A 56,985-nucleotide genomic window follows, 5' to 3' on the forward strand; every position below is an offset into this window, starting at 1 on the left:
CGATAGCGGCGTCCAGGTCCGCGTCCGCGAAGACAACACAGGGCGATTTGCCGCCGAGCTCCATGGAGAGGCCCTTGAGTCCCGTGGCGGCATTGCGGAAAATGGTCTGGCCGGTGGTGCTCTCCCCGGTGAAGGAGATCAGGGGAACATCCGGGTGCTTCACCAGTGCGTCCCCGGCCTCCTCGCCCAGGCCATTGACCAGGTTGAAGACTCCGGTGGGCAACCCGGCATCCTTGAATATCTGCGCCCACAGCGACGCCGACAACGGCGTGAATTCGGCCGGTTTGAGAACCACCGTATTTCCGGTGGCCAGCGCGGGGGCGAGCTTCCAGGATTCCAGCATAAAAGGGGTATTCCAGGGAGTGATCAGGCCCGCGACGCCGATTGGCTTGCGGTTCACGTAGTTGATCTGTGCCCCGGGGACTTTCATGGCGTCGTCGTACTGCGCCACAATCAAGTCCGCAAAAAATCGGAAGTTTTCCGCGGCCCGCAGAGCCTGGCCCTTGGCCTGCGTGATGGGCAGGCCGGTGTCGAAGGTTTCCAGCTCGGCGAGGCGGGTTTCCTGGGCTTCGACCGCGTCGGCAATCCTGTTCAGGACCCGGGCACGTTCGCGGGGCTTCATGCTGGGCCATGGCCCGTTCCGGAATGCTTCGCGTGCCGAGGCTACGGCCAGGTCAACATCTGCCTGCTGCCCGGCGGCCGCGGTGGCGTAATCGGTGTTGGATACCGGGTCCAGCACAGCGAAGGTTTCCCCGCCCACCGAGTCCACAAATTCGCCGTTGATGAAGTGCTGGATGTGGGTTGGCAGGTTCTGTGGGACGTAATGGGTGGCTGTCCTAGAAGGTGACGTCATTGTTTGTCCTTTGAGGTGGTGCTGAGAGTTTTCTGGGTACCTGGTGCCTGTCTTAGATAGGCGTCCAAGGTGGCTATGCGGTGCTGTCGGGCTGCCTGTTCAATCTGGGCAGGCTCTGCGCCACGTTCGATCAGGACAAGCAGGTTTTCGTGTTCGTTCACTGAATCCCGGGCACGCCCGGGGACAAAGCGAAACGTGGAGGACCGGAGTGCGGCAAGCCGGTTCCATCCCCTCTGCACAAGGTCCAGGATGTGGGGATTGGGGCAGTGTTCAAACAGGATGCTGTGGAATTCCTGGTTGAGGGCGGTGAACTGCAGGGGATCGAAGTCCGCCAGGCAGTTCCGCATCCGGTTGTTGACTGCCCGGGCACGGGCAATATCGGCCTTGTCCATCAGCTGGGCGGACAAGCCTGTTGCTGCTCCCTCAACGATGCTCAGGGTCTGCATTGTGTACTGGTATTCGGTGGGATCGATGCCGGACACCGTAGCTCCAACATTGCGCTCAAAGGTCACCAGTCCCTCGGCCTCCAGCCGACGGATTGCCTCACGGACCGGGACCACGCTGACGCCCAGGTCGGTGGCAATCGTGGCCAGGACCAGCCGATACCCGGGCGTGTAGATGCCGTGGACAATGCGTTGCTTAACGGCTGCGTATGCCTGCTGCGATTTACTTTCCGTTGCTTCGGTCACGCTTTTTCTCCCGCGTCCCACTCCACAAACTTCTTGCGCCATTCAGCATTCAGTGGGTAGAGGCCATCGACGCTATTGCCCTGCGCCACCATGGCCGCAATGAAGGTCTCTTCACGTTCCTGGACTATCGAATCGTCGGCTACCTCGTCTGCCAACGCAGGCGGGATCACGAGGATTCCGTCTGCATCCGCCACGATGATGTCGCCCGGTTGGACAGTGGTTCCACCGCAGGCGATGGTGATGTCGGTATCCCAGGGGATATGCCGGCGTCCCAGCACCGCGGGGTGGGTGGCGCCGAAGTAACTTGGCATATCCAGTGCTGCGACGGCGGTAAAGTCGCGGACACCGCCGTCGGTAATGATGGCGGCGGCACCCCGTACCTGGGCGCGAAGGGCCAGAATGTCCCCGATGGTGCCGGTGCCTTTCTCGCCGCGTGCCTCCATGACCAGAATCTCACCGGGGTTTACTGAATCGATGGCGCGTTTTTGGGCATTAAACCCGCCACCGTGGGTGGTGAAGAGGTCTTCCCGATTGGGCACGTAGCGCAGGGTCCTGGCGAGGCCCACCACGCGGGTGTCCGGGCGGGTGGCGGAGAGGCCATCAATGCTGACATTGTTCAGGCCCCGCTTGCGCAGCTGTGCGGACAGGGTTGCGGTGCAGACGCTTTCAAGCTTTGCCTTCAGCGCGGGGGCCACGCCGGGTTCCGGCAGTCCTGCAGCGCTCCGTGATCCGTACGCCTCCTCGCGCTGGGTGTCATCCGTCCGGGGACGGGCACCAAAGTCCGCGAACGGCGTCGTACCCTCTGTGACGTGTGTCCTCAGCCTGCCGGTGGTGGCGTCCTTGCTCGAGACTTCAATTTCGACGACGTCGCCGGGGTGCGCTACCGAGGCGCCCGCGGGCGTGCCCGTGAGGATGATGTCGCCAGTTTCGAGTGTGAGTAGTTGCGAGAGGTCCGCGATCAGTTGCGCGAAGGGGAAAAGGAGGTCTCCTGTGGTGTCATCTTGGACGACGGCGCCGTTGTGCCAGGTGCGGATGCGCAACTGGGTGGGATCCACTGTCGCGGCGGGAATCAGGGCGGGTCCGATGGGGGTAAAGCCGTCGCCGCCCTTGGACCGGAGGTTGGAGCCCTTGTCCGCATAGCGGAGATCGTAGACGCCGAGGTCGTTACTGGCGGTCACCCAGGCAACGTGGCGCCAGGCGTCCTCGACGGAGACGCGGCGAGCCGGCGTGCCAACGACCAAGGCAACCTCGCCTTCGAAGCCAAGCAGTTCGCACCCGGCGGGACGTTCTACGGCGGAACCCGAGATGGCCAGCGAGGAGGGCGGTTTCAGGAAGTAGGAGGGCTGCCCCGGCGTGCGGCCGCGCTGTTCCGCGCGGCTGGGGTAGTTGATGTGGACAGCAATGACCTTGCGCGCCGAAGCCAGAAGATGCTCGGTGACATGTTCCACAAATTACTCCTCATCGAGTACGAAATCGTATACGAAGAGCATGCGCGTTGCAGCTGCTGCCGTCAACCCCCTTGGGCCAAGGCGGCTGGCTTACCAGGACGTCTCGCGGGGTCGGCCCTCTTCGTAGCCAGCGCTGGACTGCACTCCCACCACTGCGCGCCTGCGGAACTCGGCAATCGACTCGGCCCCAGCGTAGGTGAAGGAGGAGCGGACACCGGAAATAATGGAGTCGACCAGATCCTCGACGCCGGGCCGGGCAGGATCCAGGTACATGCGGGAATGCGAGATGCCCTCCTCGAACAGCCCGGAGCGGGCCCGGTCAAAGGCAGACTGTTTCCTGGTGCGGTTCTGCACGGCGCGCGCCGAAGCCATGCCGAAGCTTTCCTTGTAGGCGCGGCCACTGGAATCCACCACAAGGTCGCCGGCGGATTCGTGGGTTCCCGCGAACCAGGAGCCGATCATGACGCTGGCGGCACCTGCAGCAAGGGCCAGCGCAACGTCACGCGGATACTTGACGCCGCCGTCGGCCCAGATCTCGGCGCCTGATTCCAGGGCGGCAGCTGCGCATTCGAGCACAGCGGAGAACTGTGGCCGTCCCACGCCGGTCATCATCCGGGTGGTACACATGGCCCCCGGGCCAACGCCGACTTTCAGGATGTCCGCTCCAGCCTGGACCAGGTCTTTCACGCCATTCGCAGCAACGACGTTTCCGGCGACAATCTTCAGCCGTCGGCCGGTACGTTCAGCGAACTCGTCGCGGGCGGCCGTGACCAGCGGCAGCGCCTCGATCATCTTCTCCTGATGGCCATGCGCTGTGTCCACAACAATGACGTCGACGCCAGAGTCAAGCAGGCTTGCTGTCTTGGCCCGGACATCTCCGTTGATGCCGACGGCGCCACCGACCATAAGCCGGCCCTGGGGGTCGACGGCGGGGGAGTAGATGGTGGAGCGGAGGATGCCCTTGCGTGTCAGGACTCCGGCGAGTCGGCCGCCGTCGAGGACGGGAACCATGCTCAGGTGCCGTTCGGCCATGGTGTCGAAGACCGCGCGGGGTTCCTCGTCGGCTGAAGCGGTGACAATATTTTCGCTCATGACATCGGCAATGCTGCTAAACCGGTCCACTTCCTGGCAGTCGCCAAGCGTGACGATGCCTACCGGTTCGGTACCGTTGAGGACCACCGCGGCACCATGGGAACGTTTGCCCAACAACGAGAGGGCTGTCGCCACGACATCGGTAGCCTGCACGGTGATCGGCGTTTCGAAGACAGTGTGTGCACGCTTGACCTGTCCCACCATGTCATTAACGGCGTCACGGCTGATGTCCTGCGGCAAGATGGCGATGCCTCCACGGCGGGCAACGGTTTCAGCCATTCGCCGCCCCGTCACAGCGGTCATGTTGGATACCACCAGGGGGATCGAGGTCCCGATGCCGTCCGGGGTGGTCAGGTCGACGCTTGTCCGGGAGGCGATGGCAGAGCGCGAGGGCACCATGAACGTGTCGTTGTAGGTCAGGTCATAGGCCGGGCGCACGTCGTTGAGAAACTTCATGTACTCGAGCGTATCCCTGATTTCATGCCTGCGCTGGAGCCGTTGGGCCCTCACGTGGGTCCGCCGGGCCTGGTGCAATGCTTGACTCATGGCAGCGGAGGAGGAAATCCTCAACCACTGCGGCAAACTCATCGGGTTGCTCGATCTGGGGCATATGCCCGGTGTTGGCGAACACGTACGATTCCGCCCAGGGGAGGGCCCTGGTGGCTTCTGCCAGCTGGCTGAACGGCAAAACATGGTCGTGATCGCCCCAGGCGGCAAGTACCGGAATCTTCGACTGTGCCATGGACTGGATCAGTTCGGTACGCCATTCTTCCCGGATGCCAGAGATGGTGCCCAGGTCGTGGGCAATCTCCATTACCGTCCGGCGGTGCGACGCGCGCCGGGACAGGGCCAGGGCCTGGTCAACACGGGCATCGGTGACAAGCGTTTTGTCATAGAAAATCGACTGGACAGTGCGGCGTGAGGACGCTGCACTGGGCCGCATCAGAATTGGCGCAAACGGCCGCACCGCCAGCAGGCGAAGGGCAAGAGCTACTTCCGGACCGAAACCGGCGCTGTCGGCGAGGATCAGGGCTGATACGCGGCTGGGGTGGGCGGCGGCAAACGCCATGGCAATAGCCCCGCCGAGCGAATTGCCGATCACCGGCAAGGGTTCCCTGAGTCCTACCGCGTCAAGGAACCCTGGCAGGGCGTCGGCCAGTTTGGCCAGTGTTGCAGGCCCTGCGACACGTTCGGAATACGCAAATCCCGGCAGATCCACGCTGTAGACGGTGTGGCCTGCGGAGAGCCGGTCGTGCTGTTCATTCCAGTCCTCGAGGCTCTGCCCAATGCCGTGCAGGAGGAGGATGGGCTCTCCGGTGCCCGTTTTCCGATAGCGCATGCGGGTGCCCTCTGCGGTGATGTAGCCGGTACCGGGCAGCGCCAGGGGCCGCACCCGCTGGCCGCGCCGCCCGAACCGGACGTTGTCTGTCAGCCGGCCAGCCCGGAGCAGGGCGAAGTCCTGGATATAGTTCTGGTGCAGTCGCCATGGTGATTCGGCACCCTGGCGCGGCAATTTGTCTGCGCCGCGGAGAATGTAGCCAGCTTTCAGGTCGATCAAGGATGTCAGCTCGGCATCGGCAATGCCGGCGGGCGCTTTGGGTGCCACCCAGTCCAGGCTCCGGCGGTCCATGGTTTTCAACAGCCGCGTAATGTAGCCAGCCACCAGATCCGCCTTGAGTGTCCACGATGCGTTGGTGTAGCCAATGGTGAGCGCAAAGTTGGGCACGCCGTCAAGCATCATGCCCTTGTAGGTCAGCGACTTCCCCACATCGACAGCCTCGGCATCGACGGTCAGTTTCATCCCGCCAATGACAAGCAGGTTCAGTCCTGTGGCGGTGACGATTACGTCGGCCCGGATTGATCCGCCCGACGCTAGGTCAATTCCACCAGGCGTGATCCGCTTGATTTTGTCCGTCACAATCTCGGCAGTTCCGGCGCTGATGGCGCGGAAAAGATCACCATTGGGGATGGCGCACACCCGCTGGTCCCATGGCTGGTACGACGGTGCCAGGTGCGTGTCCACGGCGTAGCCAGCTGGTAGTTTGGCGAGCGCTGATTTGCGGAGGATGCCCTTCATGGTCTCCGGCCGGCGTCGGCTGACCTGGTAGGTGAGCATCGAGGCCAGAATGTTCTTGGTCCGCACGACGTTGTAGGCCAGCTGTGCAGGCACCTTGCCCCTGAGGCGGTCGGCCAGGTGGTCCCGGGATGGCACGGCGGCTATGTATGTCGGGGAACGCTGCAGCATGGTCACCTTCGCAGCCGATGTCGCCATCGAGGGCACGAGCGTCACGGCTGTAGCACCGCTGCCAATGACGACCACGTGCTTGCCCTCGTAATTGAGGGTGGCTGGCCAGTGCTGAGGGTGCACTATCGTCCCTGAAAAAGAATCCGCGCCCTCGATTGCCGGGGTGAAACCCTCGTCATAGCGGTAGTAGCCGGAGCAGACAGACAGGAAGGAGCATGTGAAAGTGAGCGTCTCTTCGGTGGGCTCGGGCCCGCCGTCCAGCGGTGCGTCGTTGAGCCGGTATTCTTCGCCAGACGTGCGGACGGCAGTGACTGTCCACAGCGCTGTCTCACTCGACCAATCTGCTGCGATGACCCGGTGATTCAGCCGGATTCCGGGCCCCAGATCCTCATCCGCGATTGTTGCCTGGATGTATTCGCGGATCGACTTGCCGTCGGCAATGGCCTTGGCGCCAATCCATGGCCGGAACGAGTAGCCCAGCGTGTACATGTCGCTGTCGGAACGGATGCCTGGGTATCTGAAGAGATCCCACGTGCCTCCCACGGCGCTGCGGGATTCAAGGATGGCGAAGGACTTCCCCGGCAGATCCCGTTTGAGCCGGCTGGCAAAGCCGATTCCGCTTAACCCGGCACCAACAATCAACACATCAACATGGGAGCTCATCTGGCCAAGTTATCGACTGTTTGTCGAGATAGTCAACACCGTGTTGATTGATGCGGTTAGGATGGGAACATGGTTCAGCGCGGACGACGAACGGAACGGGTTTCAGGCGATGAGCGCCAGGATGCGATCCTCGTTACTGCAGAGGCGCTCCTGGGCGAGCGCGCCCTGGATGATATTTCGATTGAGGAGCTGGCCAAGGGCGCTGGTATCTCCCGTCCTACCTTCTACTTTTACTTTTCATCCAAGGACGAGGTCCTGCTGGCCCTCCTGGATCGGGTAATCGACCAGGTAGAGCGCCAGGTTGGAGCGCTTCCCCGCAACTTCGAGAGCGACCCGGTCGGCGCCTGGACACGGTCCATCGGCATGTTCATTGATGTTTTTGTGGCCCACCGTGCGGTGGCCACGGCAGCCATCGCGGCACGTGGCCGCAACGCTGAGGTGCGGGCGCTGTGGTCCAGGTCCATGCAGTCCTGGGCGGATTTCACGACAGGCGTGATCCAGTCCGAACAGTCGCGTGGAGCCGCTCCCGGCGGAATCGACGCCCATGATCTCGCCGTAGGTCTGAACCTCATGAACGAACGCGTCATCACCGCAGTCCTCAACCGGGAAAGCCCAACCGTTGCGGAGTCCCGTGCCCTTGACGTGCTCTCGACGATCTGGATCCGCAGTATCTACGGATCTGATCACCCAGAAATCCCATAACCGCCATCGAAAGGAACATAGAGATGCCCCAGATCAAGAACCTGACAGTGCTTGGTACCGGAGTCCTCGGATCGCAGATCGCATACCAGGCTGCATTCCATGGCTTCGCCGTCACCGCCTACGACATTGATGATGCCGCCCTGGAAAAGGCGAAGGGCCGTTTTTCGCAGCTCGCTGGCATTTACGTGTCACAGAAGGTGGCTGGTGCCGCGGATGGCAAAGCTGAAGCCGCTCTCGACAACCTCCGCCTCAGCGCTGACCTCGGAGACGCCGTTGCGGAGGCTGACCTTGTCATTGAGGCTGTTCCGGAAATGATGGAGCTCAAGCGGGATATCTACCGCAGGCTCGCGGAGCTGGCTCCCAGCACAACCATCTTTGCCACAAACTCCTCGACCCTGCTGCCCAGTGACCTCAAGGAGTCCACGGGCCGACCAGACCGTTTCCTGGCCATCCACTACGCCAACAACATCTGGGTCCAGAACATCGCTGAAGTCATGGGCACAGCCGACACTGATCCGGCCGTGTTCGACGCCGTCGTCGAGTTTGCCCGGAATAGCGGCATGGAGCCCATAGAGATCGCAAAGGAAAAGGCCGGATATGTCCTGAACTCACTGCTTGTTCCTTTCCTCAATGCAGCTGCCGGACTGGTACTGCAGGGTATCTCCAGTCCGGACATGATCGACAAGACCTGGCGCATCGCCACCGGCGCTCCCACGGGGCCCTTCCAGATCTTTGATGTTGTGGGCCTGACCACCGCCTACAACATCTCCGCAGCATCACCGGACGCTGGGTCCCAGGCCTTCGCGGCGTACCTCAAGGACAACTACATCGACAAGGGAAAGCTCGGCGTCTCAACGGGCGAAGGCTTCTACAAGTACTGAGCCTGCCCGGGGTCCGCTCCATGGTGCATCCTGTTCACCCTTGTGGTCTCCTGCTGGACTGCTTTAGAGTGCTTTCAGCGCTCCTCTTCCATTTAGTGAACTCTGTGTTCAATTATCGAACAATTATGGAATAGCTGACCGCCACACAACGACGTGAGGAATGACAGTGCAGTTCCACCACCATGGGTATGTATCCGGGGACCCGCGCGTCCAGCCAGCAGCCGGCGTCGGGCTTGACCGCCCCGATGACCTGCCAGCTGAGGTGGATGTCCTCATTATTGGTACCGGTCCCGCCGGAATCGTGACTGCCGCCCAACTCTCCCAGTTTCCTGGCATCACCACGCGCATCATTGAACGCCGGGCGGGCAGGCTTGCGGTGGGCCAGGCTGACGGAATCCAGGCGCGGAGTGTTGAGACATTCCAGGCTTTCGGGTTCGCGGAGCGGATCATTGCTGAGGCATACCAGATCAGCGAAATGGCGTTCTGGAAGCCAGATCCCCAGGATTCCGCACGCATTGTCCGGGCGGCGCGGGCTGTCGACGACGCGGTCGGGATCAGTGAATTCCCGCACCTGATTGTCAACCAGGCTCGCGTGCTGGACTATTTTTCCGAATTCATGGCCAACGCACCCACCCGGATGGCACCAGACTATGGCCTTGAATTCCAGGGCCTGGAGGTAGCTGAAACGGGAGAATACCCAGTGACGGTGACCCTTGCCGAGACGGTGGGGCCAACGGCTGGTCAGTCGCGAACTGTTCGCGCCAAGTACGTCGTGGGTTCCGACGGCGCCCGCAGCCGGGTCCGCGACGCGATCGGCTGCACCATGGCGGGAGACAAGGCCAATCACGCCTGGGGAGTCATGGATGTGCTGGCGGTCACCGACTTTCCGGATATTCGCATGAAGTGCGCCATTCAGTCCGGTTCTGGTGGGAGTATCCTGCTGATTCCCCGTGAGGGTGGTCACCTGTTCCGGATGTACGTCGACCTAGGGGTTGTCCCTGCTGATGACGCCGGTGCCGTGCGCAGCACCAGCATTGAGCAGATCATCGAGAAGGCCAACGCGATCCTGCATCCGTACACCCTGGATGTACGCAACGTCGCCTGGCATAGCGTCTACGAAGTGGGACACCGGCTGACGGACAGGTTCGACGACGTCCTGCCGGACCAGCGCGGTTCCCGCACGCCAAGAGTCTTCATCACCGGCGATGCCTGCCATACCCACAGCGCCAAGGCTGGCCAGGGGATGAATGTCTCCATGCAGGACGGGTTTAACCTGGGCTGGAAACTGGGGCACGTCGTGGAGGGGCGGAGCCCGGAGGCCCTGCTGGATACCTACTCCGCCGAACGTCAGGTGGTAGCTAGGGAACTGATTGACTTCGACAGGCAGTGGTCCACTCTCATGGCCAAGCGTCCAGAGGACTTTGAAGACCCCTCCGAACTGGAGAATTTTTATGTCCGAACCGCCGAATTTCCGGCCGGGTTCATGACTGAGTATGCGCCATCCCTGCTGGTGGCCGGACCAGCACACCAGGCGCTTGCGAACGGCTACACGGTGGGAAAGCGCTTTAAGTCTGCGCCGGTGATGCGCGTCTGCGATGCACATCCAACACATCTGGGCCATCACGCCACAGCTGACGGGAGGTGGCGGATCTACGTCTTCGCTGATGCCGCGCAGGCGGGTCCTGATTCAGCTGTTGCGGACTTTGCCGACTGGATTTCCAGCGCCCCCGACTCGCCCTTTGCTGCCCTTCGTGACGGTGTCGAAAAACAGGACTGGTTCGACCTGAAAGTGATCTACCAGCAGGAGCATGCGGGCGTGGACATTGCCAAGGTGCCGTCCGTATTTTTCCCCCGGGTAGGGCCATTTGAGCTCATTGACTATGAGCTGGTGTACGCGACGGATCCCCAGCAGGACATCTTCGAGCTCCGCGGCGTGGATCGGAGCGGCGCCGTTGTTGTGGTCCGCCCAGATCAGTACGTGGCGGCCGTCCTGCCTATTTCCGCAACGGCCCAGTTGGCGGAGTTCTTTGCTCCGCTGCTATTGGCTGGCGTGAAGGCGTAGCCGGGCCCCGATAGCAATCCCGATGCTGTTTCCCGGGTCTTCTAGTCCGTTCCAAGCGCCCTAAGCGCTGCCAGAAGCCGGCGGTCCGCGTCGTCAGCAACTTCCGCTACGGCCGGAGCATCGCTGAGCTGCACCATGGTCTGGGGGTCGATGGTCTGGATGATGCTGGTGCCAGCAGTGTCACCATGCCTGACCACAACATTGCAGGGCAGCAAGAGTCCCATGTCCGGGTCGGCGGCCAGTGCCTTCTGTGCCAAGGCCGGATTGCACACGCCGAGGATCAGGTAATCGCCCAGGCCGGCCGAGGCATCGGATCCCAGCTTGGCATCAAAAGTAGCGCGGATGTCTATTTCGGAAAGCACACCAAAGCCCTGTTCTGAGAGAGCAACGCGGGCTTTGGCCACTGCTTCTTCGTAGGGAAGTGCAACAGTGATGGTGTGGGCGTACGTCATTGTTCTGCTCCGTCGTCTATGTGATCGTTCGCGAGAATGATGAGGGATCGCAATGCTACAGCCCCCGGCCAACGATGGGGAGTGGAGGCTTGACCTAGGCGCCGGCAGGGCCACCCGCCCGGAAATTGTTGGCGGCATAAACGCCAAGGATCCGGATTTCGGTGGTGAAGAACGCCAACTCTTCCAACGCGCGGCCGAGCGCCGGATCGTCAGGGTGGCCTTCGACGTCGGCCATGAACATGGTGGCCGCGAATTCGTCCCCCACCATGTAGCTCTCCAGCCGGGTCATGTTCAGGCTGTTCGTGGCAAACCCACCCAGCGCCTTGTACAGCGCTGAAGGGACGTTGCGAACCCGGAACACGAAGCTTGTGACTGTCTGTCCCGGGAGCAGGTCGCGCGACGGGAGTCCCTTCTCGCGAGCCAGGATGACAAAGCGCGTGGTGTTCGATGGGTTGTCCTCGACAGCGGTGGCCAGAACGTCGAGGCCGTAGAGTTTTGCGGCCAGCGGGGGTGCGAGGGAAAGCTTGGTGGGATCGTTCCAGTCGCGGACCTCACGTGCGGAACCGGCCGTGTCGCCAGCTATGACAGGGCGGAGATTCGCTTCGCGGATGAGCCGGCGGCACTGCCCCAGGGCGTGGATATGGCTGTGCACCTCGGTGGCGCCCTCAATGGTGGCACCGGGAATGCCCATCAGGTCGAAGTGGATGGGAAGGAAATATTCGCCAACAATCTGCAGATCCGACTGCGGCAGAAGAAGGTGGATGTCCGCTACCCGGCCGGCGATGGAGTTCTCGATGGGAATCATTGCCAGCTCTGCAGTGCCGCTGGAGACTAGGTCAAAAGCGTCCTCAAAGCTGGCACATGGAACACTTTCCATCTGCGGGAACATCTGCTGGCAGGCAATATCTGAATTGGCGCCGGGCTCACCCTGGTACGCAATCTTCTGGGACATGAGCGTCATCGTTTCACGCCTGCGCCCACGCACCCAACTGTGTAGCGCGTTCCTTCTTCTGTGGTGCCAATATTTTTCGCAGTGCAAGGTCAGCGTAGGGCGCGAAGATACCGTGCCCGCACAATCCGTTGCACAACCAGCAACAGGGGAAAGAGCCCGCGCCAAGGTTGCTGGGGCGCCGCCCGCGTGAGTGACCGTATGGTGAGGTGCACGTCGTTGCCGTCCCGGTGCACGATGAACGCTTCTTCACCGCTGACCGGGTGTCCGGGCTGCCCGCGGGGAACCACGGCCCCTGGTCCAGGATTGTCATTCGTTCGCCCCAGCGGCGATCTGCTCTACCGCTCGAGTCAGCTCAGCCATGGATTCCGGACCGCCATGGCCTTCGGCCTCCACAATTGTGAGAGTGCTTCCGGACCAGCGCTGGTGCAGCATCCACGCCGTGACCGCGGGTCCGCTGACATCGCGCCTGCCATGGATCAGGTGCGCCGGAATGCCATTCAGCTGATGGATCCGCGGAGTGATCTGCCCTTCACCCGAGAGGAATCCGTCACGAGACCAATAGTGCGTAACCAGAAGTGCAAAAGTCATGCTCTCCTGCTCATCGGTGAACAGCGGGCCCGGCGTCCAGGAAGGATCCAGGGATACGTGCGTGGACTCCCACTTGTTCCATGCCATGGCTGCCGCGCGGGCGTCCTCCCGGTCGGGTCCGGCCAGTCGGCGCGCATAGGCTTCCACTGTTCGCTCGCCGTCGCGGGCGTGTGCTGCCGTAGCGAAGTTCTGCCACGCCTCCGGGAAAATGCTGCCCACACCCTCGGTAATCCAGTCGACCTCACGGCGAGATGTGGTGGTAACCGCCACCAGGGCAATTCCGATGACCCGGTCTGGATGCGCCAATGCATAGGCCAGCGCCAGGGTGCTGCCCCACGACACGCCCGTGACAATCCACCGCTCTATCCCCAGGTCGGCCCGCACGGCGTCAATGTCCTCGATCAGCGTTTGGGTATTGTTGCGGGAAAGATTGCCAAGGTCGTCCTGGACCCGTGGCACGCTCCGCCCGCAACCGCGTTGATCCATGCCAACGGTGCGGAAGCGCTGAGGCTCATGGTGTTTCCGGTAGCCGCCGTTGCCCAGCGAACTGCCAGGTCCACCATGGAGATACAGGACGGCAATACCGTCAATGGCGCCGCTGGATTCCCAGTAAATGCGAGCGTCTGGCACTGCGGTCCAGCCCGAGGTGAACTGGGGGTCGACGTTGTCACTCGTCATTGCGGGGTTGCTCACCGTCTTGGGGACGGACGCGCAGCCAGACATACTGGTGCGCCGCCAGGGCCAGGCCGCCATCGAGTCGCCAGGGCTCATCGCTGAGAAGGTCGACGGCGGCTGGCATGAATCCGGAAAAGGTTGCTGCAGGAAGCACTTGTGGGAAGTCCGTGAAGTTCGCCAGCATCAGCACCACTGTCCCGTCGCCGGGTCGCTGGTACGCGAGGACCCCTGGATTCCCGGTATGGAAATCAATCAATCTGGTTCCAGCGAATTCCGCCGTGTGCGCGCGAACCTCAATCATCCGCCGGAGGCCAGCATAGATCGTTGACTCAAGCGTTCCGGGTTCCTCGCGTCGGGCGTACTGCGCCGCCGGGTAATGCGGCCGATGCACCCAGCGGCTGTCGGCGTCGTGCCCGTCCTCCAGGGCGTACTGGTAGTCGTTTAACTGGCCCACCTCGTCGCCAAGGTAGAGCAGTGGGATTCCGCCGGTGCTGAAGATAACGGAGTGTGCAAGCAGGATACGGCTGACTGCGTGAACCGGATCCTGCTCCAGGCCTGCCAGGGACGCAGTGGTTCCGGAAATGCGGCAGTCTCCGGTTTTAGGGTTGTCCTGGAACGGAACCCCACGGGCGAAGCTTCCCGGGAACCTGTTGACGTAAAAGGAATTCAGGAAACGGCGGTGTTCAAAGCCGTTGATACCGTGCTCGGCAGCATCTTCGTCGGCAAAGGTCCAGCCGATATCGTCGTGACTGCGGACGTAATTGACCCAGGCTGTCCCGTCGGGGATAGTGTGCCGTTGCTCCAATGCCGCGGACAAAAGCGTCACGTTCCGCGTAGCCAGGGAATCCCAGATGAGGGCCATCTGCAGTGGATTGTAGGAGATCTGGCATTCGGCTGGATCAATGTACTTGGCTACCTCGTCCGGGTGCACGATTGCCTCAGATTTGAACAGCATGGAGGGCGCTGCCAACCGGCAGACCTTGTTGAAGGCCCGGAGCAGGGTATGCGCCTGGGGCAGGTTCTCACTTGGTGTCCCCAACTGCTTCCAGATAAACGCCACGGCATCCATGCGGAGGATATCCACACCCTGGTTGGCCAGGAACAGCATCTCTCCGGCCATGGCGCGAAAAACGTCAGGGTTTGAATAGTTCAGGTCCCACTGGTAGGTGTGGAATGTGGTCCACACCCAGCGGCCGTCAGCCTGCTGAACGAAGGAGCCCGGATGATCATCGGGGAAGATTTCGCGGACGTCCTTTTCGAAGGCGTCAGGCATGGTGCGGTCCGGATGCATCCAGTAGTAGTCGCTGAATTCAGGGTCCCCGGCGGCAGCTTTGGTTGCCCACTCGTGCTCGTTGGAGGTGTGGTTGAAGATGAAGTCCACCACCAGGCTGATGCCGTTGGCCCGCAGATCTGCGGCCAACACCGTAAGGTCTTCCATGGTGCCCAGCATGGGGTTGACCTGGCGATAACTGGAGACAGCGTAGCCCCCGTCGGAAAACGGCTCCGGCGCCAGGAACAGGGGCATCAGATGCAGGTATGTCAGCCCCAGTTCCTTGAAATACGGGATGCGGGCGCGCACTCCGGCCAGGTCCTCCGCATAACGATCCACGTAACAGACCCCGCCCAGCATGGTGTTGGACTGGAACCAGCCAGTGTTGCCGGCACGCTCTGCATCCATGGCTTTCAGCCCAGCAGGACGCTCCCGCCAGGACTGGGCGCACTGTTGGATAAGTGCCGTGAGCTGATCCAGCCAGTCAGCGCGCCCACCGTACAGCGAGTGGAAGAGTTCGCAGAGCTCAGCAAAGTGCATATCCAGGTGAGCCTGAAAATCTGCGTCGTCAGATGCGGAACCGCTGATGTCGGGAGTGTGGGCAAGCGCTGAGCGAATGTGGCTGAGGGCGGTGGTGCCTCCGGAAAAATCCATGGTGCCAGATTCTCACGCCGTACCTGCACCGAGGCGCATAGACACCTGATACCTGTCCGAGCGGTACGTGGAGACCGTGTATTCAATGGGGACGTCCTGCCCGGCGGCACCCGCGAATGAGCGTCGCTTGAACAAGAGGACAGGGGCTCCGACCTCAATATCGAGGAACCCCGCCGTTTCCGCTGACGCGGCAGCTGCTTCCACGGTCTGCTCAGCATGCTGCACTGCGTTGCCGGTGGCGGCCAGGCAGCGGTAGAGGGACCCGGTGAGGTCCGCTGCCAGCAAATCAGGCAGCAGCCGGGGCGGCAGCCACGATTCATCCACGCTGACGGGTGCCCCATTTGCCATCCGCACCCGTTGGACCTTGTAGGCGGTGGCTCCGGCGGGAAGTCCGAGGTGCTGCCGGACCGTGGGGGGAGCTGCTGCAGTGGTTGCGGTGATGACTCGGGTGCTTGGGGTGAACCCCGCTGCGCGCATGTCCTCGTTAAAGGAAGCCAGGTGCAGGGTTGACTGAACCAGGCCATGGGAGACAAACGTCCCCTTGCCTTTGATGCGGACCAGGGCGCCATCCTGGACAAGATCGGAGATGGCCCGACGGATCGTGATCCGCGAGACACCGAACTTGTCTTCGAGCTGCCTTTCCCCCATCAAGGCATCTCCGGGCTGCAGATCTGCAGCCACCAGGTCCTGGATCAGGCGGCGGACCCGGACGTGCTTAAGTTCCCCTGCGCTTTCCATGACTCCTATTGTCCCGGCAATACAAACAGCTGACCGCCAGTCTCTACGGAATCAACTGATGTGGGGGCTGCCACAAGGTCAGGCTTGCTGTCCAGCACCACCACGGGGCTGCAGAGGCTCAAACCCGCGGCCCTGGCATGGGTGGCATCGACTGTGACCATTGGATCTCCGGCCTTGACCATGTCGCCCTTCGACGCAAGGACGGTGAAACCTGCCCCCTTGAGCTTCACAGTATCGATACCAATGTGGACCAGGATTGCGGGGCCAGCTGTGTGCTGGATGATGAATGCGTGGGGCAGGACCTTGATGACCTTGCCGTCCAACGGCGCGACGGCGGTAAGGGTCTCAGCGTTCTCATCGGGCAGAATTGCCACGCCTCCGCCGACAAGTCCCTTGGCGAAGACTGGATCCGGAACGTCGCTGAGCGCCACGACCCGGCCGGGCAGCGGGGCGGTGACGGCGAGGGTCGACATTGCGGACGCCGTGCTCACATCAGGTCCTGGATGTCCTCGGCGAGGCTCTCGGCCTCGGGGCCCACAACAACCTGGACCACGGTTCCCGCCACCATCACGCCGTGCGCGCCAGCGGCCTTGAGGGCTGCCTGGTCAACGATCGAGGAGTCGAGTACCTCCGTGCGCAGCCGTGTGATGCAGCCTTCAATTTCTTCAATGTTCTTGGCTCCGCCGAGTGCGGCGAGGATGATTTCAGCTTTGGACATGTCCACTCCTGGGAATTGGTGGTGAAGGATTTCGGCCCGCACTGCTGGGCTGTGAGGTTGACAAGATACCCCACTACGCTTCACAGTGATGACTGTCACTGGTTATAACCAGTGACCAAAACTCTACCCACTCCGGAATCTCCGCACAAGCACCCTGCCCGAAACGAGGAACCATGTCCACAGAAAACCCCTTAGCATCGGCTGACGCCGGGCTCGGTGGAAAGCCTGCTGGTGGGAGCGATTCAAGCCCCGCTCCCGCCAAGAAGAAAGGTGACAGCAGGGCGTTGCAGAACATGCAGCGTTTTGGCCGCAGCCTCATGCTTCCCATTGCCGCCCTTCCCGCGGCAGCACTCCTGCTGCGCCTCGGCCAGGATGACCTCCTGGGCAGGTTCGAGGGACTGAGTACCGTGGCCCAGGTCATCGGTGCTGCTGGTGGGGCCCTCTTTGACAACCTGCCGCTCTTGTTTGCTGTCGGCATTTCCTTCGGATTCGCTAAGAAGGGCGACGGCTCAACCGCATTGGCCGCCGTCGTCGGCTTCCTGGTGCTGACGAACGTTTTCAAGGTGATGGCGCCGCTGGTGATGGGTGCGCCGGCTGAGGGTGCCGATGATCCAGTGATCAACTACGGTGTCCTGGCAGGCATTGTGATGGGCTTGACCACGGCCCTGCTCTGGCAAAAATTCCACCGCACCAAGCTGCCTGACTTCCTGGGGTTCTTCGCGGGCCGGCGCCTTGTTCCCATCCTGACGTCGCTGGCAGCGATTGTCATCGGCGTGCTGATGGCGCTGGCCTATCCACTCTTTGACCGGGGCCTGACCTCGGTGGGCAACGCCGTTGCGGACAACACGGTGGTGGGTAGCGGTGTCTACGGCACGCTGAACCGTCTGCTGATTCCACTGGGCCTGCACCACATCCTGAACTCCATTGTCTGGTTCATCATTGGCGACTACAACGGGGCCCAGGGTGACCTCAACAGGTTTTTCGCCGGCGATCCCAGCGCCGGTGTCTTCATGACCGGATTCTTCCCCATCATGATGTTCGCCCTCCCAGCCGCAGCCCTTGCCATCTGGCAGGAAGCCCGTCCTTCACAGCGGAAAATTGTGGGTGGCATCATGCTCTCCACAGGCCTGACCGCATTCCTGACCGGCATCACCGAGCCCCTTGAGTTCTCCTTCATGTTTGTGGCCTGGCCGCTGTACCTGTTCCACTCGGTCATGATGGGCACATCGATGATGCTGACCAACTTCCTCGGCATCCATCACGGCTTCGGCTTCTCTGCAGGCGCAATCGACTACGTCCTGAACTTTGGCATCGCCACCAACCCGCTCTGGCTGATCCCCATAGGCCTGGTGTACGCAGCCATCTACTACGTCGTGTTCCGCTTTGTGATCCGACGCTGGAACCTGCGCACCCTGGGCCGTGAAGAGGAAGCCGATGAAGCACCGGCGGCAGCAAAAACTGATGCGCCCTGAAGCCGTGCCAAGGACTGATGGTCCGCTTCGTGGTTTCCGTGGGCGTCTTGTCACGGGTGCAGCTGAACCGGGAACGTACGACGACGGCACCCTCCTCATGGCCGGGGGCGCCATAGTGTGGTGCGGCCCCTCCGCCGACCTTCCCGCAGAATCTGCGGCCAGGATAGAAGCAGGCATTGAGGCCGTGGACCTGATCCTGCCGGGGCTGGTGGATGTCCACTGCCACGGCGGGCTGGGCCACAGCTTCGGAACGGATCAGGAAGGCGCCCGCGCTGCGGCAGCCCACCATGCGGAGCAGGGCAGTACCTCAATCCTGGCGTCCCTGGTATCCGCTCCGTCGGCACTTCTGCTGGAGCAGATCGTGGCGCTGCGGGGTCTGGTCCAGGACGGCACTTTGGCTGGCCTGCACCTGGAGGGCCCGTTCATCACGCACAGTATGTGTGGCGCGCAGGACCCTGCAGCCATTGTCGACGGCGACCCGGGCCTGCTCAGGCAGTGGTTCGACGCAGCACAGGGCGCCATCCGGTCCATCACCCTGGCACCGGAGACCCCCCATTTTGCTGAGCTGGTGGGCCTCTGCCGCGAGTACGCTGTCCTGCCTTCGTTGGGCCATACGGCCGCGACGGCTGAGGTCACCAGGGACGCCCTGGCAGGGGACGGCGCCTGGTCTGCGACGCACCTGTTTAACAGGATGCCAGCGATTGGGCACCGTGACGCGGGACCGGTACCCGTGATGCTGCAGAGGGCGAAGGCCTCCCCGGAACGGATGGTCCTGGAACTTGTGGCGGACGGCATCCACCTGGATCCGGAGATTGTCCGCATGGTGTTTTCGCTGGCAGGTGCGCAATCGGTAGCGCTCGTCACTGATGCGATGGCCGCAGCCGGAATGGCTGATGGGCCCTACACGCTGGGCAGTTTGGATGTTGTGGTGCGCGACGGTGTTGCGCGCCTTGCCACGTCGGATCCCCTGGTGCCCGGAGCCATTGCCGGGGCCACCAGCCACCTGCTCGAAAACGTCCGGAACTGCGTTGCCTGGGGCATTCCCCTGAACGACGTCGTCACCGCAGCATCAGGGGCACCCGCGCGGCTCATGGGCCTGGACCGAAACGGCACCCGCCAGGTAGACAACGGCGTGGGGCGTCGTCCGGTAGGCGTGCTGGCGGCTGGCTATAGCGCTGATCTGCTGATTCTCTCCGAAAACCTTGACCTTGTGCAGGCCTACAGGGCCGGCGAACCCCTTCGCGACGAAAGGACCAACCATGCAGATAGTGCTGTGTGATTCGGCAGACCAGGTGGGACACCGCGCTGCCGACATTATCGAGGCGAGGCTCCGCCGGGGTCCTGCCGTGCTTGGCCTCGCCACCGGGGGTTCGCCCAGTTCCACCTACCAGGAGCTGATTCGCCGCCACCGTGAGGAGGACCTGAGCTTCAGCCAGGTCACGGCCTTCACCCTGGACGAGTATGCCGGCCTGGCCAAGGACCACGAGCAGTCCTACTATTCCACCATCAGGCGTGAACTGGTGGACCACGTGGATCTGCCCCTGGAGCAACTCCTTACCCCGCAGGGTGATGCTGCAGACCTTATGGCGGAGGCGGCACGCTACGACGCGGCCATTGCCCAGGCAGGAGGCGTGGACGTCCAGATCCTGGGTATTGGAGCCAACGGCCATATCGGTTTTAACGAACCCACGTCGTCCTTGACATCCCGCACCCGGGTCAAGACCCTGGCGGGAGCCACACGGGCGGACAACGCGCGCTACTTTGAGGAGGGAAATGTTCCGCGCCTCTGCCTGACCCAGGGTTTGGGAACCATCGGGGACGCAAAAGTCGCTGTCCTGGTCGCCATGGGCGCGAACAAGGCCTCAGCAGTCCAGGCGATGGTGGAGGGCCCCGTGAGCGCGTTCTGCCCGGCGTCAGTCCTCCAGCTGCACCGCACCGCCGTCGTGATCCTGGATCCGGCGGCGGCCGGGAATCTCTCCATGCTGGACTACTACCGGGAGGCCCAGAAGTTCAACGACCAACTGGGCCAGGGGCAGCGGCGCGGCTCCTGACTACTCCCTGAAGAGTTCCGCCAGATCATCAGCGGTGATGGCCCCGCCGGAGAGCGAGTCACCCTCCATGACATCCGCGAAGAGCTGTGATTTGCGGGCCTTGAGGGCCATCACCTTCTCCTCGATCGTGTCCTTCGCTACCAACCGGTAGACCATGACATTGCGGGCCTGGCCAATACGGTGTGTCCGGTCAACGGCTTGCGCTTCGGAGGCCGGGTTCCACCACGGATCGAGCAGGAACACGTAATCGGCTTCTGTCAGGTTCAGGCCGAACCCACCGGCTTTGAGGCTGATCAGGAACACGGGGGCATCGCCGGTCTTGAACTCGTTGACGACGTCGGTCCGGTTGCGGGTGCCACCATCGAGGTAGCAGAACGGGATGTCCTCGTCGACCAGGCGCTCGCGGACCTTGCCCAGGAAACCCGTGAACTGGCTGAAAATCAGGGCCCGGTGGCCCTCTGCCACCAGGTCATGGACATGCTCGAACAGGACATCAAGCTTGCTTGAGCGCACGGCAGAGAGAGACTCGTCCACCAGTGAGGCATCCAGGCTTAGCTGCCGCAGCAGGGTCAAGGACTGGAAAATGGTGAACCGGTTCTTGTTGACGTCCTCAATGAGGCCCAGCACCTTCTGCCGCTCGCGCTGCAGGTGCGTCTGGTAAACCTTCTGGTGCCTGGGGTTGAGTACCACCTCCAGGATCTGCTCCTGCTTGGGCGGCAGGTCGTCGATCACCTGGTCCTTGGTCCGGCGCATCATGAGCGGACGGACGCGACGCCGGAGCTTGGCCAACTGCTCCTTGTCGCCGTTCTTTTCCACGGGCTTCTGGTAATACTCGGCGAAGCGCTTGGGGCTGGCAAAAAGACCCGGGGCGACGATCGAGGTCAGGGCCCAGAATTCCATCAGGTTGTTCTCCAGCGGAGTGCCGGTGACGGCCAACTTGAAAGCGGCAGGCAGTTTCCTGGCGCACTGGTACGCCTTGGACTGGTGGTTTTTCACAAACTGGGCCTCGTCGAGGACCAGCCCAGCCCATTCCAGGGAGGCATAGGAATCATAGTCGATCCGGAACAGGGCGTAGGAGGTGATGATGACATCCGCCTTACCCATCACCGAGTCCGGGGTGGCACCACTCTTGGCAAACGTTTCGCCGATTGCCGCAACCTTGAGGCCGGGTGCGAACCGTGCGGCCTCGGCAGCCCAGTTGCCCACAACACTGGTGGGCGCTACCACCAGGAAGGGCGCGCGCGGCACTGGTGCGGCGTCTCCCGCGTGTTCCTGGCCTGTTCCGGCGTTCTCCGCTGCTTCTTTCGCCGCGCACATCAGCGCGAGGGCCTGGACGGTTTTACCCAGGCCCATGTCGTCAGCCAGTACCCCGCCGAGCCCGTGCCGGTAGAGGAAGCTGAGCCAGTTGAAGCCCTCCAGCTGGTAGGGGCGCAGATCGGCGTTGAGCGTAGCGGGCAGCGGCAGCCCGTCTACCCCACCCTCCAGGAGACCTCCGACGGCGGCACGCCAGGACGCAGCCTGCTCATCCACGACGCCCAGCTGGGCCAGCTCGTCCCACAGGCCAGCCTGGAAACGGCTGATCTGCAGTGGTGCGTCCTTGTTGTCCTGCAGCTCACGTGCTTCATCAATCAGCGCGCGCAGCTGGTGCAGTTCGGGTAGGTCCAGCGAGAAGTAGGCGCCGCTGGGCAGCAGCATCCGGCTCTGACCCGAAGCCAGTGCCGAGAAAACCGCGGCGAAAGACACCGGCTGGCCCTCCAGGGAAATCTGGATGCCCAGATCAAACCAGTCACGCTGCTCGGTGGCCTTGGTGGAGATCGAGACTACCGGGGCTTCCTCTGCCTCGCGGTAGTCCGCAATGTCGCCGGTGGTATCAACGTCGACGTCGGGCGCGTCCCGCAGTTGCGGTAGGACCTCTTCGGTGAACGCCAGCGTGTCCAGTCCCTTCAGCTCGACTGTGGCACAGAGGCGCGGCGTGCCCCAACCGCTGCTGGCCGATTCGGCAAGTGCAGGCACCAGATCCCATGGCTTCCCCAGCCCCTCCAGGATGCGGGCTTCGGCAGCATCGTCGCGGTACCCGCCGTCGCCGGGCTGCGGCCAGAGCGGCTGGGCGGTGACGGACTTGCCTGCTTTGCCCGAGGCATAGTGCCATTCCCAGTGCAACCGCACGCGGTGGTCCGCGCCGTAATTTGCGAGCAGCGACAGCGTTGGTGCGGCTAGGGCAGGCAACTCCACTGAGTCGTCCCTGGCAGTGACCCGGGCTGTCTGTTTCAGCTTGGGATAGAACCCGGTGAGGAACCTTTCCTCATCCCTGGCTGGAATGTGAAGAGTGTTTCCGGCTGTGACAAAGGTCAGTAGCTCTGGGCTGAGGCCCTCTTCCAACGGTGCCAGCGTGATGATCTGGTCCTCCGCGATGCCGGGCAACGAGTCTCCAGCGGAGGTGAAGAAAACGCCGTGCGCAGGGCGTCCAATGGTACCTACCGTGGCGACATCAACATCTTCGCCGTCCACTGTCATGTTTGACGCGAGCTGCAGTCCGGCCGCGGGCAGGGCTGCGGCGTCCGAGGGGCCTGCTGCCGGGCTGAATCGGCTGAGGTCGAGGCCGACTGCAGCCGGTGCGGTTGCCAGCCGGATGGGTTCGCTGCTCTTGCTGTGAACCAGGGCGAGCCCAATGCCCTGGGCTTCGGCCAGCATGGACCACAGGGTGCGTGAGGCAAACCCGTTAAGCGGCAGCCACAGCGCCGACGGATTATGGGTGCGGCTGGCAGAGGCTGACTGTGCCGCCAGGAATGACTGCAGCCAGTCCACGTGGGCCTCGTTGCAGTCCCGGCGGAAGTTCACATAGCCAAGGGTGTTCCAGGAAACATCGCCACGAATCCACTTGCCCTTTGCGCCAAGAATCACGGGCCGGGCCTTGAGGAGGCGGACAGCTGGTGCCTGGCCACGGTGGGCATTGTAGGAGAACTGGGGTGCCGGTTCCTCAAGCTCAAACTGCAGAGCCAGGGGAGTCCCCTCCGCCGACTGCCGTGCCCCGGACTTGGAGATCAGCGGATTCAGGGCCTGTTCCCAGTCGGTCAGCTCCAGGCCGGAGGGCCGGCGCACAGAGGTAACGGAGCCGGGTGCGGACAGCAGTTGTGCCCGGATGGCAGGGGCGTCCTCGGCGGCGAACAGCAGGGCCGCCACGTGTTTGCAGTCCTTGCGGACAGGGCAACTGCAGATGCCGACGGTACAGCTCCACCCGGCACCGCGTCGCACCAGTTTTGCCGTGGTGGAATAGGGGGCATCCGACCCGCCCCGGACCTTGCCCAGCATCAGTCCGGTGTTTGGATCGAAGGTCATGCCACTGACCCGGCTGCCCATGGCGTAGGCCAAACCTGCCGCCAGGGAACGGTCATTGATGGCTGGGGTCTGGATCGCCAGGGCCGCACTTTCGTCCGGTTGGGATGGCATGGAGCGCACTACTTTCGGCAGGCCGGGGATATTACGGCCGGTGGGGGACTATCTGATCCATCCTAGTTTGCCGAGGGGCGCCGTCGCACACCGGGAACTGCTGGCACGTGCCAGCTGGCAAAGGGTCCGCGCACTCCGTCCAGGAACTACTCCCGGGAAGGAGAGTCCATGACAGTCCGAAACTCCGCCACCAATGCCTGGTTCTCGCATGCTCGGGCGAACGCCTCGATCCGCTTCTCGATTTCCCGGCCCAGCAGCCACGAGCCAATCCGTTCCATGACTGGCCGTAACAGCGCCGGGCGGCACGAAAAGGTGTATTTCCACACGGCCTTGGTGCCGACGTCGTCAGCGGTGAAACGCCAGCCGCCACCAAAGGTGGTGAAGAACCATGGGCCCTTCACCATTGTCATTCCCACGTTCTTCGGTGGAGTGTAGGAGACGTATTCGCTGATCATCAGCAGACCCAGACGCGATCGGGTGCGCGTCCGGACCCCTTTGCCCGCGTGCGTTGCGCTGCCCTGGAATTCCTGCGAGGAGATGAACGGATCCCATGACAGGCGGAACGCCCCCGTGGTCTGTGAGAACGCGAAAGCTGTGGCCGGGTCAAGGCGGATGAGTCGTTCTGCTCGGATCTGCGGCATGGTTCTACCCTAGGCCCGTTCCCATCCAGCGGGGTGCGGCGATCCAGCCCGGAGCTACATCTTTGCGAGTCGTGCGCGGACCATCAGGAAGACGCCGTAGCTCAGGAGCCCCAGCCCTACGGCGGCCAGCAGGTAACTGCCGTAGGGCTGGTCCTGGAGGGCCTTGAGGCCGCCGTCCAGTCCGGTTGATTCCTCCGGGTTTGACCCCAGTGCGGCAACCGCTACGAGAATGCCCGTGAGGAGCAGCACAGCACCTTTTGCAACATAGCCGGTCACGCCCAGGGCAATAACAGCCTTTCGGGGAGTGGCGCGGCTGGGAAGAACCAGATGCTTGGCAAAAGACTTCCGGATCCCACTGACGGCGTAGATGACTCCACCAACGGAGATTCCCAGGCCAACTGCCACGAGGAGCACCACTCCGGCGGGAGCAGCGAGGACCGTGGCAGTGAGGTCGCTGGTCTTGGAGCTGCTGTCCGAGCCGGATCCGGTGCCCACAGCAAAAGAAAACAAGGTTGTCGCAAGCCCTGCATAGATGACAGCCTGGCCGGCAGCTTTAAGTTTTTTGAGGGTCTTGTCCTTGGTGGGCAGTTGGCCGTAATCGAAGATGGCATCGCTGACTTGCCACAGAGCCAGGGCGGCGCAGGCCGCAAAACTGCTCCAGAGCAGGAGGGGTCCAGCGGGCTGGCTTGCCAGTTCGGCCACGGCTCCACTGACGTCTGCGCTTCCGCCGCCGCCGGATGCCAGCCGCAGAACAGTGACTCCTATCAGCAGGTGCAACAGTCCGCTGACTGCGAAGCCAACACGAGCGAGGATCTCGAGGGCACCGGAATTTGTTGCCTGATAGGCGGCATCGGCAGCCTGGTGCATTTCGTCTTTGATGACTGTTTCCTTCCGTAGGGCCACGGACCACATGGTCCGCTGACCGTGTCGGCTCCGCCGCGGAGGTCACCTCCACAGCAGAGGACCATGATTCCATGTCTGCCCATGGCGTGGGAATCCCACACGTAGGCGGTTGCTGGCGGGGAGGGCTGCGGCCAAAGTCGCCATGGGTAGTCATGCCCATGGCCGGCGTGCACGAGGTATGCCACGATGATCTGCAGTGAATCAGCTTTACCGGCATCTTTCCATGGGGAGAAATCATGACCTTTTACGGCGCAGACGTGGATCAACTGCGTGCTTTGGCTAAAGCAGTCGACAAAGCAGCAAACCTGCTGAGCACCAAGGCTTCGTCCCTTCAGGGCCAGATCATGGCAGCACCCTGGAAGGGGAGTGACGGGGACCAGTTCAGGCATGAATGGACCAGCAGTCACCGGCCCAGCCTTGACCGCATAGTCAGCAGCCTGCAGGAAAATGCGCGCATGCTGAAGCAGAATGCCGATGAGCAAGAAAAGTCTTCCGGTGCCGACACCGCTGCCGGTGCCACTGCCCCCACTCCTGGAAGTTTTACGGCCCTCGCCGACTGGTTCACGAAACAGGTCGAGGAAGCAAAGGCGCTCAACGAACACCGCGATGCCCTGGAATCCGGTTTGGCCGCGATGGTCAAGGGAACTTCCGAGGAACAGGCTGCCTGGTGGGCTTCGCTCTCGGCCGAGGACCAGAAGTACCTGATTGAAGGCTCCGGTAAATACGGCCCCTTGGCGACTGAACTGATGAAGATGGACGGTGGAATTCCCGAATCAGTCCAGCAGCAGGCACGCGAACACCTCCAGGACGTCGCGCGAGCTGATATCCCCATCTATTCAGAAGCCGGCAGCGCCTCCATTGAGGCCCGGGTTGCCTGGGTGCACGGTGGCGCCGAAGTGGGTACCGAAGTGGTGGAAAATGCTGATGGCAGCGCCACCATGATGGTCTACGGAAATATGGGTCTCGGCGTCAATGACACCAGCGGCACGGTGGGCGCGACGCTGAACGGCGAAGTCTCACGTGAGTACACATTTGGTTCAGTCGAAGAAGCCATGGCCGCCCGTGAACAGATGTACCGGGACCTGCCACCGGATAGCGCAGGGGACATCAAGGATGTTGCCGGAAACCCGCCGGGATACATCCTGGACACCATTGACAATTCCGCTGCGGAGAATGGAACCACCGGCCACGGCGACAAAGCCAAGGGCACACTGTCCTTCGAGGCGGAAGGCGAGGCTGGCGCTGCGTCAGGTTCAGCTTCTCTTGACCTGGCGTACGAGAAGAACCTCACGGACGGAACCTCAACAGCCAGTGCCGAGGTTTCCGCCTCCGGCAAGCTGGACCTTGATGGCCAGACGTTTGAGGCATCCGGCAAGGGAGGCCTTCAACTGAATATGGGGAGTGACAACACCATTGATTCGGTGTCCCTTTCCATGGAGGGCACGGTGGCCCAGGGCCTGAAGGAGGGGATAGATGTGGACGCGGCCAAAGTCGAATCCAGTGTCACGTCCGGAGCGCAGGGCACTGTGAAAATTGATGTTGCCTACACCCCTGAAAACAAGGAAGTGATTGACAGCTACATGCGCAACGTAGCGCTGGGCAACGACTCCGCAGCTGACCAAGATGCGGCAAGACTCTATGACGCCGGTGCGGCAACAGTTCAGGTCAACAGTGTGGTCAATGCCTCCACGGAAGCCGGATTTGACGTCAAGGTTGGTGAAGTGGAGGTGAAGACGGAAACCGAGGTCTCCACCAACGTCTCCACGTACTATAAAGTCCCCAATGACACCCGGCTTGAAAGCCTCTGACGGCCAGCCTCAACCGCATCACACGGCCACGACGTACAGCTGAAGGAGCTTTTTTAATGAGCGTGCACATTGATTCACCGCTAGGCTACACAGCCCAATTCCCGGACTTTACCCAGGCCCTGGATGACTCTACTGCCGGCCCGGAGACGGAGCAGTTTGCGTTGCCCGGCAATGTCCTGGTGACAGTCATCAAGGACGCCACCTCAGTGAAGGACGCCCCCCAGATCACGGGCTGGGCACATCTCATGTCCGAGTTCTACCTCAGGGAACGGGGCGGCCAGAAGCTCACCGAGGGCGAGCTGGACCTGCCGGGCAAGGCATCGTTCGCTGTCGTGGTGGGATACACCAGTGCTGATGGTTCCCCCAAGGCCGCTGCCACGGTGGGCACCTGGGAAGAGAGTACGTTCCTGGGCATCGTCGTTATCTGGCCGTTCGTCAACCCGGAACTGGAACCCCGACTTGAGCTCCTCAGGGACGTGGTGGGAGCCATCCGCGTCAAGTAGTTCGGGCTAACGACGGCGATACGCCAGGTCAAAAACCAGCCTCCCGGCGTCGTGGGCCTTCAGTTCGAAACTGGTCAGTACGCGACCAGCGAATCGCGGCGCCCAGCCACCGACCGTATCGGTACCTTCATTGGGTCCGGTGTGGCCGGTACTGACAGGGTCGCGACCCTCCCGCACGGGGGCGCCGCCCACCACCGACTCGACGCCAGATTCCCACACCTGGGTGAGGGGGCTGTCCGGGCCGGTGCGCTCGCCGTCATACAGGTTCTCAAAATCCGGGGAATCGGCCAGGACTTCGCGGACGTGGACAGCGTAGTTGGACCAATCGGTGGCGATCCGGAACAGGCCGCCGGGTTCCAGTGCAGCGGCTGCCTGCGCGGCGAACTCGGGCTGGATCAGGCGGCGCTTGTGGTGGCGCGACTTGTGCCAGGGATCGGGAAAGAAGACCCACACTTCGCTCACGGAGCCGGCGGGAAGCATGGTGTTCAGCACCTCGGGCGCATTCGCCTCGACCACCCGGACATTGGTCAGGCCGCGGCTGTTGATCTTGATGATGGTGTTGGCCAACCCCGGCGTATAGACCTCCACGGCCAGGAAGTCCTTGTCGGGGTTCTCGGCGGCGGCGTGGCATACCGCATCTCCCAACCCTGAACCGATTTCGACTATCAGTGGAGCCGTTCGTCCAAACTCCGCCTCGGCGTCGAACGTGAACTCCGGGTGCACGGAGGTGTTGGCAATGTGGCGGGGCACATCCACTGCCCACCGGTCCGCGTGCTCTTCCCACGCGGTCTGACGCCGACCCTGCAACCGGGTACCGCGCCGCACAAAACTGACCGGCCGCCCGCCGTAGGTGCCAAAGGATGCCTGCGTTCCCGGGGTGATGGGGCGGGACTGCTGCGGGGTATCTGGGGATTCACTCATCAGCACCAGAATACCGGCTTGGGGTGGTGGGGCAGGTGCGCGGTCTGCACCTGGGGCGATGCCCAGCCCAGAGGTACCTGCAACAATGGCCGCGTGAACGTCGAAGGAAAAACCGCCCCGGGAGAGTCCTCCGCAGCTCCGGTTCCACGGCACGGCCGGACGGTGCTCGTTTTGCTGGGGGCCTGCCTGGTCCTGGTCGGCCTCAACCTCCGCACCGTCTTTTCCAGCTTCTCCGCTGTTCTGCCGGAACTGACGGCCGACATCGGCCTGCCAGGATGGGCGGTGGTGGTCCTGACCACCGTCCCGGTGACGCTGCTGGGAGTTTTTGCGCCGCTGGCGCCGTGGCTGGCCCGCAGGTTTGGGGCCGAAAGGGTCCTGCTGGGAGCCATGGCACTCCTTACTGTTGGCCTGGTGATAAGGCCCTCGGAGCTCCCCGGTGCCGGGCACCTGCCCACCCTGCTGGCTGGGACTGCCGTGTGCGGGGCGGCGATCTCGGTATGCAACGTCCTGCTTCCCGGCGTCGTCAAGCAGGATTTTCCGCATCGGCTGGGACTCATGGGAGGCCTATATACCACAGCGATCTGTGCCTCCGCGGCTCTCGGCGCCGGGTTCACCTACCCGGTCTACGCGCTCACCGGCCAATGGACTGCGGCACTGTGGGTCTGGGCGGTTCCGGCCGGCGTCGTCCTGCTCCTCTTCCTGCCGCTGGCGCTGCGAATCCCGCGGCACAGGGTTGTCCCTGGGAAGGTGGGCACGGCTGTGTGGCGCTCGCCGGTGGCATGGCAGATCACGGCTTTCATGGTGCTGCAGGCCATGATGTCGTTCAGCGTTTTTGCGTGGCTAGCGCCGATTCTGCGTGAGCGGGGGATCAGCGGCGGGACGGCGGGGTTGATCGTCTCCACCTCGATTGCCCTGCAGATGCTGGGATCGCTGTTTGCGCCGGCGCTTGCGGCCCGCTGTAGGGACCAGCGGGCCATCAACGTGGTGGTGGCGCTCATGACCGGCAGTGGATTTGCGCTCTGTATTTTTGGGCCGCTCGGGCTGATCTGGGCGTGGGCCGCCCTTTTGGGCCTGGGCCAGGGAAGCCTGACAGCTGTGGCGCTGACCATGATCACCCTCCGGACCCGCAATGGACCCACTGCTGCCCGGCTTTCGGGAATGATGCAGGGAGTGGGCTACGGTGTTGGATCCACGGGAACGCTGATGGTGGGGCAATTGCACCAGGGCACAGGGTCTTTTGCCGCAGCCGGTGTGCTGTTCCTGGTGGTGGGCGCCCTCGCTGCCGTTTTTGGCTACCGGGCCGGGATCAGCAGGTACGTGGGCGGGTAGGGGCTGCTGCTTCGTTGTACGTTGCCCAGCTAGGCTGATGCCCATGGAGATTCGAGTGGGCACGGACCGCGACTGGCCGGAGATCTATAGCTTCTATCGGTCCACCATGGCCGCCGGGCTGACCTATGCCTTGCCAGCGGATCAGGGCCTCGACGAGGCCAGGCCGTTCTGGATGGAGTCGGCTCCCGGCCAGACGGTTGTTGCAGTCGATGGGACGGACATCCTTGGCTCGGCGAAAATGGGTCCCAACCGCCCTGGCCGCGGCAGTCATATTGCGACTGCCTCGTTCCTGGTGGCACCTGCACACGAAGGCAGGGGAGTAGGGCGGGCGCTCGGCAGGTACGTCCTCGACTGGGCGCGCAGCGAGGGCTATCACGGCATTCAGTTCAACGCCGTCGTCGAAACAAACCTGGCCGCGGTCCACCTGTGGAAATCCCTGGGCTTCACCGTCGTTGGTACCGTTCCGGAGGCCTTCGATCATCCAGACCATGGACTGGTGGGCCTGCACGTGATGTACCGGGTGCTATAGCGGCTTAGCCCAGGCCCGATTGCCAGAGCACCGGGCCGTCACCCATTGCCGCCAGGAGATCACGAGGATTCTGCAGGCTGCACGATTTCAGGCTCAGGCAACCGCAGCCAATGCAGCTGTTCAGATCCCTGCGGAGGTGCTCCAGTGTGGAGATCCGCGCATCGAGCTCAGTCCGCCACACCCTCGACAGCTTTTCCCAGTCCTGCTTGGTGGGAGTCCTGCCATCGGGGAGGGACTCCAGCGCTGTCAGGATCTCCTTCAGCGGAATCCCCACGCGCTGGGACACCCGGATGAACGCCACCCGGCGGAGCGTGTCCCGGCGATAGCGCCGCTGGTTGCCTGCGCTTCGGTCTGCACTGATCAGGCCATTCCGCTCGTAAAAGTGCAGGGCGGATGCCGTCACTCCACTTCGGCGGGACACCTCACCAATACTCAGCCACTGGTGTGGTCCGGGTGCTTGCTGTGCCATGCTTCCCCTTGGCGGACTCTTTTGTGCAGACCCCGCATCGATCCATTTTGACCTCAACCTTAGTTGAGGTCTTAGCGTAATGCCCATGACCACTGAACAGGCCCCACCCGTGCACGACTCTTCACCTGAACAGACTGAACCCACCGCCGCCCACGGCCCGGCCCAGCCGGGCCCTGGGATCCTTCAGCACCCCCACCTGTGGGTCACCATCGGCGCGTGCGCCCTGGTTTTCCTCAGCGCGTTTGAGTCTCTGGCAGTGACCAAAGTGATGCCTCTGGTGAGCCGCGAACTTGATGGTGCCCGCCTGTACGCGCTGGCTTTTGCCGGGCCGCTGGCCACTGGGGTTATCGGCATGGTGGCCGCCGGCAACTGGTCTGACAGGCGTGGACCGACAACGCCGCTCTACCTATCCACAGCGCTTTTTGTGGTGGGCTTGGTCATGGCCGGCTTAGCTACCAGCATGCCCGCACTCGTGGCTGGCAGGTTGGTTCAGGGCCTTGGTGGCGGCGCCATCACCGTTGCCCTCTACGTGGTGGTGGCACGGGTCTACCCCGCTGCGTTGCATCCCAAAATATTTGCCGCATTCTCGGCAGCCTGGGTTGTCCCCTCCCTGATAGGGCCTTTCATCGCAGGGGTAGTGGCAAGCGCTTTGAGCTGGCACTGGGTGTTCCTTGGTGTTGTGTTCCTGGTGATCCCTGCGCTGGCCATGCTGGTCCCGGCGCTACGGAGCATGAAGCCGCAGGGTACGGGTCTGGATGAAGCACCAGTTTCTCCCGGACCGTGGAAATTTGGCCGCCTTGCCTGGGCCGTTGTGGCTGCCCTTGCCGTTCTTGGCCTCAACCTCTCCTCTGCCGTGCAGATCGACGGGTTTCCGTGGGCGTCACTGATGCTGGCCGTCATCGCCGTGACCATCGCCCTGGTGGCTGTTCGCCCCCTGGTTCCCGTGGGTACGCTCCGCGCACTCCGCGGCCTGCCGAGTGTCATCCTGGTACGTGGCCTCGTCTCTGCAGCGTTCTTCGGCACGGAGGTGTACCTCCCGTATCTCCTCATCGAGCGCTACAACTTTTCGCCCCAGTTTGCCGGGCTGACGCTTACCGTTGGTGCGCTGGCTTGGGCGAGTGCCTCAACGGTGCAGGGACGGCTCGGGGATCGGCTCAACCACCGGGTGGCTGTCCGGATCGGAACGGCATCAGTGCTGGCCGCCGTTGTCATAGCCCTCGTGACGGCTGCGCTGCATCTGCTGCCCGCCGTCGCGATTGTTGGATGGATTTTTGGTGGCGCGGGGATGGGACTGGTGTACCCGAGGTTGAGCGTCTTGACGCTTGCGCTCTCATCAAGGGAGACCCAGGGATTCAACAGTTCAGCCATGACCATTGCTGATTCCTTGGGTGGTGCGTTGGCGCTGGCCACCACGGGAATTATTTTTACCGGTCTTGCGGCCGTCGGTGGCAGCTTCGCTGGCGTGTTTTCCCTGGCAGCGATTTTGGCCGCGTGCGCGGTAGTGGTGGCTCCTCGGGTTCCGGCGGGAGGCAGTTCTTCACTGGGCTGAGGGCTGCGCGCAATCCCCAGGTTGGGGGCGGGTGTTACGCCTGCAGCCGCAGGGCGCTGAGGACGACGTCGGCAACCACCGCTTCCTGGCCGTCGGGTCCGGCGATGGGCCGCCGGCGGTCCTCGCTCACGTCCAGGCGCCAGCGGTGGCCGTCGAGCTCCAGTTCGGCAACAACGTCCGCGGCGGTGAACAGGGCATGGGCAACGCGGTGTGCGCCCCAGGGTGGAAGGTGGTCCGGGTGGTGCCCAACTATCAGCAGCATTCCGCCGGTCCGGACCGCACCGGCCGCTGTGGCAAGGGCCTGCTGCCACGGAAGGGCTGTGGAATGGAGGAACTGCGCTGAAACAAGATCGAATTCCGCGGACGGCTTCCAGTCGTTGAGGTCCCGAAGCTCCCACGAAATCTGACCGTGCAGGTCCTGCCCGGCGCTGGCCTGGTGTTCGGCCGCCCGGGCAAGTGCCACTGCTGAGACATCGACGGCACACACGTTCCATCCCTGGGATGCCAGCCACAGGGCGTCGCCACCTTCGCCGCAGCCAAGATCCAGGGCGTTTCCGCCCGGCTTGCCGCTGATTTCCGCCACCAGTTGGGGATTTGCGTTCCCGCTCCAGCGGCGCCCGGATGCGGAATACATCTCGTCCCACATGCGCGCAGCGTGGACTGGATCTGTGGTCTCGAACGGGGCCGGTTCCTCGTGGTGGTGTGTTGTGTCAGGGTTCATGGCCCAAGCCTGCCCCGCGATGACGCCCTTTGCAATGCCCCAAACCAGGAGGGTGCAGGAGTCGATGCGGGTGAGGTGATAGACTGGTAAAACTTGATGTGCAGTGATGCCCACTTATCTCCAGGATTCCCAACGGAATCGGAGTCCAGAATTCTGGGAGTGGGATTTTTCATGTGAGAGGCACGTCCTGCGTCGATGAACGCGTTCCATTTGGTCCCCGGCTGGTTGCCCTTATTTGCAGCGGCCCGGTTGATCACCTGACTTTTCTTCGGCGAACCCCTGGTCCAACCGGCTCCGGGGGCCGATATCCGCTTGGATACCGCCTGAAAGACCGTATAAAAATATGACTACTTTTGCTGCCCTCGGTACACCCAAGGCCCTTGCTGACACACTCACCGCCCAGGGAATTGTTGAGCCATTCCCCATTCAGGTGAAGACTCTCCCCGATACCCTGGCTGGACGCGACGTCCTGGGCCGCGGTCGCACGGGCTCCGGAAAGACAATCGCTTTTGCCATCCCGCTTGTAGCACGACTCGCTGAGCGGGAAGCTAAGCACTTCCGCAAGCCCGGGCGCCCCATGGGCCTGGTCCTTGCACCCACCCGTGAACTGGCAACGCAGCTCAACGCCACGATCGAACCCCTGGCCAAGTCCGCCGGGCTGAACACCACCGTCATCTACGGCGGTATCTCCCAGGCTCGCCAGGAAAAAGCCCTCCGCGCCGGCGTCGACATCGTCATTGCCTGCCCGGGCCGCCTGGAGGACCTGATCCGCCAGCGCATCGTGTCCCTTGAGGCCGTGGAAATCACAGTCCTTGACGAGGCAGACCACATGGCTGACCTGGGCTTCCTGCCCGTCGTCAAGAAGCTCATGGACATGACCCCCAGCCAGGGACAGCGCATGCTCTTCTCCGCAACGCTGGACAACGGCGTGGACAAAATTGTCCAGCGTTACCTGTCGAACCCGCTGACGCACTCGGTCGACGATCCCCAGGCCGCAGTGACCACCATGGAGCACCACGTCCTGGTGGTTGGCGACCAGACAGTCAAGAAGCAGCTGATTGTTGAGCTCGCGTCCGGCGCAGGCCGCCGGGTCCTCTTCATGCGGACCAAGCACCATGCCCGCAAGCTCGCCAAGACGCTCACTGACGCTGGCATCCCCGCCGTCGACCTGCACGGTAACCTCTCGCAGAACGCCCGCGACCGCAACCTCGCAGAGTTCTCCACCGGCGACGTCCGCGTCCTGGTGGCCACTGACGTCGCAGCCCGCGGCGTCCACGTGGACGATGTGGAACTGGTCATTCACGTTGACCCGCCCACAGAGCACAAGGCTTACCTGCACCGCTCAGGCCGGACCGCCCGCGCAGGTTCCGAGGGCAAGGTTGTTACGCTGACCCTCCCGGAGCAGCAGAACGACGTCAAGAAGCTCATGAAGGCTGCAGGCGTTGAGGTCAACTTCGAACGCGTCAGCGCCAACTCCACGCTGGTTGCTGGCCTGGTGGGCGAAATGGCTGACAAGATCGATCCCCGGACCCGTGCCGCGCTCCTGGCGGCCAAGGCTGGCCCCCAGGGTGGCGGCAAATCCACCGGAGCCAACGCTGAGCGTAAGCGCAGCAACCGTAACCAGGGCTCACCTAGCGTCGGTGGCCGTGGCGGACGCGGTGGACGCGGACGCGTTGGCGGCGAAGCAACCCGCACGGATGTTCCCCGTGCAGAGCGCCGCGCCGCAGCATTCGAAGGTCGCACGGAAGCTCGAGCAGCTTTCGACCGCGTGTCCGAACAGAACGAAGACCGGTCCATCGCAGCCGCAGCAGCACGCCGCAACTCGCGGGTTCGCGGCACTGCCGGCAGCACTCACCGCAACGACGTTCCCGCAGCAGGTGGCCGTGCATCGGCTGGCCGCGGGTCCGATTCACGCGGCGAAGCACGTGGTTCTGATTCACGTGGCGCGGACACCCGTGGTGGTGCACCCCGCACCTCCGGGGGACGCTCCTCGGAGGGTCGCGGCGCATCCGCCGGCGCCCAGCGTGGTGGCCGTCCGGCAACCGGTCAGCGTGCAGCAGCTGGTGGCGGCGAGGCCCGTGCTGGCGGCAACAAGTCGGTGTGGTCCTCCACAACCGGTGGGACATCCGGTGGATCCTACGGTTCGGGTTCCGGTAACGGTGGCAAGGGTGGCAGCGGCCGCCCGGCCCGTGCTGGTGGATCCCGCCGCGCGTCGGCACCGGCATCAAACGAACGCCGTAGCCGCTAAGGCATAACAGCACCTTAAATCACTGATCCGGCCGGCCTCCCCACAACGGGAGGCCGGCCGGATCAGTTGTTTGTCAGCCGAGGGCTCACCAGCCGCGTGAACGCCACTGCGCTAGATGGGGCCGCTCAGCTCCAAGGGTGGTGGGGCTTCCGTGGCCAGGGTGGACCACAGTGTCATCCGGGTAGGCGTTAAAGAGCCGTTCCTCGACGTCGTCCATCAACTGTGCGAACCGTACTGAATCCTTTTCGGTGTTGCCCACGCCGCCGGGAAACAGCGAGTCGCCGGAGAAAATGTGTGCCGGGCCGTCCGGGTCCTGGTACACGATGGCAAGGGAACCCGGCGTGTGGCCGCGCAACGCTATGGCGCCCACGCTGAACCCGTCAAAGTTCCGCACGTCACCCTGGGCCAGGATTTCATCAACAGGTACCGGTAATGCGGGAGCGTCCTCGGCGCCCGCGGCGGTGCGCGTCCCTGTGGCTTCTACCAGTTCCTTGAGCGCACGGATGTGGTCCCAGTGCTGATGCGTGGTAACCACCAGATCGAGCGAGAGGCCCGCCTCGGTGTCCGAAGCGGCATCGGAAATCATGGACTGGATGGCCTTGAGGTCGTCTGCGGCGTCAATGAGGAGCTGCGATCCTGTTGCCTTGGCGGTCAACAGGTACACCTGATTGTCCATCTCGCTGACCGAGATCCTGCGGATGGTGATGTCGCGAAGTGAATGAATGAGTGTTTCCATGCTCTCCACTCTATTCGCGTCCTTCCGATACCCACTCTGGATTGGCCGACCGGGAGCCCACAACCCCGTCTGCCGCGCTGTCCAGCGCGGAAACCTGCGCGTCGGTGAGGCGAAGTGCCAGGGCGCCGATGTTTTCGTCAATCCGCGCCGTGCGGCGGGTTCCTGGAATGGGGACTACAGGAAGTCCAAGGCTTTGGCCCTTCTGGATCAACCAGGCCAGGGCAACCTGTGCGGCTGTCGCATCCAGCTCCGAGGCAATCTCCGCAACCGTGGCAACTACTTTCTGGTTTGTGGCGATGGCGTCGTCAGCAAACCGGGGGATCCGGCGTCGGAAGTCATCGGCACCCAGCGCTGCAGTGTCTACGGTCCCCGTGAGGAAACCGCGGCCCAGGGGAGAATACGGGACAAAGCCGACGCCCAGTCGGGCTGCCGCCGGGACCACATTGCGTTCCACATCGCGGCTCCAGATGGACCATTCGCTCTGCACAGCCGCGATGGGATGCACGGCGTGGGCTTCGGCGAGTTCTTGGGCTGTGACCTCTGACAGGCCAAGATGCTTGATCTTGCCCTGCCTGACAAGCTCTGCCATGGCCTCCACGGTTTCCACAATCGGAACGCGGAGGTCACGGCGGTGCATGTAGTAGAGGTCGATTACGTCTGTACCGAGCCGTTGCAGGCTCGCATCCACTGCTGCGCGGATGTATCCGGCGTCACCGCGAATTGTTGTGGTCCCAGTGGCTGGGTTGCCCACGAGGCCAAATTTGGTGGCCAGCTGCACCTCGTCCCGGCGTTCGTGCAGCAGCTTTGCAATGAGCTCTTCGTTGCTGCCACTGCCGTAGATATCCGCTGTGTCAAGGAAGCTGATGCCAGCGTCGACGGCGTGGTGGAGTGTTCGGAGCGCGTCCTCCGGATCGACGTCACCATAGACCGGCGTAAGCGCCATCCCACCAAATCCTAGGGGTGATACCTCAAGTCCGTCACCTAATAGCTGCAGTGCCATGCGCTCTCCTCCTCGTAGTGTGGATCCTTTGACTGTGCCTAACCAGCCACGGAAGGTGCATATTCCGCGGCGTTGGGCGTAAGCCACCATGACGCGGTGAACTGGCTTCAGCCGACCCTCAGCAACCGATCTGCCGAGTCGCGGGTGGCTGCGATGAGCTCGGCGTTCGCCTGGTCAGGACCGTTGGCCCATGCCACAGCGGCATCCCGGTCCATCCCGAAGTGCATGTGCCGCTCCACCAGACGGGAAATCCGGGTCTCCCCTGCCAAGTCAAGGAACCAGACCTCGTCCAGGTGCTGCCGGATTTCCCGCCAGCCAGGCAGGGTGGAGAGCAGGTAGTTCCCCTCTGTGATGACCACTGGTGCGCTTTGCGGCACGGCGATCGACGCGGCAACCGGTTCGTCCAGGCTTCTGCGGAACGCTGGCGCGTAGACAACTTCCTCATCCCGGCGCACCAGGCGAGCCAGGAGCGAAACATAACCTCCGACGTCGAACGTGTCTGGTGCGCCCTTACGATCCCGCAGCGGCGTCCCGTCGATGATTGCATTGCCCAGATGGAACCCGTCCATGGGGACCACAACCGCTGCCTCAAGTTCACGCTGAAGTGCCTGCGCAACGGTCGATTTGCCGGACCCAGGTGCACCTGCGATGCCAAGGATCAGCCGCTGGCCGGGCACCAGCCGGTGCAGCAGTTCGTCCAGGGCGGTAGTCAGCGCAGGAGAATCCATGAACTGAGCCTAGACTTGCTCGCTGTATCTCCCCACCTTCTCCTGCCCGGATGGCCAATACGACGGCGTGTTGCTGGGACACGCCGCGATCTCGCCCGAAAGCTGGAGAAACCCAGCGTGCATCAGGGTTTGTCAGGGGCCGCGGAGGTTTCCGGCGTCCCAGCAGGCAGCGATTTGAGTCCGGCAGCGCAGGCCACAATCCCTGCAATGAGGACCACCTTGATGATGCTGAAGGCTTCGGCTCCCGTGGCCATTGCCCAGCCCACTGTCAACGCGGCCCCAATGCCGACCCAAATGGCGTAAGCGGTGCCCAGCGGAATCTGTCGGACGGCGAAGCCCAGGCCCAGCATGCTCAGGCTTGCTGTCACAGCGAAGACAACGGTGGGTCCAAGCTGGCTGAAGCCCTGCGAGAGGCCCAGGGCCGTAGCCCAGACCGCCTCCAGCACTGCTGAACCAAGCAGTGCGATCCAGGCGAATGTGCGGTTGTTCATCACGCCACCACCTTCAGGCCAACCACGCACGCGGCAATGCCGGAGAGTAGCAGGAGGCGTGCCGCCGTCGGGCGTTCAACGCCGCTGACCATGGCGTAGGCGCTTGTCAGGACCACGCCCACACCTACCCAGACGGCGTAGGCCGTGCCGGTGGGTATCGATTGCATGGCGAGTGCCAGGCCACCCGTACTTGCAATAACGGCAACCAGGAAGAGCGCTCCGGGGCGAATGCGCCGGCGTCCGGAGGCTTGTGATGCGCGGTGGAGGGCGGCAGCCCACAGGGCTTCCAGCGCTCCCGACATAATGAGAATGACCCAGGCCATGATTGATCCTCTGGCCAGTCTTGTCGCGTGCCGGGTACTGAACCGTCGTCCGGAGGCCGTCAGTGGCGGCCTTGCACCCACCCTAGCAATGCGCACTGCCCGGCGACCAGCAATGGTGAAGAACCTCACCACCCGCAGGGATTCGAAGACGCTAGCTGTTCACAGCATCAATGGAGACGACGGCCAGGAATCCGCGGCCCAGAATTTCAGGGGATGCGGTGTCAGAGCCAACGACGGCGTCCCAGCGGTTGAGTGCCTCCGCACCCGTTTCCTCTGTAGGCTCCTCGCCGCCGGCTGTGACGCTCGCCTGGCCCTGGAGGAGAACGGCAAACTGACCAGCAAAAACGGGGTGGGCACGCCTCTTGGAGATCTCAATAATGGAGGTGTACCCCCGGAAGGAGGCGTCGGTAGCTACGCTGAGGAAACGAATATCGCCGGTGGGGAGGGAGCCTTGGGCCGTGGCTGCTGCTGGAATACGGAACGCCCGGTTCTTCTCCAGGGGGTGGTCCTGCCCATCAAGGGTCAAAAGCAGGAGTTCGCCGTCCACCACCGTCACCAACCGCTCTGACCCAGTCGCCAGGTCCATGGTCTTGCGCAGTTCGTTGAGGGTGATGCTCCAGCCGTCAGCGGACGCGACACGATGGGACGTTCCGGCGTTGCCAGGAAGTGGCGTTGGCTTCAACTCTGCATAGCGGATGATCTCCATGGGCCCAGCCTAGTTTGTTCCGCGGTAGGTCCACTAAGCCATGCGTCCACTACTAGGGCTCAACCGTTGCCGGGGCCCGTATCCCGGGCTTCGGTTATCAGTGGTGGGCCATCGGGGTTGGCGGTTCCGCCCTCTTCCACCCAGTCGGAAATTTCGGCGGCTTCTTCCGCTGATACCGGGTGCTCGCCCCAGAAAGCGGGCTCGATTTTCCTGGCAATCTTAGACATATCCGGATCCCTTCCTCGGAGCGGAAATCACCACTGAGTATCAACCTGGCCTAGAGACTACGCTCCTGCGAGAGACCTGCCAGGGTCCTAAGTCCTTTATGGAGCAGGGAAAAGCGATGTCCGGAGGGCATCGACCTGCGCCTGCCAGAACTCCTTCGCCACCGGAGTTTTGGCGAAAAGGGCATCAAATCCGTGAAAAGCTCCCTCAACGGTCATCAGCTCGCAGGAAACCCCAGCTTCGTTTAACCGAGCAGCGTAGGCGACGTCCTCGTCGAGGAAGAGGTCAAGGCTCCCTACACCGATCCACGCAGGCGGCAAACCCGAGAGATCCGCACGCCTGGCCGGGGCGGCGTATGCGGAAACCCCCTCCGTGCCCGGTTCGGTTCCTAGGTAGGAGGCCCAGCCGAAACGGTTGCTGCGCCGGGTCCAGACCCGGACGTTGCTGGTGTCCATATCGGTCCGGGCGACTGTCCGGTCATCGATCATGGGATAAACCAGCAACTGGAACGCGGGGGTGATGGTGCCGCGATCATGGGCCAGAAGCGCGAGGCCCGCGGCAACTCCGCCTCCAGCGCTCGCCCCACCGATCGCAATTTTTCCCGGGTCGACGCCGCGGGAACCGGCATTTCCCACCAGCCATGCCAGGGCAGCGTAGGCATCCTCAACGGCGGCAGGCGCAGGGTAGTCCGGTGCGAGGCGGTAGTTCACGGACGCCACGGTGATGCCCAGCGTCCGTGCGAAGTTGATATTGGAAGCCTCATCCTGGACGTGGTTTCCGAGCACCATTCCGCCGCCATGGAGCCACAGGAGCGCTGGCGCCCGGCCTGTGAGGGCTCGCGGACGGTAGAGCCGCAGCGCTACCGGGGGAGCACCCTCAAGGCCAGGTACGTCAACGTCCTCGATCAGAAGATCCACTGCCGCATCAGGGGGCTTGACCGAGCCCCGGTTGGCAAATTTCGCCACCCTTGGCCCCACCGATAGAGGCGGAATGAACCGACCCAGCCTCAGATCGTGGTGGAAAGCGGGCATGGGAACTCCTGGGTTCGGCTGGTTGCTACTTGTCTAGGGCAATCCTGGCGGAGAAGATCTCCTTGGTGGGCACTGCCGCGAGGATATCGCCCAGTCCGCTCTTGCCTTCGGGTGTGAGGCGCCAGGCAGCATAATCGGCGTGGTCCTGCGTGGTGGCCCAGGTTTCAACAATCAGGACGTGGCAGGGATCTGCGTCATCCACCAGCACCTCAATGCCCTCGTTGCCCTGCCATGCGCGGGTTGCAACAAGTGTTTCGTTGATGACCCTGGGTGCGTCATCAAGATGGGCGGGAGCAATCTGGATTTCAAGGTTAACGATCGTGGACATGCGATTCCTTTTCATCGGGTGCGTGCAGCCAGCATATGCGGGCCGCCACTGGTGTAACGTGCGGTTGCGTCAGGTTCTTCCGTCTGAGGCACAGAAATCAATGCTTCAGATGGCCATCACCACTAAGGAGTTCACGTGTTCGTCAAGGTCTGCGGACTCAGTACCACCGAATCCGTCGAGGCAGCAGTCGCAGCAGGTGCGGATGCGCTCGGGTTTGTCCTCACGTCCAGTCCCCGGGAAGTCAGCGCTGACACCGCGCGAACGCTGCTGGATGTGGTTCCGCCAGAAGTGGCCGCCGTCGGGGTTTTCCGGGACGAACCAATAGAGGATGCACTTGCGGCCGTGAAAGAAGCTGGACTTGACTGGATCCAGCTGCATGGAAACCGTTCCACGCGGGACGTTGCGGCCGCCCACGAGGCAAAGCTTCGGGTAATCCGCGCCGTGACAATGGCTGATGACGATGCTGCCTTCGCATCCATGGGGGAGGACATCCTCCTGGTGGATTCTGCGGTTCCAGGCTCGGGCGAGTCCTGGGACTATTCCTCCGTCCGGGACAGGATCGGGGACAACAACGAGAACCACGACGGCGTTGCCCGCCGCTGGCTCCTTGCCGGCGGGTTGCACGCGGATAACGTCGCCCACGCCGCCCATGCGGCTCATGCCTGGGGGGTTGACGTCTCTTCCGGCGTGGAGAGCTCCCGTGGTATCAAGGACGTGGAGCGGATCCGGGATTTTGTTCACGCTGCCAAAGGCTGACCCCGGTGTAGGCCAGGATTGATCCAAAGATCAGGGGAACCCCTGATGCCCCTTTGCGCACCAACACTGCAGAATAGGGTGATGAGGACTTTGCTGAACATCATCTGGCTTATTTTTGGCGGTCTGTGGCTTGCCCTGGGCTATTTCCTGGCCGGCGTTATTTGCTGCGTCCTGATCGTGACCATTCCGTGGGGGATCGCGTCGTTCCGGATCGGCGCCTACGCACTGTGGCCCTTTGGGCGCATGGTTGTGGATGGCCCCCGGGGCAACCAGTCGCTTTCCCTGCTGGGTAATATTATCTGGCTGGTTTTTGCTGGTGTATGGATCGCGATTGGTCATCTGGCCTCCGCAATAGCCATGGCGGTCACCATCATCGGGATTCCCCTGGCTATCGCGAACATCAAGCTGATCCCGGTCTCCCTGATGCCGCTCGGAAAGCAGATTGTCCCCACCGGCAGTTCCAGCATTGGCACCTACCAGCACCGCTGAGGGAAGGCCGGCGACAGGGACAGCCCCGGCTCGCCGCAGCGTCCGGCCAACATTGCTGAGTGCTCGGGAGAAAAAGGCTTTTGCCGTTGCGTCCCGCGCGGGGTAGGGACACACTGTGGCCCCGCGGTGGACTGCGATGCTCACGCAAGTGGTAAAGGCAAAACGATCCACGACTACTTCCACGTCCGTCCCGTGGGCTGTGGCCTAGGTGGCTGCCAGGCCCCCTTCGCAGCGCACCGTGAAGGGCGGCTGCCGGTGTGCTGCGTGAATTTCATTCACGCGAGTTCGCCTCGCAGGTTCGCCCGGGCAGCGCCCAGCCACAAGCTCTGTGCCCGCGGCAGTGTGAACAGCGGATCCAGTGCCAGGAGAGAGCGGACGACGGCGCTACGCCCGGCAGCGAAATCAGCGTCGGGAACGTGCGCGTAGTCGCGGCGGACGGCTGCAACGTAGCGGGCGTAGTCGGCCGGTGCAGCACCCAGGATTGACAGGTCAGCGTCGCAGAGCAGCGCGCCGCCGGTATCTGCAGGATCCGTCCGGTGGTGGGCTGTGAGGAGGACCAGCCGCTCCACGTCAGCCACTTCGTAAGCGGGCACCCCGGCTTCTGTCAGGCGGTCAACGGCCAATCGAGCCGATTCCTCCTCATCCTGTCCAGCTATGCCGCGGTAGACGGAGTCGTGGAACCAGGCTGCCAGCCTGACCGTGCGGGACGGCAACGCGGGAGCGGCCAACACGTCCAAGGCCTCCAGCACCGCCAGGAGATGCGTGCGGCCGTGGTAGTGCCGGTGGTCCTCGCCCCACCGGTCCATGAGGTCCAAGAACAGGGCATCGTGCCCCGGTAAGGTGCTGTTCCAGCGGTTGAGAAGGGGCAGGTGGAGCGAAGAATTCCGGTCCCGGGCGCGAATGCGCAAGCCGCTGGCTATCAGCTTCCGGACCAGGATGCGCGCTTCCACCGGGATGGCACCGGCAGCCACCAGATCTTCATAGCGGCGGACAGGGACATCGTAGTGATCGCCGTCGAAGGCCCTGGCCGGGATCCCGGCGGCTCCCGCAAAGGAATGCAGTTCACTGAGGGAGTCATCCGAAACGAGATGGGAGAAAACCGTCCCGTGGGCAGGCCACAGCGGCGGGTCAAGATAGATGGCCATGCTGGAATTCTAGCTACTTCACCCCACGATCACCCTAAGTGGGTGAGTTGTCGTTGCTGAATGAGATGAAAGATTGAAAGGCAGCACTGTTGCTCTGGTTTTCCGCGTAATTTTTAGGTGGGTTGCATTCAGGAGGCTGTCTTCTGGGGCCCGCGCGTCGCAAAAACGCCGCTGATGATAGGAAAAAAAGACATGAATTTCTGGGAAACACTGTGGCGCATAGTTGTCGCATTCTTCTTTGTTGCCTATCTGATCCTCCTTTTCCAGATTATGGGGGATCTGCTGCGGGACCGGAACCTGAATGGCGGAGTCAAGGCCCTGTGGCTGATCTGCTTCTTTGTTGCTCCCGTGGTGAGTGGCCTGGTTTATGTTCTGTTCCGCGGCAAGGGCATGGCATCGCGGCAGAACCTCCGGGCCCAGGCCGCAGTAGAAGAAACCGAGAACTACATCCGCAGCCTAGACGGCAAGGAATCGCCGAGCCAGCAGATCCAGACTGCCAAGGCACTGCATGCAGCCGGTGATATCTCAGACGCCGAATTCGATCGCCTGAAAGCACTGGCACTCGCCTGAGCCCAGCAGTCCTGATGTACTGCATTCCCATAATCCAGAAACGGGATGAACCATGGCACGACTGAAGGATTTACCGCTCCTGCATGGTGGTCCATTCAGCTTTGGTTTTTTCGGCGCACTCGGTGTCCTTCTGGCGCTGGTGATCGGCGCGGCCATCGTATCGCTGACCTATGCGCTGACCCTGATTTTTATGGCTCTCTTCATAGCTTTGGGGCTGTATCCGCTGGTGCGGCGACTTGAGAGATGGAAGTTTTCCCGGTCCGGGGCGGTTCTGACGGTCCTGGGCGGCTTCCTCCTGGCAGTGGTCCTGCTGGTCCGGTTCATTTCACCGATTCTTATCGAGGAGGGCACGGCACTGGTCCGGGCCCTCCCGGGGAGTTTCGATGACCTTGCAAACCAGCCGTGGTTCAGTGACCTTAACGGTTCCGTAGGTGGGCTTCTGACTCCGCTTGTGGACTGGGTTGGGGTCGCTGCCGCAGATCCCAACGTGTGGCTCGCCGTAGGTGGCGGTGCGCTGCAGGTGGGTTACAACTTGGTCAATGCAAGTTTCGGCACCATTTTCGTGGTTGTTCTCACGCTCTATTTTGTTGCCGGGCTCGAAGCCATCAAGTCCAGCATGTATGCGTTGGTTCCGGCATATCGCAGGGAGTCCTTCATTGACCTGTCCGAGACAATTGCGGCCTCGGTGGGAAAATATCTGAGCGGCATGGTGGTGCTTGCCTTTTTCAACGCGACGTTCACTTTTATTGTCCTGAGCGTCGCAGGCGTAAGGTACGCCGCGGTCCTGGCGATCCTTGCCTTCCCGATCACGCTGATTCCGCTGGTGGGCAGCGTGGTCAGCACCACTTTCGTGACGGTGATTTCCCTCTTCACCTCACTTTCAACAGCAGTTGTGGTGCTGCTGGTGATGCTTGTCTACATGCAGGTTGAAGCCTATGTCCTCACCCCACGGGTGGTGGGCAAAGCAATTAGCATCCCGGCCTCCCTGGTCCTGATCGGCGCCATGGTGGGCGGAACGCTGCTGGGCCTCCTTGGAGCACTTATCGCCTGCCCCACCACGGCATCCATTCTCCTGATCATCAAGGAAGTAATAGTGCCACGGCAAGATGCCAAGACAGGACCTGTACCAGACACGATTGTTATTGCAAAGGAAACTCCAGAACCCGGGTGAAAACACCGTCCTGGATCATAGACTTGGGACGTGGAACAGATCGATCTAGAGGTACCTGACCCGCGATTCACTGTCTACTATCCGACCGTGCAGACTCCAGCTGATGTCATACAGCGGCCAAAACTACTCAGCCGGCTCGCTGCAGCGCCTGCCTCGGTGCTGATCTCTGCCCCAGCCGGCTTCGGCAAGACCACGCTTCTCTCCCAGTGGCTCGATGCCGATCCGGGGACCACTGCATGGGTCACCGTTGACCAGAGCAACAGTGGCGAGTTGTGGGCAGCAGTCCTTGGCGCGATCCAACGCTGCCCGGGAGTACAGTCCGGTTCCCTTCATGGGCTAGGCCTGATCCACGACAATCCTTCCAATGCAGTCCACCAACTGGGTCGCCTGTTGGCAGCCGACGGTCTTCTCGTCAGGGTGGTCCTGGATGGCGTGGATCGCTTTGAGCGGCGCGAGCGCGAACGCTGGCTGCCGGCTTTCCTGAACCACAGGGACCTCCCTGTCCAGCTCCTCATGACAGCGAGGACCAGCAGGTCTGTTGACCTGGGGGCAGCCCGGCTCACGGGCCGTATCCTTGAGCTGCTTCCCAATGACCTTGCTTTTTCCCTGGACGAGGCAAAGGACCTGGCGGCCATCAACGCGCCAGGACTCGGCGCTGGCGAGCTCACAGGACTATTCCAGCAGACAGAGGGCTGGCCTGCCGGGTTGGTACTCGCACTTCAGGCTTTCCAGAATGCAAAAGATCCAGCGGCATTATTGGCGGACGTCGCGGGAAACAGCCGCAAAATTGCTGACTACTTCGAGCGCGTTGTCCTCGCAGGGCTGCCCCCTGCAGAACAGGAAGTCCTACGGACTGCAAGCCTCTGCCGGGAGCTCAACCCGGGCCAGGCCGCGGCCATTACGGGGCTGCCGGACGTCGGATTGATACTTGCGTCGCTGGCGGATGATCTGGGTTTCCTTGAGAATTCTGGTGAACGGCGGACGGTTTTTCGGGTTCGTCCGTTGCTGAAGAACTATATTCTCGGTGATCTGGCGAGGCGCTTTCCCGGGGAGCTTCAGAGACGGCACTCCGCTGCGGCCGCGTGGCATCTTCAGGCAGGCCAGCCCCTTTCTGGGCTGTGGCACGCCCTCAATGGAGCGGATTGCGAGCTTATCGCTGCCATTCTTGAGAAGAGCGGTGTCGCGCTGATCAACTCCGGTGGCCAGGCGATGGTGCGGCAGGGTCTAACTGAGCTCGGTTCGGTGGTGTTGGACAGCCCTGCCCTGTGCCTGGTGGCTGCATTTGGACACCTCGAGATACACCAACCGTTGGCGGCTGCCCGCTTCCTCGCAGCTGCTTCCAGGGTTTGGCCGCTTGAACCGTCGCGTGATGTGGACGAACTCAGGACCCTCGCGGAGGCTGAGGTGTCCTGGTTTGCCACCCAACGCCAGCAAGATCCGGAACCACCGGTGGGGTGGCCTGAATCGTTGGTCTTTTCCGCAGATCCGTCGATTCGGATCAAGGCCACCATGATGCAGGTCAAGACGGAATTGGCCAGGGGTAACTTTGCCGAGGCGGAGCTGCGGGCACAGCGGGCCTTGGCGGAGGCCAACGACGTGGGAAATGTTCACCTGGTGGGAAAGATCATCTTGCGCCAGGCTTCTGCTGCATCAATGCTGGGGGACCTGCGAAAAGCCAGTGACCTCCTAGCGGTCTATGAAGACCATCTGCCAGAACGAGCCAGGGGGTCGTCCCCTGGAGGTGTTCTCGGGGCACTGATCCGCAGTTCAGCAGCCCTGTTGCACGGTGAGCCAGCGGCGGCCGCCGTGGCTGCCGACGTCGGACGGACCGAACTGGGGCACATGACAGCGTCCTCGGGAGGTGTTGGAGAATTACTGTCCCTGGCAGTGGATCTGGTCAAGGCGACGGCGCAGATGGATCTTGGCGGCAGGCAGCAGGCGCTGGAGGGTATGCGCCAGGTCAGGGCGCGGATTGATACTGCCAGTCCGTTCGGCAAGCCGCTGTGCGCCTGGATGGCCGTGACTGAACACGCCGCGGCCATGGCGCTGGGGCATACGCGACGTGCCAGGGAAATTTTGGAATGGTCGGAAATCCACTTGACCGGGACCGGAGAGCTTGCCCTGATCCGGGCGCAGGGGCCAGCGGCCCTCAATCGTTTTGACGTCGCCCGCAGCAGGCTGGCGCCGCTGCATGCCGGTGCAGTGGTGCCCGTGCTTGCATGGACCTGGTTGCATGTCTCAGTCCTGGAGTGCACCATGGCGCTGCGTGCAGGCCAGCGCAGCAAAGCCATCGCGATTCTTGACGAGGCACTGGAGCGGGCAAACGAGCTGAACGTGTTACGCCCGCTGGTCCTCGCACCGCAGGAAATCATGGATCTGCTGATCGAGCGAGCTGGCGTCCACGGCCTCCAGGAGCCCCTGTCGTTGCGCCTGCTGGCGTTGCGGAGCGGCGGGACCAAGCAGCGCCAGTCGCTGACGCAACGGGAACAGGAGGTACTGGCACTGCTGCCATCGCATCTGTCCCAGGAGCAGATAGCCGCCGAACTTCACCTGTCCGTCAACACGATCAAAACGCATCTCCGGCTGGTCTACGCCAAACTGGGCGTCAGTTCGCGCCACGACGCCGTTGCGGCAGCCTACAGAAACGGGCACCTGCCCTGATTTTTGGGCCGCAGCTCATTTTCGGAGGCCGCTCGCTGCGGTGTTTCACCCTAATAGGGTGAGTCGCACCCTGGGGCCCAGACCTAGGGTGAAATTATGAAAGTATCTTCACTCGCCACGGTAGGACTGGGCGTCACATCAGTGTTGCTGTTGGGCGCCTGCGGGACGTCTGGGTCAACCCCGGTAGCCACCGTCACTGTTACGTCCATCCCTGCACCCTCTCCTGAACCGCAGCTTCTCAGCGGTTTTGTCTGCAGTGCAGATGCCGACAATGTCTGGCGTGGCAAAGCCCTCCTCACCAACAATGAACCCGCTGAGGCGACCTTCACTGTAAGGTTCTCGATCCGGCGCAGCGCTGACGCGTATCTCATTGGCTACGAAGAAGACAGCTTTACCCTTGCACCTGGCCAAACGGCAGATGTTGCATTCCCTGATATTGCCACCGCAGACCCGGACGGACTTAGATGCCTGCCCCGAGTCACCACGGAGCCCTCGTGAAATCACTGCTCTTCACCGCTGGTATCCACGTCGCTGCAGCCGCCGCAGGATTGATCCTCAGTGCCCTGTGGCTGCCAGGCTTCCGCGTGCAGTGGCAGGGATTCGTCGCGGCAGCCGTGATCCTGGCAGGTTCGCAGGCCCTTCTCGCTCCGATCGTTGCAAAGATGGCCAGCCGGTTCGCCCCCACCTTCATCAGTGGGGCCGGGATTATTGTGGCCCTCGTGGCGCTCCTGATTGCGAGCATTCTGCCCGGGGGAGTCACTGTTGCAGGCTTTGGCAACTGGCTTCTTTGCGGCCTGATCCTATGGATACTGACGGCTACAGGCTCCATCATTGACCTGCAGCTTCGGGCGCGGAGACGCCGGGCAAAGGAATTGCGGGCATGAGTGCCGAACCTAGCGGAGGGCAGTGATGTCAGACATCACCATAACCCTCGTGGTCCTGGTCCTGGCGGTTGCCGCGTTTGTGTGGAACCGAATCCCGGTGAGCATCGTGGCACTGGGTGTTGCGCTACTGCTGTACGGAACGGGAATCGTCAGTCTCGATGAAACCTTTGCCGGATTTGGCAGCGGAACGGTGGTCCTCATTGCTGCGCTGTTTGTTGTTGCCGAGGCTATAGACAATGCTGGTGTCACCACATGGCTGGGAACGCTGCTCATCAGGTATTCGGGTACCAGCCGATTTCGTCTGATGTCCCTGATGATGGCCCTGACTGCTGTGTTGACAGCGTTCATCAGCGTTAACGGCGCAGTTGCAGCATTGCTCCCCATGGTGGTCGTCCTGGCTGTCCGGTTGGGGCGCCGTCCGGCGCAACTGCTCATGCCACTTGCTTTTGCCGCACATGCCGGATCGCTGCTGGTCCTGACTGGGTCGCCGGTGAATATCCTCATCCTCGAAGCTGCGATGTCCTCCGGGGGCGGGGGAATCGGGTTTTTCGAGTTTGGCTTGGTGGGGCTTCCGCTCTTGTTGGGCACCATAGCCTTGACCATGTGGTTGGCGCCTACCCTGCTCCCTAACCGCACGCCACTCTCTGCACCCAAGGACCTTGGCTCGCATGGGCAGACCCTGATGCGTGACTACATGGGCGACGACGGCCTGCGAAGGCTGGGGATTACCGCCGGATCGACCTTGGTGGGGCGCTCAGTCCAGGACCTGCTCGACGTTGGAACCGCGCGCCTTCACCTGATCAGCGTCCAGGGGCCGGATGGACGTCCGTCCAATCGGCCCGACCTCTCTGCCGGTGATCAGGTGGTGGTCAGGGGTGAGCAGGAATCCATCAACGAGTTCGCCGACCGCCATGGCATTACCGAGATCCCCGGCGCCAACTGTGGCCTGATCAGCAGTGACTATGGGGTGGCTGAGGTAGTGGTCGCCCCGCGGTCAAATCTGGTCGGAACAGACGTATATCCGGGGATGGTGACGGAAAGCGGAACACTGGTGATCCTTGCCCATCAGCATGCTGGCGAAGCGGAATCGACAATCCGTACGAAGATTGCAGCAGGCGACAGGTTGCTCCTCCAAGGCACCTGGCGCGCTCTGGACCAGCACACCATTGACCACAATGTCCTGCTGGTGGACTCACCTGATGCCATCCGGCGCCAGACTGTGCCGCTGGGTCCAGGGGCGCGGCCGGCGCTCGTTGTCCTTGGCCTGATGGTGGTGCTTCTTGCCACGAACATCATTCCAGCGCCTGTTGCAGCGTTGCTCGCTGCCATAGCAATGGTCCTCCTCAGGGTCATTACCTCGCAGCAGGCTCAGCGCTCCATGTCCTGGCAGACCCTCATCCTCGTGGCAGGCATGATTCCGCTCTCGACCGCGATCACTTCGACCGGAACCGCCACGATGATCGCCGATGCCATGGTGGCCGTGGTGGGCACCTCCAGTCCCGTGCTGCTTCTGGCCGGGTTCTTCGTCATCACGGCGGTCTTGGGGCAGCTGATCAGCAATACAGCTACGGCACTCATCATCATCCTCATTGGGATCGCTGTGGCAGCAGAGTCTGGGATCAATCCACTGACCGTCCTCATGTGCATCTCGGTAGCCTCGGCAGCTGCCCTGCTGACGCCGGTGGCTACCCCCGCGAACATGATGATCATGGAGCCAGCCGGGTACCGTTTTGGCGACTACTGGAAATTTGGGCTGGCCATCATGGCGCTCTATGCCGTTGTATCCATTGGATTGGTTCCGCTCATCTGGCCGCCCTAGCCGCACCTGAATGGACCCGTCACACAGCCGGGGACCTTCGTTCACCGAGGCTTCGCCGCCTTATCAACCGCTTGATACGCACCACCTCACGAGGAGCAGGAAATGGCCACCACACATTCGCCCACGGCGGCGTCCACAAAGGAGAGCCCAGCATCGTGGTTGCCACTGATAGTGGTGGTGATGACTCAGATCCAGGCGTCCTTTGCCGTCAACGCGCTCACTGTCTCCATGCAGGGCATCACTACTGACCTGGATACTGCGGCCACGTCCATCGGGACAGCCATTACTGCCGGAACATTCTCCATGGCGGCCTTCATCCTTCTGGGTGCCAAAGTGGGTGCGCGTTTCGGTACCCGAAAAGTCTTCCAGATTGCGGTTGCCATCCACGCAGCAGCAATGGCAGCCGTAGCCCTGAGCCTCAGTCCCGCCATGCTGTTCATTGCCCAGGCGTCGTCAGGAGCTGTGATCGCCCTGATTGCACCGGCGTTGACTGTCTTTATTGCCACGAACTACAAGGACCAGCAGCAGGCAAAAGCGATCGGACTCCTTGCCGCGGCCATTCCCGCTGCGGGCGTCTTGGCGCTCCTGGTTGCTGGCTGGTTTGCGACAACCATCGGCTGGCGCTATTCGTTCGGGCTGATGGTTGTCTTGGGTGTTGTAAATCTGCTTCTGAGTTTCAAGCTCAAGTCAGTGCCAGCGCAGCCACTGATCAAAATCGACTGGACCGGGGCTTTTATTGCTGCTGCCGGCATCATCCTGTTGAGCTTCGGCTTCAGTGGGATGTCCAGCTGGGGCGTCTGGCTCGCTACGGATCAGGCACCCTTCGCGATTCTTGGGATCTCTCCCGCGCCTCTCCTGATTATCCTTGGCCTGGTCACGGGCCAAGTCTTCTTTGCCTGGCTGCGCAAACGCCAGGAAATCAAGATGCCCCGGATCTTTGACCTGAGGGTGCTGGCTTCCAGCTCGGAGCTGGCCGTAACAGCCTGCATGGCGATCATGCTCTTTGTTGGTACTGCGGCAAACTTCCTTATTCCGCTCTACATCCAGATCGTGCAGGGGCGCAGCAGTATTGAGACGTCCTTCTCCATCATTCCTTACACGCTGTCCATCTTCCTGGCCAGTACTTTTGTCGCCTTTCTCTACGAGAAATATCCCCCCAAAATCATCGCCCGATCCGGCTTTATCGTTGTCGCCGGGGCACTTGTCCTGATCGCCTTCACTATCCGAAACGACTGGGGGCAGCTCTTCGTGGTCCTCGGCCTGATTCTTCTGGGCCTCGGACAGGGCGCAATCGTTGCACTTGTCTTCAACACCTTGCTCAGCAGCGTCCCGCGGGAGCTGGCTGGCGACGTTGGTGCCTGGCGAGGCCTGGTCCACAATCTCTCGGGCAGCGCGGGCATCGCCGTAGCCAGTGCTTTTGCTGTAGGAACCCTGGGGTCACTGATCGCCACAGCCGCCAATGACCACCCGGAGATATCGCCAGAGCTGATCTATTCAGTCAATATCAATGACGCGGATTTCATGACGGATGCCCAACTAGAGGCATTGCTGGGAGACCGTGCCGGTAGTCCTGCAGAACTGGCAGCAGCCATTGACGTTAATGCCGAGGCGCGGCTGCGTTCCCTGCAGATCTCGCTTCTTGGCCTCGCGGGTCTTGCGATGCTGGCGATTGTGCCAGCTGGTCGAATGCCCGGGAAACGTCCGGGGGACCTGCCAAAACAGCTGGAACCCGATGACCCCGATGCACTGGACCTGGACACCGAACCGACGACTACTAAGGGAAGAAAATGACTTTCGATGCCTACAAACTCATTCCGGACACCTTTTCGCGTGTTCCTAGTTTGGACAGAATGGAACCCCAGATCCAGTGGGTGAGCGAGTTTGACGATCCAGACGTCATCGGTGTGCTGGTCACTGAAGATGGTGCCAGTTCCAGTTCTAGCGCCCTGGGCATGGATCCTGATGCGCTGGGCCGCGCCGGCTTCAGCACCAAGCTGGGCAGCACACTGGTGGTACCCACAGCCCGGGGCCCCGTGGTCGTCGCGGTTGGCGGTGGAAAGGCCACAGACCTGACGTTGCCGCGGTGGCGCGAAGCCATGGCCGCCCTGATCGGGGTCACGTCCAATCACCAGCGGATCGCGTTTGAGCTGCCTGCAGTGACGAATGTCGCCGCTGATGCGCTGGGCCAGGCCCTGGCCGAGGCGGCCCTGCTGGCGCGCTACAGCTACAGTGCGCTGCGATCCACGCCTGAGAACGTGCCGCTGGTTCTTCTGCAGCTGCTCTCACCCGGGATTGACCTGGATGTGGCTGCCGCCGGATCCGATGTTGGAGTAACCACCTCCCGGGCAACCAACATTGCCCGGGATCTCTGCAACGCGCCAGCCAGCCACCTGATGGCCACGGACCTAGAGGATGTTGCGGTCGAGCTCGGGAGCCGATTTGGCTTTGCGGTGGAATCCTTCACCAAGGAGCAGCTGATTGATTTGGGCTGCGGAGGACTTCTGGGCGTGAACGCCGGAAGTGTCGAGGAGCCAAGGATGCTCAAGCTGACGTACCGGCCCGAGGGGGAACCGGCGGGGCATCTTGGGCTGGTTGGAAAAGGGATCATGTACGATTCCGGCGGGATCAGCTTGAAGCCCAGTGACCCCATGCACCTGCTCATGAAAATGGACATGGGTGGTGCTGCTTCAGTCCTGGCTTCGTTTACGGCCCTGCACGAGCTCAACGTCAGGGCTTCTGTCACAGGCTTCTTGATGTGCACTGACAACATGCCCTCCGGCTCGGCCTACAAGCTCGGCGATGTACTGACAGCCCGCACTGGCACCACCATCGAAATCAAGAACACCGATGCCGAGGGTCGCTTGGCCATGTGTGACGCGCTGACGCTCGCGGTCGAGGAAGGCGTGGATGCGATTTTAGACATTGCCACCCTGACGGGTGCCGCCCTGATGGCGCTCGGTCAGCTCACCGCTCCGGTCTTTGGTAATGACCAGGCACTTGTGGACCGGGTCCTTGCCACAGAGCAGCACACTGGCGAGCAGCTGTGGCAGTTGCCGCTCGAAAGGGGCTACAGGTCCCAGCTGGACTCCGATATTGCTGACATCTCCAACCTTGGCGGCAAGTATGCAGGCTCTACCACCGCTGCGCTCTTCCTTGCGGATTTTGTCGGCGATACAGCCTGGGCCCATATCGACATCGCTGGGACCATGCAGTGCGACGCCAAAGCCGGGTGGCGATCGAAGGGCGCCACGGGATTCGGGACCCAGGTACTCATCGATCTGGCCAGGGATTTTACGCCTGGGTGTGAAATCAGTGATGGGACTCATATAAATCGGCCGTTTCGGAAGTAAATTGGTAGCGTCGAAAGTCGAGCCAGACTTACTACGACGCGGGTTGATGAATTCATGCGTACCCCGAGGACCACCGAAGCCCCGCGTCCCGCCTGCAGCCTCAAAACTGAAATGGGACAGAATGAGCCAGAATTCGCAACCACCCGCTGGGACGGCGGGATCCGATGACGCCAGCAAAAACACGAGAAATCGCCTGAGCAGCAAGAACAGCGTCATCGCTCCCGCCAACCCGCCGGAAGCCAGAACCCGGATGAACAAGACAGTGTTCTTCGGCTCCGCTATTGGAGTCGTTGGCATTGCCCTGTGGGCAATCTTCGCCAAGGACAATGCCGATGCTGTCATCGGCTCCATGGTGTCGTGGGTATCCACCAATATGGGCTGGTATTACTTCCTGATCGTTACCGCTGTCGTCATCTTTGTCCTGATCGTGGCACTGTCCAGGGTGGGCAAGACCAAACTGGGACCGGACCACTCCAAACCGCAGTTCAGCATGTTCACCTGGGCAGCCATGCTGTTTGCCGCTGGCATTGGTATCGACCTGATGTTCTTCTCGGTTTCCGAGCCGGTCAGCCAGTATCTCGCCCCGCCGCAGGGTGAGGGTGGCACGCCGGAAGCTGCGCGCCAGGCCCTGGTATGGACGCTTTTCCACTATGGCATCACGGGCTGGGCACTGTATGCGCTCATGGGGCTTGCCCTGGGCTACTTCTCCTACCGCCATAACCTTCCGCTGAGCATCCGCTCCGCGCTGTATCCCATCTTCGGTAAGAAGATCGAGGGTCCTATTGGGCACGCGGTGGATATTGCCGCGCTGCTGGGCACCATCTTTGGCATTGCCACGTCCCTGGGAATAGGCGTCGTCCAGCTCAACTACGGGCTGAAGTTCATGTTCGGTGTTCCGGAGAACCTAGCCGTGCAGATCGGCCTGATTGCGCTGTCCGTGGTGATGGCCACCGTGTCGGTGGTTGCTGGCGTTGAAAAGGGAATCCGTCGGCTCTCCGAACTCAACGTGATCCTGGCTGTGGCCCTGATGATATTCATCCTGGTCACAGGCAAGACGAACTTCCTGCTCGACGGAATCGTCCAGAATGTTGGCGACGTGATGAGCCGGTTCCCGGCCATGACCCTGGATACGTTCGCCTATGACAGGCCCACCGACTGGCTCAATGCCTGGACACTGTTCTTTTGGGCCTGGTGGATCGCCTGGGCGCCGTTTGTGGGACTCTTCCTGGCGCGTATTTCCAGGGGACGCACCATCCGGCAGTTTGTTATCGGCACCATGACCATCCCGTTCCTGTTCATTCTGGTCTGGATCTCCGTGTTTGGAAACTCCAGCTTGGACCTGATCATGAACGGGAACATGGCGTTCGGCGATGCTGCCATGAGCAACCCAGAACGTGGCTTCTACAGCCTGTTGGCCGAATTCCCGGCCGTGCCCGTCACTGCTGCGGTGGCGACCTTTACCGGCCTGCTCTTCTACGTCACGTCTGCGGACTCCGGTGCGCTGGTCATGGCCAACTTCACCTCCCATCTCAAGGACGCGGACTCTGACGGCCCTGAGTGGATGCGGGTGTTCTGGGCAGTGGCAACCGGTCTGCTGACGCTGGCCATGTTGACGGTGGGTGGAGTGGCGACGCTGCAGAACGCCACCATCATTATGGGACTTCCACTGTCGCTGCTGCTGGTGCTGATCATGTTGGGCCTTTACAAGGCGCTCAGGGTGGAGAACTCGCTTAATGACAGTTATCGCGCCAGCCTGCCGGGCATCATTACTGGCCGCTCCAGCGACCAGCGGGCCGGACGCACCTGGCGGCAGCGGGTTGCCCGGGCCATGAGCTATCCGGGACGCCGGCAGACCACCCGCTTCGCTGACACGGTGGCTATCCCCGCCTTGCAGGAAGTTGAGGCGGAGCTGAAGGAGCAAGGCGCGGACACTGTTTTGACTGTCGCGCTGGTGGAGGCCTGCGGGATCCAGAGCATTGACCTGCAGATCGCCATGGGCGGGGAGAGGGCCTTCAAATACCAGATCTACCCGGTCCAGTATGAGACGCCCAGCTACGCGACCCGACGTGCCGATCCAGACGATCACTATTACCGCATGGAGGTGTTCTCCCTGGAGGGCAGCCACGGCTATGACCTCATGGGATACACCAAGGAACAGGTCATCACAGATGTCCTGGACCACTACGAGCAGCACCTGGAGTTCCTGCACATCAACCGTGCGGATCCGGGCAATACCGTCTTGGTCGAGGACCAGATGGCAAAAGACAATTGGGAATCAGATTTCGAAACGCAGGAGGAAACGAAATGAGCACCGAAACGCTTTATATTGGCGGCAGCTGGACTGCGGCGTCCGACGGCGGCACCCGGGACATCCACTGCCCGGCCGACGGCGAACTGGTGGGCACTGTTTCCGAGGGAACCGCTGAGGATTCCACCCGCGCTGTGGAGGCTGCCAGGGCAGCTTTTGACACGGGGGAATGGTCCGGCAAATCGCCTCTGGAGCGAGGCACGTTCCTGATCAACGTGGCGAACAGGCTTCGCGAGCGCAAGGATGACTTCGCGCGGGCGGAGACGCTGGACACGGGCAAGCGCCTGGTGGAAAGCGAACTCGACATGGACGACATCGCCAATTGCTTCGAGTACTTCGGCAAGCTTTCGGGCCAGGATTCCGGCCGGGTAGTGGATGCTGGCAGCGCCACAGTGGTCAGTCGAATCGAATACGAGCCCGTGGGTGTTTGCTCCCTGATTGCGCCATGGAACTACCCCCTGCTGCAGGCGTCCTGGAAGATTGCCCCGGCGCTCGCGGCGGGTTGCAGCTTTGTCCTCAAGCCCAGCGAGCTGACCCCGCACACTTCGATCCTGATGGTGGAAGTGCTCGTAGAGCTGGGTCTGCCGGCCGGTGTTGCCAACCTGATCCTCGGTGCGGGCGGAACGGTCGGTTCTGTGCTGTCCAGTCACCCGGACGTTGACCTTGTCTCCTTTACCGGTGGCCTGGAAACTGGCAAGACGATCGCGGCATCGGCCGCTGCATCGGTCAAGAAAGTCGCGCTGGAACTGGGTGGTAAGAATCCCAATATTGTCTTCGCGGATGCCGATTTTGACGCAGCCCTGGACAACGCCCTCAACGCCGCGTTTGTCCACTCTGGTCAGGTTTGTTCTGCTGGTGCCCGCCTGATCGTCGAGGAGTCAATTGCGGAGACGTTTGTTGACGAACTCGTGCGCCGCGCAGAGCAGATCCGGGTGGGGGGACCGTTCGACCCCGATGCTGAGACCGGCCCACTGATCTCGGCTGCGCACCG

General features: G+C 62.3%; 53 protein-coding genes and 1 riboswitch (2 of these 54 cut by a window edge). Of the genes, 24 read left to right on the plus strand and 29 right to left on the minus strand.

The window, feature by feature from the left end; all coding sequences use genetic code 11:
• The 5 genes from hpaE to QMG79_RS00845 all read right to left on the minus strand — a co-directional run.
• Nucleotides 1–853: the 5' portion of a 5-carboxymethyl-2-hydroxymuconate semialdehyde dehydrogenase gene (gene hpaE / locus QMG79_RS00825; RefSeq protein ID WP_283536675.1), read on the minus strand. Its footprint begins 659 nt before the window's first position; only the first 853 of its 1,512 coding nucleotides appear in the window; the start codon lies at nt 851–853; its stop codon lies beyond the left edge, outside the window.
• A complete protein-coding gene (locus QMG79_RS00830) occupies nt 850–1,542 on the minus strand; it encodes a GntR family transcriptional regulator (RefSeq protein WP_502934681.1) in 693 nt (230 codons plus the stop codon). Before QMG79_RS00830 ends, hpaE begins: the two co-directional genes overlap by 4 nt.
• On the minus strand, nt 1,539–2,990 hold the full coding sequence (locus tag QMG79_RS00835) for a fumarylacetoacetate hydrolase family protein (protein ID WP_283536677.1): 1,452 nt from the start codon (nt 2,988–2,990) through the stop codon (nt 1,539–1,541). Before QMG79_RS00835 ends, QMG79_RS00830 begins: the two co-directional genes overlap by 4 nt.
• Nucleotides 2,991–3,080: 90 nt before the next feature.
• Nucleotides 3,081–4,538, minus strand: coding sequence for a GuaB1 family IMP dehydrogenase-related protein (locus QMG79_RS00840; RefSeq protein ID WP_283536678.1), 1,458 nt, complete (start codon nt 4,536–4,538; stop codon nt 3,081–3,083).
• Nucleotides 4,539–4,560: 22 nt separating this feature from the next.
• On the minus strand, nt 4,561–6,990 hold the full coding sequence (locus tag QMG79_RS00845; RefSeq protein WP_283536679.1) for an alpha/beta fold hydrolase: 2,430 nt from the start codon (nt 6,988–6,990) through the stop codon (nt 4,561–4,563).
• 69 nt (nt 6,991–7,059) lie between these two features.
• On the opposite strand from QMG79_RS00845, the gene QMG79_RS00850 reads away from it, so the two are divergent.
• The 3 genes from QMG79_RS00850 to QMG79_RS00860 all read left to right on the plus strand — a co-directional run bounded on the left by QMG79_RS00850 (nt 7,060) and on the right by QMG79_RS00860 (nt 10,635).
• On the plus strand, nt 7,060–7,692 hold the full coding sequence (locus QMG79_RS00850) for a TetR/AcrR family transcriptional regulator (RefSeq protein WP_283536680.1): 633 nt from the start codon (nt 7,060–7,062) through the stop codon (nt 7,690–7,692).
• 23 nt (nt 7,693–7,715) lie between these two features.
• The gene (locus QMG79_RS00855) at nt 7,716–8,573 is read left to right on the plus strand and encodes a 3-hydroxyacyl-CoA dehydrogenase (protein ID WP_283536681.1); all 858 of its coding nucleotides are present in this window, start codon (nt 7,716–7,718) and stop codon (nt 8,571–8,573) included.
• 166 nt (nt 8,574–8,739) lie between these two features.
• Nucleotides 8,740–10,635, plus strand: coding sequence for an FAD-binding monooxygenase (locus tag QMG79_RS00860; protein WP_283537320.1), 1,896 nt, complete (start codon nt 8,740–8,742; stop codon nt 10,633–10,635).
• Nucleotides 10,636–10,676: 41 nt separating this feature from the next.
• On the opposite strand, the gene QMG79_RS00865 is transcribed toward QMG79_RS00860, so the two are convergent.
• The 8 genes from QMG79_RS00865 to QMG79_RS00900 all read right to left on the minus strand — a co-directional run bounded on the left by QMG79_RS00865 (nt 10,677) and on the right by QMG79_RS00900 (nt 16,682).
• Nucleotides 10,677–11,087 carry a DUF302 domain-containing protein gene (locus tag QMG79_RS00865; RefSeq protein ID WP_283536682.1) on the minus strand — a complete coding sequence of 137 codons (411 nt, stop codon included), beginning with the start codon at nt 11,085–11,087 and terminating at the stop codon, nt 10,677–10,679.
• Between the two features lie 94 nt (nt 11,088–11,181).
• On the minus strand, nt 11,182–12,039 hold the full coding sequence (locus tag QMG79_RS00870; RefSeq protein ID WP_283536683.1) for a prephenate dehydratase: 858 nt from the start codon (nt 12,037–12,039) through the stop codon (nt 11,182–11,184).
• Between the two features lie 89 nt (nt 12,040–12,128).
• Nucleotides 12,129–12,326 carry a DUF1990 family protein gene (locus QMG79_RS00875; RefSeq protein WP_283536684.1) on the minus strand — a complete coding sequence of 66 codons (198 nt, stop codon included), beginning with the start codon at nt 12,324–12,326 and terminating at the stop codon, nt 12,129–12,131.
• Nucleotides 12,327–12,345: 19 nt separating this feature from the next.
• Nucleotides 12,346–13,305 (minus strand): alpha/beta fold hydrolase, encoded by a 960-nt coding sequence (locus QMG79_RS00880; protein WP_283536685.1) that lies wholly within the window; start codon nt 13,303–13,305, stop codon nt 12,346–12,348.
• Nucleotides 13,295–15,226, minus strand: coding sequence for an alpha-amylase family glycosyl hydrolase (locus QMG79_RS00885; RefSeq protein WP_283536686.1), 1,932 nt, complete (start codon nt 15,224–15,226; stop codon nt 13,295–13,297). The genes QMG79_RS00880 and QMG79_RS00885 overlap by 11 nt, the downstream gene beginning before the upstream one ends.
• 12 nt (nt 15,227–15,238) lie before the next feature.
• Nucleotides 15,239–15,964: a GntR family transcriptional regulator gene (locus QMG79_RS00890; RefSeq protein ID WP_283536687.1), complete on the minus strand. Its 726-nt coding sequence runs from the start codon at nt 15,962–15,964 to the stop codon at nt 15,239–15,241.
• A gap of 5 nt (nt 15,965–15,969) precedes the next feature.
• On the minus strand, nt 15,970–16,455 hold the full coding sequence (locus QMG79_RS00895; RefSeq protein ID WP_283536688.1) for a PTS sugar transporter subunit IIA: 486 nt from the start codon (nt 16,453–16,455) through the stop codon (nt 15,970–15,972).
• Nucleotides 16,452–16,682, minus strand: a complete 231-nt coding sequence (locus QMG79_RS00900; protein WP_283536689.1) for a PTS sugar transporter subunit IIB — start codon at nt 16,680–16,682, stop codon at nt 16,452–16,454. Before QMG79_RS00900 ends, QMG79_RS00895 begins: the two co-directional genes overlap by 4 nt.
• A gap of 173 nt (nt 16,683–16,855) precedes the next feature.
• Here QMG79_RS00900 and QMG79_RS00905 point away from each other — a divergent pair, with 173 nt between their 5' ends.
• From QMG79_RS00905 to nagB, 3 genes are read left to right on the plus strand one after another with little or no spacing between them, the layout of a single operon-like run.
• Nucleotides 16,856–18,154 (plus strand): PTS transporter subunit EIIC, encoded by a 1,299-nt coding sequence (locus QMG79_RS00905; protein ID WP_283536690.1) that lies wholly within the window; start codon nt 16,856–16,858, stop codon nt 18,152–18,154.
• On the plus strand, nt 18,144–19,433 hold the full coding sequence (locus tag QMG79_RS00910) for an N-acetylglucosamine-6-phosphate deacetylase (RefSeq protein ID WP_283536691.1): 1,290 nt from the start codon (nt 18,144–18,146) through the stop codon (nt 19,431–19,433). Before QMG79_RS00905 ends, QMG79_RS00910 begins: the two co-directional genes overlap by 11 nt.
• Nucleotides 19,414–20,205: a glucosamine-6-phosphate deaminase gene (gene nagB / locus QMG79_RS00915; RefSeq protein ID WP_283536692.1), complete on the plus strand. Its 792-nt coding sequence runs from the start codon at nt 19,414–19,416 to the stop codon at nt 20,203–20,205. The genes QMG79_RS00910 and nagB overlap by 20 nt, the downstream gene beginning before the upstream one ends.
• Here the strand turns inward: nagB and QMG79_RS00920 are convergent, their stop codons facing one another.
• From QMG79_RS00920 to QMG79_RS00930, 3 genes are all read right to left on the minus strand, one after another.
• Nucleotides 20,206–23,652: a DEAD/DEAH box helicase gene (locus QMG79_RS00920; RefSeq protein ID WP_283536693.1), complete on the minus strand. Its 3,447-nt coding sequence runs from the start codon at nt 23,650–23,652 to the stop codon at nt 20,206–20,208.
• A 146-nt stretch (nt 23,653–23,798) separates the two neighbouring features.
• On the minus strand, nt 23,799–24,293 hold the full coding sequence (locus QMG79_RS00925; protein ID WP_283536694.1) for an SRPBCC family protein: 495 nt from the start codon (nt 24,291–24,293) through the stop codon (nt 23,799–23,801).
• A gap of 54 nt (nt 24,294–24,347) precedes the next feature.
• Nucleotides 24,348–25,205 carry a DUF1206 domain-containing protein gene (locus QMG79_RS00930; RefSeq protein ID WP_502934682.1) on the minus strand — a complete coding sequence of 286 codons (858 nt, stop codon included), beginning with the start codon at nt 25,203–25,205 and terminating at the stop codon, nt 24,348–24,350.
• Between the two features lie 227 nt (nt 25,206–25,432).
• Here QMG79_RS00930 and QMG79_RS00935 point away from each other — a divergent pair, with 227 nt between their 5' ends.
• Complete coding sequence (locus QMG79_RS00935) at nt 25,433–27,004, plus strand: WXG100 family type VII secretion target (protein WP_283536695.1); 1,572 nt, start codon at nt 25,433–25,435, stop codon at nt 27,002–27,004.
• A gap of 56 nt (nt 27,005–27,060) precedes the next feature.
• Nucleotides 27,061–27,507: a hypothetical protein gene (locus QMG79_RS00940; protein ID WP_283536696.1), complete on the plus strand. Its 447-nt coding sequence runs from the start codon at nt 27,061–27,063 to the stop codon at nt 27,505–27,507.
• Between the two features lie 6 nt (nt 27,508–27,513).
• Here QMG79_RS00940 and trmB read toward each other — a convergent pair whose 3' ends face one another.
• Complete coding sequence (gene trmB, locus QMG79_RS00945; protein WP_283536697.1) at nt 27,514–28,428, minus strand: tRNA (guanosine(46)-N7)-methyltransferase TrmB; 915 nt, start codon at nt 28,426–28,428, stop codon at nt 27,514–27,516.
• Nucleotides 28,429–28,521: 93 nt separating this feature from the next.
• On the opposite strand from trmB, the gene QMG79_RS00950 reads away from it, so the two are divergent.
• Nucleotides 28,522–29,757, plus strand: a complete 1,236-nt coding sequence (locus QMG79_RS00950) for an MFS transporter (RefSeq protein ID WP_283536698.1) — start codon at nt 28,522–28,524, stop codon at nt 29,755–29,757.
• 43 nt (nt 29,758–29,800) lie between these two features.
• Nucleotides 29,801–30,286, plus strand: a complete 486-nt coding sequence (locus QMG79_RS00955) for a GNAT family N-acetyltransferase (protein WP_283536699.1) — start codon at nt 29,801–29,803, stop codon at nt 30,284–30,286.
• A gap of 4 nt (nt 30,287–30,290) precedes the next feature.
• Here QMG79_RS00955 and soxR read toward each other — a convergent pair whose 3' ends face one another.
• A complete protein-coding gene (gene soxR, locus QMG79_RS00960; protein ID WP_283536700.1) occupies nt 30,291–30,755 on the minus strand; it encodes a redox-sensitive transcriptional activator SoxR in 465 nt (154 codons plus the stop codon).
• Nucleotides 30,756–30,840: 85 nt separating this feature from the next.
• On the opposite strand from soxR, the gene QMG79_RS00965 reads away from it, so the two are divergent.
• Complete coding sequence (locus QMG79_RS00965; RefSeq protein ID WP_283536701.1) at nt 30,841–32,304, plus strand: MFS transporter; 1,464 nt, start codon at nt 30,841–30,843, stop codon at nt 32,302–32,304.
• A 34-nt stretch (nt 32,305–32,338) separates the two neighbouring features.
• Here the strand turns inward: QMG79_RS00965 and QMG79_RS00970 are convergent, their stop codons facing one another.
• Nucleotides 32,339–33,025 carry an SAM-dependent methyltransferase gene (locus QMG79_RS00970; protein ID WP_283536702.1) on the minus strand — a complete coding sequence of 229 codons (687 nt, stop codon included), beginning with the start codon at nt 33,023–33,025 and terminating at the stop codon, nt 32,339–32,341.
• Between the two features lie 343 nt (nt 33,026–33,368).
• On the opposite strand from QMG79_RS00970, the gene QMG79_RS00975 reads away from it, so the two are divergent.
• Nucleotides 33,369–35,273 (plus strand): DEAD/DEAH box helicase, encoded by a 1,905-nt coding sequence (locus QMG79_RS00975; protein WP_283536703.1) that lies wholly within the window; start codon nt 33,369–33,371, stop codon nt 35,271–35,273.
• 85 nt (nt 35,274–35,358) lie between these two features.
• Here the strand turns inward: QMG79_RS00975 and QMG79_RS00980 are convergent, their stop codons facing one another.
• The 9 genes from QMG79_RS00980 to QMG79_RS01020 all read right to left on the minus strand — a co-directional run bounded on the left by QMG79_RS00980 (nt 35,359) and on the right by QMG79_RS01020 (nt 40,841).
• A complete protein-coding gene (locus QMG79_RS00980) occupies nt 35,359–36,009 on the minus strand; it encodes an MBL fold metallo-hydrolase (RefSeq protein ID WP_283536704.1) in 651 nt (216 codons plus the stop codon).
• 10 nt (nt 36,010–36,019) lie between these two features.
• Nucleotides 36,020–37,009 carry an aldo/keto reductase gene (locus QMG79_RS00985; RefSeq protein ID WP_283536705.1) on the minus strand — a complete coding sequence of 330 codons (990 nt, stop codon included), beginning with the start codon at nt 37,007–37,009 and terminating at the stop codon, nt 36,020–36,022.
• Nucleotides 37,010–37,116: 107 nt separating this feature from the next.
• Entirely contained in the window at nt 37,117–37,737 is a 621-nt protein-coding gene (locus tag QMG79_RS00990) for a nucleoside/nucleotide kinase family protein (protein WP_283536706.1), read from the minus strand.
• Nucleotides 37,738–37,859: 122 nt separating this feature from the next.
• The gene (locus QMG79_RS00995) at nt 37,860–38,228 is read right to left on the minus strand and encodes a DMT family transporter (protein WP_283536707.1); all 369 of its coding nucleotides are present in this window, start codon (nt 38,226–38,228) and stop codon (nt 37,860–37,862) included.
• The gene (locus QMG79_RS01000; protein ID WP_283536708.1) at nt 38,228–38,551 is read right to left on the minus strand and encodes a DMT family transporter; all 324 of its coding nucleotides are present in this window, start codon (nt 38,549–38,551) and stop codon (nt 38,228–38,230) included. Before QMG79_RS01000 ends, QMG79_RS00995 begins: the two co-directional genes overlap by 1 nt.
• Before the next feature lie 9 nt (nt 38,552–38,560).
• Nucleotides 38,561–38,626: riboswitch (guanidine-III (ykkC-III) riboswitch) on the minus strand.
• Between the two features lie 76 nt (nt 38,627–38,702).
• Nucleotides 38,703–39,257, minus strand: a complete 555-nt coding sequence (locus QMG79_RS01005) for a HutD family protein (RefSeq protein ID WP_283536709.1) — start codon at nt 39,255–39,257, stop codon at nt 38,703–38,705.
• Nucleotides 39,258–39,316: 59 nt separating this feature from the next.
• Nucleotides 39,317–39,484, minus strand: a complete 168-nt coding sequence (locus tag QMG79_RS01010; RefSeq protein WP_283536710.1) for a hypothetical protein — start codon at nt 39,482–39,484, stop codon at nt 39,317–39,319.
• 96 nt (nt 39,485–39,580) lie between these two features.
• Nucleotides 39,581–40,513 carry an alpha/beta hydrolase gene (locus QMG79_RS01015; protein ID WP_283536711.1) on the minus strand — a complete coding sequence of 311 codons (933 nt, stop codon included), beginning with the start codon at nt 40,511–40,513 and terminating at the stop codon, nt 39,581–39,583.
• 25 nt (nt 40,514–40,538) lie between these two features.
• Entirely contained in the window at nt 40,539–40,841 is a 303-nt protein-coding gene (locus QMG79_RS01020) for a putative quinol monooxygenase (protein WP_283536712.1), read from the minus strand.
• Between the two features lie 135 nt (nt 40,842–40,976).
• Here QMG79_RS01020 and QMG79_RS01025 point away from each other — a divergent pair, with 135 nt between their 5' ends.
• Both QMG79_RS01025 and QMG79_RS01030 read left to right on the plus strand, forming a co-directional pair.
• Complete coding sequence (locus QMG79_RS01025; protein WP_283536713.1) at nt 40,977–41,597, plus strand: phosphoribosylanthranilate isomerase; 621 nt, start codon at nt 40,977–40,979, stop codon at nt 41,595–41,597.
• Nucleotides 41,598–41,678: 81 nt separating this feature from the next.
• On the plus strand, nt 41,679–42,086 hold the full coding sequence (locus QMG79_RS01030; RefSeq protein ID WP_283536714.1) for a YccF domain-containing protein: 408 nt from the start codon (nt 41,679–41,681) through the stop codon (nt 42,084–42,086).
• Between the two features lie 275 nt (nt 42,087–42,361).
• Here the strand turns inward: QMG79_RS01030 and QMG79_RS01035 are convergent, their stop codons facing one another.
• The gene (locus tag QMG79_RS01035; protein WP_283536715.1) at nt 42,362–43,231 is read right to left on the minus strand and encodes a DUF4031 domain-containing protein; all 870 of its coding nucleotides are present in this window, start codon (nt 43,229–43,231) and stop codon (nt 42,362–42,364) included.
• 192 nt (nt 43,232–43,423) lie between these two features.
• Between QMG79_RS01035 and QMG79_RS01040 the strand changes: the two genes are divergently transcribed.
• The 10 genes from QMG79_RS01040 to QMG79_RS01085 all read left to right on the plus strand — a co-directional run.
• Entirely contained in the window at nt 43,424–43,801 is a 378-nt protein-coding gene (locus tag QMG79_RS01040; protein ID WP_283536716.1) for an SHOCT domain-containing protein, read from the plus strand.
• A 52-nt stretch (nt 43,802–43,853) separates the two neighbouring features.
• A complete protein-coding gene (locus tag QMG79_RS01045) occupies nt 43,854–44,972 on the plus strand; it encodes an AI-2E family transporter (RefSeq protein WP_283536717.1) in 1,119 nt (372 codons plus the stop codon).
• A 30-nt stretch (nt 44,973–45,002) separates the two neighbouring features.
• A complete protein-coding gene (locus QMG79_RS01050) occupies nt 45,003–47,633 on the plus strand; it encodes a winged helix-turn-helix domain-containing protein (protein ID WP_283536718.1) in 2,631 nt (876 codons plus the stop codon).
• Between the two features lie 96 nt (nt 47,634–47,729).
• On the plus strand, nt 47,730–48,131 hold the full coding sequence (locus QMG79_RS01055; RefSeq protein WP_283536719.1) for a hypothetical protein: 402 nt from the start codon (nt 47,730–47,732) through the stop codon (nt 48,129–48,131).
• Nucleotides 48,128–48,517 carry a phage holin family protein gene (locus QMG79_RS01060; RefSeq protein WP_283536720.1) on the plus strand — a complete coding sequence of 130 codons (390 nt, stop codon included), beginning with the start codon at nt 48,128–48,130 and terminating at the stop codon, nt 48,515–48,517. The genes QMG79_RS01055 and QMG79_RS01060 overlap by 4 nt, the downstream gene beginning before the upstream one ends.
• 25 nt (nt 48,518–48,542) lie before the next feature.
• Entirely contained in the window at nt 48,543–50,336 is a 1,794-nt protein-coding gene (locus tag QMG79_RS01065; RefSeq protein ID WP_283536721.1) for an SLC13 family permease, read from the plus strand.
• Nucleotides 50,337–50,438: 102 nt separating this feature from the next.
• Nucleotides 50,439–52,127 carry an MFS transporter gene (locus QMG79_RS01070; RefSeq protein ID WP_283536722.1) on the plus strand — a complete coding sequence of 563 codons (1,689 nt, stop codon included), beginning with the start codon at nt 50,439–50,441 and terminating at the stop codon, nt 52,125–52,127.
• Nucleotides 52,124–53,686 carry a leucyl aminopeptidase family protein gene (locus tag QMG79_RS01075; RefSeq protein ID WP_283536723.1) on the plus strand — a complete coding sequence of 521 codons (1,563 nt, stop codon included), beginning with the start codon at nt 52,124–52,126 and terminating at the stop codon, nt 53,684–53,686. The genes QMG79_RS01070 and QMG79_RS01075 overlap by 4 nt, the downstream gene beginning before the upstream one ends.
• Nucleotides 53,687–53,807: 121 nt before the next feature.
• The gene (gene betT / locus QMG79_RS01080) at nt 53,808–55,994 is read left to right on the plus strand and encodes a choline BCCT transporter BetT (protein WP_283536724.1); all 2,187 of its coding nucleotides are present in this window, start codon (nt 53,808–53,810) and stop codon (nt 55,992–55,994) included.
• Nucleotides 55,991–56,985: the 5' portion of an aldehyde dehydrogenase family protein gene (locus tag QMG79_RS01085; protein ID WP_283536725.1), read on the plus strand. The gene runs 511 nt beyond the window's last position; only the first 995 of its 1,506 coding nucleotides appear in the window; the start codon lies at nt 55,991–55,993; the stop codon falls past the right edge of the window. The genes betT and QMG79_RS01085 overlap by 4 nt, the downstream gene beginning before the upstream one ends.

The organism is Pseudarthrobacter sp. PS3-L1, assembly GCF_030063285.1.
Taxonomy (GTDB): domain Bacteria; phylum Actinomycetota; class Actinomycetes; order Actinomycetales; family Micrococcaceae; genus Arthrobacter.

Bases quoted from the DNA above. Each gene is read 5' to 3' on its own strand.
- QMG79_RS00930 (WP_502934682.1), bottom strand. From the start codon at position 25,205: ATGTGGTCCGTGGCCCTACGGAAGGAAACAGTCATCAAAGACGAAATG.
- QMG79_RS01020 (WP_283536712.1), bottom strand. From the start codon at position 40,841: ATGTCCACGATCGTTAACCTTGAAATCCAGATTGCTCCCGCCCATCTT.
- QMG79_RS01015 (WP_283536711.1), bottom strand. From the start codon at position 40,513: ATGCCCGCTTTCCACCACGATCTGAGGCTGGGTCGGTTCATTCCGCCT.
- QMG79_RS01070 (WP_283536722.1), top strand. From the start codon at position 50,439: ATGGCCACCACACATTCGCCCACGGCGGCGTCCACAAAGGAGAGCCCA.
- QMG79_RS00855 (WP_283536681.1), top strand. From the start codon at position 7,716: ATGCCCCAGATCAAGAACCTGACAGTGCTTGGTACCGGAGTCCTCGGA.
- QMG79_RS00935 (WP_283536695.1), top strand. From the start codon at position 25,433: ATGACCTTTTACGGCGCAGACGTGGATCAACTGCGTGCTTTGGCTAAA.
- QMG79_RS00970 (WP_283536702.1), bottom strand. From the start codon at position 33,025: ATGAACCCTGACACAACACACCACCACGAGGAACCGGCCCCGTTCGAG.
- QMG79_RS01075 (WP_283536723.1), top strand. From the start codon at position 52,124: ATGACTTTCGATGCCTACAAACTCATTCCGGACACCTTTTCGCGTGTT.
- QMG79_RS00910 (WP_283536691.1), top strand. From the start codon at position 18,144: ATGCGCCCTGAAGCCGTGCCAAGGACTGATGGTCCGCTTCGTGGTTTC.
- QMG79_RS00920 (WP_283536693.1), bottom strand. From the start codon at position 23,652: ATGCCATCCCAACCGGACGAAAGTGCGGCCCTGGCGATCCAGACCCCA.
- QMG79_RS01055 (WP_283536719.1), top strand. From the start codon at position 47,730: ATGAAAGTATCTTCACTCGCCACGGTAGGACTGGGCGTCACATCAGTG.
- QMG79_RS00850 (WP_283536680.1), top strand. From the start codon at position 7,060: ATGGTTCAGCGCGGACGACGAACGGAACGGGTTTCAGGCGATGAGCGC.
- nagB (WP_283536692.1), top strand. From the start codon at position 19,414: ATGCAGATAGTGCTGTGTGATTCGGCAGACCAGGTGGGACACCGCGCT.
- QMG79_RS00840 (WP_283536678.1), bottom strand. From the start codon at position 4,538: ATGAAGTTTCTCAACGACGTGCGCCCGGCCTATGACCTGACCTACAAC.
- QMG79_RS00965 (WP_283536701.1), top strand. From the start codon at position 30,841: ATGACCACTGAACAGGCCCCACCCGTGCACGACTCTTCACCTGAACAG.
- QMG79_RS00995 (WP_283536707.1), bottom strand. From the start codon at position 38,228: ATGAACAACCGCACATTCGCCTGGATCGCACTGCTTGGTTCAGCAGTG.
- trmB (WP_283536697.1), bottom strand. From the start codon at position 28,428: ATGAGTGAATCCCCAGATACCCCGCAGCAGTCCCGCCCCATCACCCCG.
- QMG79_RS00890 (WP_283536687.1), bottom strand. From the start codon at position 15,964: ATGGAAAGCGCAGGGGAACTTAAGCACGTCCGGGTCCGCCGCCTGATC.
- QMG79_RS00865 (WP_283536682.1), bottom strand. From the start codon at position 11,087: ATGACGTACGCCCACACCATCACTGTTGCACTTCCCTACGAAGAAGCA.
- betT (WP_283536724.1), top strand. From the start codon at position 53,808: ATGAGCCAGAATTCGCAACCACCCGCTGGGACGGCGGGATCCGATGAC.
- QMG79_RS01040 (WP_283536716.1), top strand. From the start codon at position 43,424: ATGAATTTCTGGGAAACACTGTGGCGCATAGTTGTCGCATTCTTCTTT.
- QMG79_RS00980 (WP_283536704.1), bottom strand. From the start codon at position 36,009: ATGGAAACACTCATTCATTCACTTCGCGACATCACCATCCGCAGGATC.
- QMG79_RS00900 (WP_283536689.1), bottom strand. From the start codon at position 16,682: ATGTCCAAAGCTGAAATCATCCTCGCCGCACTCGGCGGAGCCAAGAAC.
- QMG79_RS01000 (WP_283536708.1), bottom strand. From the start codon at position 38,551: ATGGCCTGGGTCATTCTCATTATGTCGGGAGCGCTGGAAGCCCTGTGG.
- QMG79_RS01065 (WP_283536721.1), top strand. From the start codon at position 48,543: ATGTCAGACATCACCATAACCCTCGTGGTCCTGGTCCTGGCGGTTGCC.
- QMG79_RS00905 (WP_283536690.1), top strand. From the start codon at position 16,856: ATGTCCACAGAAAACCCCTTAGCATCGGCTGACGCCGGGCTCGGTGGA.
- QMG79_RS00955 (WP_283536699.1), top strand. From the start codon at position 29,801: ATGGAGATTCGAGTGGGCACGGACCGCGACTGGCCGGAGATCTATAGC.
- QMG79_RS01030 (WP_283536714.1), top strand. From the start codon at position 41,679: ATGAGGACTTTGCTGAACATCATCTGGCTTATTTTTGGCGGTCTGTGG.
- QMG79_RS01035 (WP_283536715.1), bottom strand. From the start codon at position 43,231: ATGGCCATCTATCTTGACCCGCCGCTGTGGCCTGCCCACGGGACGGTT.
- QMG79_RS01005 (WP_283536709.1), bottom strand. From the start codon at position 39,257: ATGGAGATCATCCGCTATGCAGAGTTGAAGCCAACGCCACTTCCTGGC.
- QMG79_RS00975 (WP_283536703.1), top strand. From the start codon at position 33,369: ATGACTACTTTTGCTGCCCTCGGTACACCCAAGGCCCTTGCTGACACA.
- QMG79_RS00880 (WP_283536685.1), bottom strand. From the start codon at position 13,305: ATGACGAGTGACAACGTCGACCCCCAGTTCACCTCGGGCTGGACCGCA.
- QMG79_RS01045 (WP_283536717.1), top strand. From the start codon at position 43,854: ATGGCACGACTGAAGGATTTACCGCTCCTGCATGGTGGTCCATTCAGC.
- QMG79_RS00985 (WP_283536705.1), bottom strand. From the start codon at position 37,009: ATGGCACTGCAGCTATTAGGTGACGGACTTGAGGTATCACCCCTAGGA.
- soxR (WP_283536700.1), bottom strand. From the start codon at position 30,755: ATGGCACAGCAAGCACCCGGACCACACCAGTGGCTGAGTATTGGTGAG.
- QMG79_RS01010 (WP_283536710.1), bottom strand. From the start codon at position 39,484: ATGTCTAAGATTGCCAGGAAAATCGAGCCCGCTTTCTGGGGCGAGCAC.
- QMG79_RS00940 (WP_283536696.1), top strand. From the start codon at position 27,061: ATGAGCGTGCACATTGATTCACCGCTAGGCTACACAGCCCAATTCCCG.
- QMG79_RS00845 (WP_283536679.1), bottom strand. From the start codon at position 6,990: ATGAGCTCCCATGTTGATGTGTTGATTGTTGGTGCCGGGTTAAGCGGA.
- QMG79_RS00885 (WP_283536686.1), bottom strand. From the start codon at position 15,226: ATGGATTTTTCCGGAGGCACCACCGCCCTCAGCCACATTCGCTCAGCG.
- QMG79_RS00990 (WP_283536706.1), bottom strand. From the start codon at position 37,737: ATGGATTCTCCTGCGCTGACTACCGCCCTGGACGAACTGCTGCACCGG.
- QMG79_RS00870 (WP_283536683.1), bottom strand. From the start codon at position 12,039: ATGTCCCAGAAGATTGCGTACCAGGGTGAGCCCGGCGCCAATTCAGAT.
- QMG79_RS00925 (WP_283536694.1), bottom strand. From the start codon at position 24,293: ATGCCGCAGATCCGAGCAGAACGACTCATCCGCCTTGACCCGGCCACA.